The sequence below is a fragment of the Pseudomonas sp. NPDC089743 genome (assembly GCF_044748785.1).
GTDB classification, from domain to species: domain Bacteria; phylum Pseudomonadota; class Gammaproteobacteria; order Pseudomonadales; family Pseudomonadaceae; genus Aquipseudomonas; species Aquipseudomonas putida_X.
Window position 1 is genome coordinate 54,749 of sequence record NZ_JBIVGS010000015.1, and the last position, 54,729, is coordinate 109,477.

General features: G+C 60.0%; 58 protein-coding genes and 3 tRNA genes (1 of these 61 running past the window's edge). 41 read left to right on the plus strand and 20 right to left on the minus strand.

The features are described 5' to 3' along the window. The first annotated feature begins 63 nt into the window (after positions 1 to 63). The 11 genes from ACIPZC_RS21330 to ACIPZC_RS21380 all read left to right on the plus strand — a co-directional run bounded on the left by ACIPZC_RS21330 (position 64) and on the right by ACIPZC_RS21380 (position 9,707). Positions 64 to 321 (plus strand): phage tail assembly chaperone, encoded by a 258-nt coding sequence (locus ACIPZC_RS21330; protein ID WP_400629384.1) that lies wholly within the window; start codon positions 64 to 66, stop codon positions 319 to 321. Positions 322 to 403: 82 nt separating this feature from the next. Continuing rightward, positions 404 to 1,582, plus strand: a complete 1,179-nt coding sequence (locus tag ACIPZC_RS21335; protein ID WP_400629386.1) for a phage tail sheath subtilisin-like domain-containing protein — start codon at positions 404 to 406, stop codon at positions 1,580 to 1,582. Between the two features lie 12 nt (positions 1,583 to 1,594). After that, positions 1,595 to 2,104: a phage major tail tube protein gene (locus ACIPZC_RS21340; protein WP_400629388.1), complete on the plus strand. Its 510-nt coding sequence runs from the start codon at positions 1,595 to 1,597 to the stop codon at positions 2,102 to 2,104. Between the two features lie 33 nt (positions 2,105 to 2,137). Beyond that, a complete protein-coding gene (locus ACIPZC_RS21345) occupies positions 2,138 to 2,437 on the plus strand; it encodes a phage tail assembly protein (RefSeq protein ID WP_400629390.1) in 300 nt (99 codons plus the stop codon). A 126-nt stretch (positions 2,438 to 2,563) separates the two neighbouring features. After that, positions 2,564 to 5,479: a phage tail tape measure protein gene (locus ACIPZC_RS21350; RefSeq protein WP_400629392.1), complete on the plus strand. Its 2,916-nt coding sequence runs from the start codon at positions 2,564 to 2,566 to the stop codon at positions 5,477 to 5,479. Positions 5,480 to 5,488: 9 nt separating this feature from the next. After that, a complete protein-coding gene (locus ACIPZC_RS21355) occupies positions 5,489 to 6,334 on the plus strand; it encodes a phage tail protein (RefSeq protein ID WP_400629394.1) in 846 nt (281 codons plus the stop codon). After that, the gene (locus tag ACIPZC_RS21360; protein ID WP_400629396.1) at positions 6,309 to 6,515 is read left to right on the plus strand and encodes a tail protein X; all 207 of its coding nucleotides are present in this window, start codon (positions 6,309 to 6,311) and stop codon (positions 6,513 to 6,515) included. The genes ACIPZC_RS21355 and ACIPZC_RS21360 overlap by 26 nt, the downstream gene beginning before the upstream one ends. A 60-nt stretch (positions 6,516 to 6,575) precedes the next feature. Further along, positions 6,576 to 7,628: a phage late control D family protein gene (locus ACIPZC_RS21365; RefSeq protein WP_400629398.1), complete on the plus strand. Its 1,053-nt coding sequence runs from the start codon at positions 6,576 to 6,578 to the stop codon at positions 7,626 to 7,628. A 24-nt stretch (positions 7,629 to 7,652) separates the two neighbouring features. After that, complete coding sequence (locus ACIPZC_RS21370; RefSeq protein WP_400629400.1) at positions 7,653 to 8,204, plus strand: glycoside hydrolase family 19 protein; 552 nt, start codon at positions 7,653 to 7,655, stop codon at positions 8,202 to 8,204. After that, positions 8,201 to 8,761 (plus strand): lysis protein, encoded by a 561-nt coding sequence (locus ACIPZC_RS21375; protein WP_400629402.1) that lies wholly within the window; start codon positions 8,201 to 8,203, stop codon positions 8,759 to 8,761. Before ACIPZC_RS21370 ends, ACIPZC_RS21375 begins: the two co-directional genes overlap by 4 nt. Positions 8,762 to 8,912: 151 nt before the next feature. Next, the gene (locus tag ACIPZC_RS21380; protein WP_400629404.1) at positions 8,913 to 9,707 is read left to right on the plus strand and encodes a DNA adenine methylase; all 795 of its coding nucleotides are present in this window, start codon (positions 8,913 to 8,915) and stop codon (positions 9,705 to 9,707) included. A 424-nt stretch (positions 9,708 to 10,131) separates the two neighbouring features. Here ACIPZC_RS21380 and ACIPZC_RS21385 read toward each other — a convergent pair whose 3' ends face one another. Continuing rightward, on the minus strand, positions 10,132 to 10,821 hold the full coding sequence (locus ACIPZC_RS21385; RefSeq protein ID WP_400629406.1) for an SOS response-associated peptidase family protein: 690 nt from the start codon (positions 10,819 to 10,821) through the stop codon (positions 10,132 to 10,134). A 101-nt stretch (positions 10,822 to 10,922) separates the two neighbouring features. Between ACIPZC_RS21385 and ACIPZC_RS21390 the strand changes: the two genes are divergently transcribed. Beyond that, the gene (locus ACIPZC_RS21390; RefSeq protein WP_400629408.1) at positions 10,923 to 11,351 is read left to right on the plus strand and encodes a LexA family protein; all 429 of its coding nucleotides are present in this window, start codon (positions 10,923 to 10,925) and stop codon (positions 11,349 to 11,351) included. After that, complete coding sequence (locus tag ACIPZC_RS21395) at positions 11,341 to 12,618, plus strand: Y-family DNA polymerase (RefSeq protein ID WP_400629410.1); 1,278 nt, start codon at positions 11,341 to 11,343, stop codon at positions 12,616 to 12,618. The genes ACIPZC_RS21390 and ACIPZC_RS21395 overlap by 11 nt, the downstream gene beginning before the upstream one ends. Positions 12,619 to 12,786: 168 nt before the next feature. On the opposite strand, the gene ACIPZC_RS21400 is transcribed toward ACIPZC_RS21395, so the two are convergent. Both ACIPZC_RS21400 and ACIPZC_RS21405 read right to left on the minus strand, forming a co-directional pair. Next, positions 12,787 to 13,467, minus strand: a complete 681-nt coding sequence (locus ACIPZC_RS21400; RefSeq protein WP_400629412.1) for an MAE_28990/MAE_18760 family HEPN-like nuclease — start codon at positions 13,465 to 13,467, stop codon at positions 12,787 to 12,789. Then, positions 13,468 to 14,511, minus strand: a complete 1,044-nt coding sequence (locus ACIPZC_RS21405) for a DUF262 domain-containing protein (protein ID WP_400629413.1) — start codon at positions 14,509 to 14,511, stop codon at positions 13,468 to 13,470. Positions 14,512 to 15,188: 677 nt separating this feature from the next. Here ACIPZC_RS21405 and ACIPZC_RS21410 point away from each other — a divergent pair. The 5 genes from ACIPZC_RS21410 (at position 15,189) to recX (ending at position 18,877) form a co-directional block, all read left to right on the plus strand. Continuing rightward, complete coding sequence (locus ACIPZC_RS21410; RefSeq protein WP_267818188.1) at positions 15,189 to 15,935, plus strand: XRE family transcriptional regulator; 747 nt, start codon at positions 15,189 to 15,191, stop codon at positions 15,933 to 15,935. Between the two features lie 358 nt (positions 15,936 to 16,293). Beyond that, a complete protein-coding gene (locus tag ACIPZC_RS21415) occupies positions 16,294 to 16,629 on the plus strand; it encodes a phage holin family protein (RefSeq protein ID WP_400629415.1) in 336 nt (111 codons plus the stop codon). Between the two features lie 105 nt (positions 16,630 to 16,734). Beyond that, positions 16,735 to 17,217, plus strand: coding sequence for a CinA family protein (locus tag ACIPZC_RS21420; RefSeq protein WP_400629417.1), 483 nt, complete (start codon positions 16,735 to 16,737; stop codon positions 17,215 to 17,217). A gap of 103 nt (positions 17,218 to 17,320) precedes the next feature. Then, complete coding sequence (gene recA, locus ACIPZC_RS21425) at positions 17,321 to 18,388, plus strand: recombinase RecA (RefSeq protein ID WP_241805950.1); 1,068 nt, start codon at positions 17,321 to 17,323, stop codon at positions 18,386 to 18,388. A gap of 18 nt (positions 18,389 to 18,406) precedes the next feature. Beyond that, on the plus strand, positions 18,407 to 18,877 hold the full coding sequence (recX, locus tag ACIPZC_RS21430) for a recombination regulator RecX (RefSeq protein WP_241805951.1): 471 nt from the start codon (positions 18,407 to 18,409) through the stop codon (positions 18,875 to 18,877). A 29-nt stretch (positions 18,878 to 18,906) separates the two neighbouring features. Here recX and ACIPZC_RS21435 read toward each other — a convergent pair whose 3' ends face one another. After that, positions 18,907 to 20,025 (minus strand): LOG family protein, encoded by a 1,119-nt coding sequence (locus ACIPZC_RS21435; protein WP_400629420.1) that lies wholly within the window; start codon positions 20,023 to 20,025, stop codon positions 18,907 to 18,909. A gap of 301 nt (positions 20,026 to 20,326) precedes the next feature. Between ACIPZC_RS21435 and ACIPZC_RS21440 the strand changes: the two genes are divergently transcribed. Then, entirely contained in the window at positions 20,327 to 20,530 is a 204-nt protein-coding gene (locus ACIPZC_RS21440; RefSeq protein WP_400629422.1) for a hypothetical protein, read from the plus strand. On the opposite strand, the gene ACIPZC_RS21445 is transcribed toward ACIPZC_RS21440, so the two are convergent. Next, a complete protein-coding gene (locus ACIPZC_RS21445; RefSeq protein ID WP_241805954.1) occupies positions 20,531 to 20,950 on the minus strand; it encodes a quorum-sensing-regulated virulence factor family protein in 420 nt (139 codons plus the stop codon). It abuts the gene before it with no gap. 222 nt (positions 20,951 to 21,172) lie between these two features. Between ACIPZC_RS21445 and ACIPZC_RS21450 the strand changes: the two genes are divergently transcribed. The 3 genes from ACIPZC_RS21450 (at position 21,173) to ACIPZC_RS21460 (ending at position 23,148) form a co-directional block, all read left to right on the plus strand. Beyond that, the gene (locus ACIPZC_RS21450; RefSeq protein WP_400629424.1) at positions 21,173 to 21,883 is read left to right on the plus strand and encodes a tRNA-uridine aminocarboxypropyltransferase; all 711 of its coding nucleotides are present in this window, start codon (positions 21,173 to 21,175) and stop codon (positions 21,881 to 21,883) included. A 178-nt stretch (positions 21,884 to 22,061) separates the two neighbouring features. Continuing rightward, on the plus strand, positions 22,062 to 22,712 hold the full coding sequence (gene erdR, locus ACIPZC_RS21455) for a response regulator transcription factor ErdR (protein ID WP_012315844.1): 651 nt from the start codon (positions 22,062 to 22,064) through the stop codon (positions 22,710 to 22,712). Positions 22,713 to 22,785: 73 nt separating this feature from the next. Then, a complete protein-coding gene (locus ACIPZC_RS21460; RefSeq protein WP_008094698.1) occupies positions 22,786 to 23,148 on the plus strand; it encodes a diacylglycerol kinase in 363 nt (120 codons plus the stop codon). On the opposite strand, the gene finR is transcribed toward ACIPZC_RS21460, so the two are convergent. Further along, a complete protein-coding gene (gene finR / locus ACIPZC_RS21465) occupies positions 23,145 to 24,071 on the minus strand; it encodes a LysR family transcriptional regulator FinR (protein WP_241805956.1) in 927 nt (308 codons plus the stop codon). The two genes, ACIPZC_RS21460 and finR, sit on opposite strands and share 4 nt — an antisense overlap. Positions 24,072 to 24,188: 117 nt before the next feature. Here finR and fpr point away from each other — a divergent pair, with 117 nt between their 5' ends. Next, positions 24,189 to 24,968 (plus strand): ferredoxin-NADP reductase, encoded by a 780-nt coding sequence (gene fpr, locus ACIPZC_RS21470; RefSeq protein ID WP_012315841.1) that lies wholly within the window; start codon positions 24,189 to 24,191, stop codon positions 24,966 to 24,968. A gap of 195 nt (positions 24,969 to 25,163) precedes the next feature. Here the strand turns inward: fpr and tsaA are convergent, their stop codons facing one another. The 5 genes from tsaA to rimO all read right to left on the minus strand — a co-directional run bounded on the left by tsaA (position 25,164) and on the right by rimO (position 29,079). After that, positions 25,164 to 25,859, minus strand: coding sequence for a tRNA (N6-threonylcarbamoyladenosine(37)-N6)-methyltransferase TrmO (tsaA, locus tag ACIPZC_RS21475; protein ID WP_349974730.1), 696 nt, complete (start codon positions 25,857 to 25,859; stop codon positions 25,164 to 25,166). A 6-nt stretch (positions 25,860 to 25,865) separates the two neighbouring features. Next, positions 25,866 to 26,327, minus strand: a complete 462-nt coding sequence (locus ACIPZC_RS21480) for a DUF1456 family protein (RefSeq protein WP_241805958.1) — start codon at positions 26,325 to 26,327, stop codon at positions 25,866 to 25,868. A 47-nt stretch (positions 26,328 to 26,374) separates the two neighbouring features. After that, entirely contained in the window at positions 26,375 to 27,085 is a 711-nt protein-coding gene (locus tag ACIPZC_RS21485) for an rRNA pseudouridine synthase (RefSeq protein ID WP_400629428.1), read from the minus strand. A gap of 121 nt (positions 27,086 to 27,206) precedes the next feature. Next, positions 27,207 to 27,662 carry a GNAT family N-acetyltransferase gene (locus ACIPZC_RS21490; protein ID WP_241805960.1) on the minus strand — a complete coding sequence of 152 codons (456 nt, stop codon included), beginning with the start codon at positions 27,660 to 27,662 and terminating at the stop codon, positions 27,207 to 27,209. Between the two features lie 85 nt (positions 27,663 to 27,747). After that, positions 27,748 to 29,079 (minus strand): 30S ribosomal protein S12 methylthiotransferase RimO, encoded by a 1,332-nt coding sequence (gene rimO, locus ACIPZC_RS21495; protein ID WP_241805961.1) that lies wholly within the window; start codon positions 29,077 to 29,079, stop codon positions 27,748 to 27,750. Between the two features lie 236 nt (positions 29,080 to 29,315). Here rimO and ACIPZC_RS21500 point away from each other — a divergent pair, with 236 nt between their 5' ends. Beyond that, the gene (locus ACIPZC_RS21500) at positions 29,316 to 31,214 is read left to right on the plus strand and encodes a potassium transporter Kup (RefSeq protein ID WP_400629431.1); all 1,899 of its coding nucleotides are present in this window, start codon (positions 29,316 to 29,318) and stop codon (positions 31,212 to 31,214) included. A 38-nt stretch (positions 31,215 to 31,252) separates the two neighbouring features. Here the strand turns inward: ACIPZC_RS21500 and ACIPZC_RS21505 are convergent, their stop codons facing one another. From ACIPZC_RS21505 to ACIPZC_RS21525, 5 genes are all read right to left on the minus strand, one after another. Beyond that, positions 31,253 to 32,545: a virulence factor family protein gene (locus ACIPZC_RS21505; protein WP_400629433.1), complete on the minus strand. Its 1,293-nt coding sequence runs from the start codon at positions 32,543 to 32,545 to the stop codon at positions 31,253 to 31,255. Further along, complete coding sequence (mprF, locus tag ACIPZC_RS21510) at positions 32,545 to 35,187, minus strand: bifunctional lysylphosphatidylglycerol flippase/synthetase MprF (RefSeq protein WP_400629435.1); 2,643 nt, start codon at positions 35,185 to 35,187, stop codon at positions 32,545 to 32,547. Before mprF ends, ACIPZC_RS21505 begins: the two co-directional genes overlap by 1 nt. Before the next feature lie 245 nt (positions 35,188 to 35,432). Continuing rightward, positions 35,433 to 35,509: transfer RNA gene (locus ACIPZC_RS21515), tRNA-Met, on the minus strand. A 135-nt stretch (positions 35,510 to 35,644) separates the two neighbouring features. Further along, a tRNA-Met gene (locus tag ACIPZC_RS21520) sits at positions 35,645 to 35,721 on the minus strand. A 136-nt stretch (positions 35,722 to 35,857) separates the two neighbouring features. Then, positions 35,858 to 35,934 (minus strand) — tRNA-Met (locus tag ACIPZC_RS21525). A gap of 219 nt (positions 35,935 to 36,153) precedes the next feature. On the opposite strand from ACIPZC_RS21525, the gene dinB reads away from it, so the two are divergent. Further along, positions 36,154 to 37,212: a DNA polymerase IV gene (gene dinB, locus ACIPZC_RS21530; protein WP_241806130.1), complete on the plus strand. Its 1,059-nt coding sequence runs from the start codon at positions 36,154 to 36,156 to the stop codon at positions 37,210 to 37,212. A gap of 39 nt (positions 37,213 to 37,251) precedes the next feature. On the opposite strand, the gene ACIPZC_RS21535 is transcribed toward dinB, so the two are convergent. The 3 genes from ACIPZC_RS21535 to ACIPZC_RS21545 form a co-directional block, all read right to left on the minus strand. Continuing rightward, entirely contained in the window at positions 37,252 to 38,205 is a 954-nt protein-coding gene (locus tag ACIPZC_RS21535; protein ID WP_400629437.1) for a hypothetical protein, read from the minus strand. 20 nt (positions 38,206 to 38,225) lie between these two features. Then, positions 38,226 to 39,941 carry a proline--tRNA ligase gene (locus ACIPZC_RS21540; RefSeq protein ID WP_267818156.1) on the minus strand — a complete coding sequence of 572 codons (1,716 nt, stop codon included), beginning with the start codon at positions 39,939 to 39,941 and terminating at the stop codon, positions 38,226 to 38,228. Positions 39,942 to 40,101: 160 nt separating this feature from the next. Next, entirely contained in the window at positions 40,102 to 41,406 is a 1,305-nt protein-coding gene (locus ACIPZC_RS21545) for an OprD family porin (RefSeq protein ID WP_400629439.1), read from the minus strand. 760 nt (positions 41,407 to 42,166) lie between these two features. Here ACIPZC_RS21545 and ACIPZC_RS21550 point away from each other — a divergent pair. Beyond that, complete coding sequence (locus ACIPZC_RS21550) at positions 42,167 to 42,586, plus strand: HIT family protein (RefSeq protein WP_400629441.1); 420 nt, start codon at positions 42,167 to 42,169, stop codon at positions 42,584 to 42,586. Position 42,587: 1 nt separating this feature from the next. Beyond that, a complete protein-coding gene (locus ACIPZC_RS21555) occupies positions 42,588 to 42,794 on the plus strand; it encodes a SlyX family protein (RefSeq protein WP_039602955.1) in 207 nt (68 codons plus the stop codon). Positions 42,795 to 42,833: 39 nt separating this feature from the next. On the opposite strand, the gene ACIPZC_RS21560 is transcribed toward ACIPZC_RS21555, so the two are convergent. Next, positions 42,834 to 43,427, minus strand: a complete 594-nt coding sequence (locus ACIPZC_RS21560; RefSeq protein WP_277818202.1) for a cold shock domain-containing protein — start codon at positions 43,425 to 43,427, stop codon at positions 42,834 to 42,836. Between the two features lie 283 nt (positions 43,428 to 43,710). On the opposite strand from ACIPZC_RS21560, the gene ACIPZC_RS21565 reads away from it, so the two are divergent. The 14 genes from ACIPZC_RS21565 to pal all read left to right on the plus strand — a co-directional run. Beyond that, positions 43,711 to 44,184: a Dps family protein gene (locus ACIPZC_RS21565; protein WP_012315825.1), complete on the plus strand. Its 474-nt coding sequence runs from the start codon at positions 43,711 to 43,713 to the stop codon at positions 44,182 to 44,184. Between the two features lie 189 nt (positions 44,185 to 44,373). Continuing rightward, on the plus strand, positions 44,374 to 44,730 hold the full coding sequence (locus ACIPZC_RS21570) for a ribbon-helix-helix domain-containing protein (protein WP_241805969.1): 357 nt from the start codon (positions 44,374 to 44,376) through the stop codon (positions 44,728 to 44,730). A 53-nt stretch (positions 44,731 to 44,783) separates the two neighbouring features. After that, a complete protein-coding gene (locus tag ACIPZC_RS21575; protein ID WP_046787975.1) occupies positions 44,784 to 45,005 on the plus strand; it encodes an FmdB family zinc ribbon protein in 222 nt (73 codons plus the stop codon). Between the two features lie 95 nt (positions 45,006 to 45,100). Further along, positions 45,101 to 46,876, plus strand: coding sequence for an aspartate--tRNA ligase (gene aspS, locus ACIPZC_RS21580; RefSeq protein WP_241805970.1), 1,776 nt, complete (start codon positions 45,101 to 45,103; stop codon positions 46,874 to 46,876). A 111-nt stretch (positions 46,877 to 46,987) separates the two neighbouring features. Further along, complete coding sequence (locus tag ACIPZC_RS21585) at positions 46,988 to 47,734, plus strand: YebC/PmpR family DNA-binding transcriptional regulator (RefSeq protein WP_012315821.1); 747 nt, start codon at positions 46,988 to 46,990, stop codon at positions 47,732 to 47,734. Between the two features lie 194 nt (positions 47,735 to 47,928). Beyond that, positions 47,929 to 48,453: a crossover junction endodeoxyribonuclease RuvC gene (gene ruvC, locus ACIPZC_RS21590; protein ID WP_012315820.1), complete on the plus strand. Its 525-nt coding sequence runs from the start codon at positions 47,929 to 47,931 to the stop codon at positions 48,451 to 48,453. 109 nt (positions 48,454 to 48,562) lie between these two features. Beyond that, on the plus strand, positions 48,563 to 49,180 hold the full coding sequence (gene ruvA, locus ACIPZC_RS21595; protein ID WP_241805971.1) for a Holliday junction branch migration protein RuvA: 618 nt from the start codon (positions 48,563 to 48,565) through the stop codon (positions 49,178 to 49,180). Beyond that, a complete protein-coding gene (gene ruvB / locus ACIPZC_RS21600) occupies positions 49,177 to 50,223 on the plus strand; it encodes a Holliday junction branch migration DNA helicase RuvB (protein WP_241805972.1) in 1,047 nt (348 codons plus the stop codon). Before ruvA ends, ruvB begins: the two co-directional genes overlap by 4 nt. A gap of 125 nt (positions 50,224 to 50,348) precedes the next feature. After that, positions 50,349 to 50,801: a tol-pal system-associated acyl-CoA thioesterase gene (gene ybgC, locus ACIPZC_RS21605; RefSeq protein ID WP_241805973.1), complete on the plus strand. Its 453-nt coding sequence runs from the start codon at positions 50,349 to 50,351 to the stop codon at positions 50,799 to 50,801. A 2-nt stretch (positions 50,802 to 50,803) separates the two neighbouring features. After that, the gene (gene tolQ / locus ACIPZC_RS21610; protein WP_010952367.1) at positions 50,804 to 51,499 is read left to right on the plus strand and encodes a protein TolQ; all 696 of its coding nucleotides are present in this window, start codon (positions 50,804 to 50,806) and stop codon (positions 51,497 to 51,499) included. 14 nt (positions 51,500 to 51,513) lie between these two features. Beyond that, complete coding sequence (gene tolR / locus ACIPZC_RS21615; protein WP_012315816.1) at positions 51,514 to 51,966, plus strand: protein TolR; 453 nt, start codon at positions 51,514 to 51,516, stop codon at positions 51,964 to 51,966. Continuing rightward, positions 51,966 to 53,042 carry a cell envelope integrity protein TolA gene (gene tolA, locus ACIPZC_RS21620; RefSeq protein WP_241805974.1) on the plus strand — a complete coding sequence of 359 codons (1,077 nt, stop codon included), beginning with the start codon at positions 51,966 to 51,968 and terminating at the stop codon, positions 53,040 to 53,042. The genes tolR and tolA overlap by 1 nt, the downstream gene beginning before the upstream one ends. 26 nt (positions 53,043 to 53,068) lie before the next feature. After that, positions 53,069 to 54,340, plus strand: a complete 1,272-nt coding sequence (gene tolB, locus ACIPZC_RS21625; protein WP_267824068.1) for a Tol-Pal system beta propeller repeat protein TolB — start codon at positions 53,069 to 53,071, stop codon at positions 54,338 to 54,340. A gap of 54 nt (positions 54,341 to 54,394) precedes the next feature. Next, positions 54,395 to 54,729, plus strand: the 5' portion of a protein-coding gene (pal, locus tag ACIPZC_RS21630) for a peptidoglycan-associated lipoprotein Pal (RefSeq protein WP_023381906.1). Its footprint extends 163 nt past the window's final position; 335 of the gene's 498 nt are visible here — the first part of the coding sequence; its start codon is at positions 54,395 to 54,397; its stop codon lies beyond the right edge, outside the window.

The following is a 54,729-nucleotide window of genomic DNA, read 5'->3' on the forward strand; positions in this document are numbered from 1 at the left end:
CAATGGCGCGCCTGTGGTGAGCAGGTAAGGCCTGGATGGCTTTACGCGAATGCCGCGTTTTCCGTGAAGGTAGAAAGCGAGGCCGAACGCCGTGCTGCTGAGCGCCAGTGGCGCGACGCTGAACTGGCCGCCCGGCAATGGCTGCGCGACCGGCACCGTGACGAGCAAGACCTGGGGCGGCCTACCACGCTCAGCAACGAGCAGTTCACCGAGTTTCTGGCGTACCTGCAGGCGCTGCGCGACTGGCCCCAAGTCGAGGCCTTCCCTGACGCACTGCAGCGGCCGCAGCCACCGAGCTGGATCGATCTGTACACCCAATAACGCCCCGCACTAACGGGGCGATTTCTTTTCCGCTGTACCACCTGGCCCTGCTCTGCGGGGCCTTTTCGCATCTGGAGTAAACATGGCTGGATTCTTTCACGGCGTTACCGTAACGAACGTCGACACCGGCGCGCGCACCATCGCCTTGCCGTCGTCCTCGATCATTGGTTTGGTCGATACCTTCACCCCTGGCCCTGGTGCTGATGGCACCCCGACCGCGAAGGCGAACGAGCTGGTGATGATCACCAGTGAGCGCGAGGCGGTGGCCGCCTTTGGTGCCGACTCGGCAATCACCAAGGCCTGCCAAGCGATTTACACACGCGCCAAGGCGGTGATCGTTGCGTGTGGCGTGGCAAAGGTGGCGGATGCGGCCGAACAGACGTCGTCGATTATCGGCGGCGTATTGGCCGATGGCACCCGTACCGGCATGCAGGCGCTGCTCGATGGTAAAAGCCGCTTCAACGCCCAGCCGCGGCTGTTGGTGACCCCCAAGCACAGCGCGACTCAGGCAGTCGGCACGGCGCTGGTGGCCCTGGCCGACAAGCTGCGCGGTATTGCCATCATCGACGGCCCCGGCACCACTGACGAGGCTGCCATGGCCTACGCCGCCGAGTTCGGCGCCAAGCGCGCGTTCATGGTGGACCCTGGCGTCAAGTACTGGGACACCACTGCAGACGCGACCGTCGATGCCCCGGCATCGGCCTGGGTGGCCGGCCTGTTCGCCTGGACGGATAGCGAATACGGCTTTTGGGCTTCGCCGTCGAACAAAGAGTTCGTCGGCATCACCGGCACCACCCGCTCGGTGGAGTTCTTGGATGGCGACGACACTTGCCGGGCCAACCTGCTGAACAACGCCAATATCACCACCATCATTCGCGACGACGGTTACCGCCTGTGGGGCAACCGCACGCTGTCGAGCGATCCGAAGTGGGCCTTCGTCACCCGCGTGCGGACGATGGATATCGTCATGGACGCCATCCTGTACGGCCACAAGTGGGCGGTTGACCGATCGATCACCAAGACCTACGTCAGCGATGTAACGGAAGGCCTGCAAGCCTTCATGCGCGACCTCAAGAATCAGGGCGCAATCATCAACTTTGAGGTGTATGCGGATACCGAGTTGAACACCGCCAGCCAGCTGGAGCAGGGCAAGGTGTATTGGAACATCCGCTTTACCGACGTGCCGCCGGCGGAAAACCCGAATTTCCGCGTCGAGATCACCAATCAATGGCTGACCGAAGTCCTCGACTCGGCCGCATAAGGAGCGTTTTACATGGCAATGATTCCCGAAACCCTGGCCAACCTGAACCTGTTCGTGGACGGCGTCAGCTTCCAGGGTGATGTGCCCAGCCTGACCCTGCCCAAGCTCACCCTCAAGATGGAGGAGCACCGCCCCGGCGGCATGGATATGCCGGTGGAAATGGACCAAGGCATGGAGAAGCAAGAAGCCAACTTCACCACTACCGGCGTGCGCCGTGAGTCGTTGAAGTTCTTCGGCCTGGCCGATGGCACCGCGTTCAACGGCACGTTCCGGGGCGCTTTCAAGGGCCTAAGAGGCGTGATCAAGCCGGTGGTGGTCACCCTGCGCGGCAGCCTCAAAGAGATCGACATGGGCGACTGGAAACCGGGCGACAAGGCCGAACTCAAGCACGCCGTGAGCCTGACCTACTACAAGCTGGAGGTCGACGGCGTCTTGATCTATGAAATCGACGCCCTGGGCATGAAGCGCGTGATCAACGGCGTTGACCAACTGGCCTCGCAGCGCGCCGCTCTCGGCCTGTAACCCTCTCTCTTCCGAACTCGAGGACATACCACCATGACCACCAAGAAACTCCCGGCCTGGCTCAACCTGGCCGCCGACCGCGTTACCGTAACGCTAAGCAAGCCCACCGACATGAACGGTGTGCAGGTCGACAAGGTCAGCCTGCGCTCGCCCACCGTGCGCGACATTCGCGCGGCCCAGCAAGGCGTCGGCGAGGACGATGAACAGCGCGAGCTCAATTTGTTCGCCTCGCTCGCCGAAGTCGGGGTCAAGGATCTGGAAGGCCTGACGCTGAAAGACTACAGCCGCCTGCAGACTGGCTACTTTCGCCTGGTGCAAGACGACGACGTTTGATGCGGACAAGCAGAAGCGGCTGGCCAGACGCCTGGCCGCCGAGCTGAATTTCTCGGCTGCTGAGATATCGGGCATGTCCTTCGAGGAGATGCTTTGGTGGCTCGCCGACTGAGTAGGGGGTAGCTGATGGCAAAGATGAAGTTAGCCCTGGAGATCGGTGGAACCGTTGCAGGGTCAGTCGGTGCTGCGTTCAAGGACGTTCAAGGGCGTATCCAGAAGCTCGAACAGACGAGCAACAAGGCCAAGGTGCTCAAGGGCACCATTGGCGACACCATCAAGCTGCAGGCCGAATGGAAGCGGGCGCACGATACCGGTGCTGCTGGGGCTGACAAGCTGCTGCGCAAGCTCAACGGCAACTTGGAGTCACTGCGTAAGCAAGGCGTCGAGGTCGGCCGGCTCAGCCGCGAGTATCAGCGGTTGGCACGGGATGCGAAGAGCGCCGACCTGCAGCTGACGGGACATCAACAGATCAACGCTGGCAAAGCGTCCCTGAAAACCAATGTAGGTGCAGCTGCTGTAGGGGTAGGGCTGACCGCCATCCCGACCAAGATCAGTGCGGACTATCAGGCAATTATCCGCGACATCGCGATCAAGGCCGATGCGGTCAACAAGCCTGAGGAAGTGCAGCTCAGCCGGACGGTAATCCAGACGGCGAAAGACACTGGCATGGGGCGCAACGAGGTGGCCGACCTGATCAACCAGTTGGTCGGCGCTGGCATGGAATTGGACAAGGCGATGGCCTACGCCCCGACGGCGGCTAAGTTCGCCATCGGTCAGGGCGCCTCAGGCGTCGACACAGCCAGCATGATCATGGCGCTGCAGCAGAACGCCAAGATCACCGATCCCAAGGTCATGCAGCAGGCGCTTGAGGCCATTGCCTACCAAGGTCAGGCGGGCAGCTTCGAGGCCAGCGACATGGCCAAGTGGTTCCCGCAGCTGCTCGCAGGGATGGAGAAGAACGGCGTCACCGGTATGGCTTCGGTTTCGTCCTTGGGCGCGATGCTGCAGGTGCAGATGAAGACCGCTGGCAGCTCGGACGAAGCAGCGAACAACTTCAAAAACTGGATGGAGAAGATCGGCTCCGGTGAAGTGGTCAAGGCCTACAAGGATGTGGGCATCGACTACCAGGCCTCGCTGAACACGGGCCTGCAGAAGGGTATGAACGTCATCGAGTCGTCCATGGCCCTGGCCATGAAATACGTCGAGGCGACCGACCCGGCGAAGGCCAAGAAGATGAAGGACGCTCAGGCCAACATCGACAAGGAAGTCGATCCGGAGAAAGCCAAGGCGGCGTTGGAGGCCCTGGAGAAAACCCTGCGTACTGGCGATCTGTTCGCTGACATGCAGGTCAAGGCCGCACTGACCGCTTATGCGCAAAACCGTGGGTTGTACAGCCAGCTGAAGGCTGACTCGCAGAACGCGACCGGCATTCTGGACAAGAACCTGGCAGAACGTCGCGAAACGTCGTCGCAACGCTGGGCGGAGCTCGGCCAGGCCTGGAGCGACTCGATGCGCAGTGTGGGTGACGCCATCCGCCCTGCGACTGACGCAGTCGCTCAGGGGCTGACGGCGATATTGCAGGGCATGACTAAGCTGTCGGACAAGTTCCCAGCCGTGATCATGGGCCTGGCCGGTTTGGCGGCAGCCGTCAGCGCGGTACTGACCGCTCGGGGCGGGATCAAGGTCGCGCGTGGTGTATACAACGTGGCGCGGGGGCGTTCCATTGGTGCCCGGCGCGGCGGCAAAGGTGTGGAGGCGCCGGGCGGATTGCCGGTGCCCAAGACGGGAATGCCTCTGGTGGACGCTGGATTGGATGCCTTCGGCCGTGGACTGGAAGTGCCAGCCAGTAGTGGTCCACTGAGTGGCATTGGAAGCGATCCGCAACGGGTCTTCGTTGTGAATGCCGACGCCTTCGGGCGGCTGGGTGGCAGTGTCGCAGACGCAGGGCCTGGTGAGCCTGGCAGTCGCCGAGCGCGTCGACGTCGGCGCCGGCGGGCTGGATCACTGGCGGACGGGCGCCGCGCTCCAAGTGCTCCGCCACGGTCGCAGTTAGTCAGGTCCCCAAAAGTTCAGGTGCCGGTGGCCAAAGTCCCCACAGTACCTTTGCCGCCTGCGCCGGCCACGCCCACGCTTGTTGGTGCCAGCAGCATTGCGGGGGAGGTGGGTGGCGTTGCGCGTGCTGTGCATAGCGTACGCGGCGTGACCAAGGCGTTGTCGAAGGTGCCCGGTGGCAGGCTGATCGATGCGGTGCCTGGTGTGCTTGATGTGGCAATGAACGCTGAAACGCGCGATGAGAAGGCAGAGGGGTATGGTGGACTGGCCGGTGGTGTAGCCGGCGCGTGGGCAGGGGGTGCTTATGGTGCCTCGGTTGGCGCTGCGGTGGGCTCCGTCGTGCCAGTGCTCGGTACCGCAATCGGCGGCGCCGTCGGTGGTGCCATTGGCATGGTGTTGGGTGGCATGGGTGGCGAGTCAGTCGGCGGCTGGCTGGGTAAAAAGCTGTTCGGCGATGATCCGGCGGAGCAAGTAGCCGAGGAACAGCCAAAGGCCAAAGAGGCGCCGCAGGCTGAGGCCCTGGTGCTTGGAGCGGCGGTGGCCAAGGCGCCGGCAGTGAAGGTGGTTGAAAACAAACCCCAGGCCAAAGAGGTGCCGAAGGCCGAAGCGCCTGCGCTCGGTGCGGCAGTGGCGCAGGCGTCAACGGAATCAGCAGCGGATGCCACTGCTCAAGTAAGGCAGCCAGGCCCTGCACCTGGTGCAGTGGTGCGCGCCCTGGTCAAGGAATCGCCGCCGCCCGTACCGGCGCAGGCAGCGGCTGCGGTAGCCGCCAAGCCGGTCGAGAAGTCGAAGTCTGAGCCGGCAAAGGTTGACCAGTCATTCACCTTCGCTCCGGTCATGCCCATTACCGTGCATGGCGATGTGAAAGATCCTAACCAGATCGTGCGCGAGGCCAGCCAGACGTTGCGCGCGATGTGGGGGGAGTTTCAGCACGAGGTGGCGACCCGCCAGGCATCGATCCAGTTGTTTGACGCGGCTCACATCATTTAAGGAGGTGCCATGGCCTACATGGAACTACTGACATCCTCGCTGTCCTCTCTGGTAGCGGCGGGGGTAGCGGGCCGGACAACTCTTGACGGTATGCTGGGTCCGCTGACGGGGGCGGTCAGTGACATGACCGGCGCGGCTTCGGAGCTGGAAACTCTGCCGATCATCGGCCCAGCGGTGGGCGAGAAACTGCAGCGCACCATGCGCGCCATCAACGTGGCGCAATCGACCGTAGGCCAAGTGGCGGCGAAATACAGCCAGGTCGTTTCAGCGGCCTCTCAGGTGCAGGAGCGCATGGGGTCGTTCAAGGAGCAGGCCAGCAAGGCCGGCGCAGCGGTGAACCGTATCGCCGGATCGATCAGCCCAAGTCTTAGCAACATACTCCCCAGCAGCGTACTGGGTGCGGACATGACCCCAGCAGCAGCTGCGGTGACGCCGTTCCCGCATCTGCTGATCATCCAGCCCCTGGACCCGAAGCTGCAGCCCTACTACTTCAACCTCGACACCGCTGCCTTCGATGAGCTGACCCGCAAAACTGCGTTTCGTTGGGCTGGGCAGGAGCGCCTGACGCGTGCCATTGCACAGCAGGCGGTGGGGCAGGGTGAAGACAAGCTGACGATCAAGGGTGCCATCTTCCCACTGCACAAGGGCGGCATAGGCCAGTTGGGTGAGCTCCGCAGTATTGGCCGGCGCCTGCAGCCGTTGACCCTGACCACGGGGTACGGCGAAGTGCTGGGTACCTGGTGCTTGCTGAGTGTGGATGAAGAACAAGGAGCACTGCTGCCGGGCGGGATCCCTCGTAAACAGGGCTTTAACTTGGAGTTTGTCAGCTATGGCACTGACCTGCAGAACGTCTGAGGGTGACCTGCTCGACACGTTATGCCACGCCTACTACGGAACGCTGGTTGGCACCGTGGAGGCGGTGCTGCAGGCCAATCAGGGGCTGGCCGAAGTACCTCAGCCATATCGAGCAGGGGTGGTGATCGAGCTGCCCGATCTGCCGGTGTCCGAGGTCGAGGAGGTCACGTTATGGGAGTGATCCCGCGTTAGCCATCACAAACCCCGCTCCGGCGGGGTTTTTCGTATCTGGAGCAACCCCATGAAACCGACGTATCAGATTGTCGCAGATGGCAAGAACATCACCGCGCTGATCAATGATCGCTTGCTATTGCTACGCACCTCAGACAAACCCGGTATGGATTCGGATGATTTCGAGCTGCAGATCGATGACCGCGATCAGGCTGTCACGCTGCCGTCTCGAGGCGCCAAGGTTGAGATCTTCTTGGGCTATACCGGACAGGCCTTGGCGAGGCAGGGTAGTTACACCGTGGACGAGATCGAGGTTACCGGCCCGCCGGACACCATTACGCTGCGGGGGAAGGCGAGCGACATGCGGGGCAGTGGCAAGACCACGCGCAGCGGAAGCTGGGAGGACGTGTCGCTGGCCAAGATCGTCAGCGACGTGGCCGCCCGTAATGGCTGGGAACCGGGGTGCTCGGTCGAGACGAAGGTGCCCCGCGTCGATCAGCGCGACGAGTCAGACTTCAACTTCATCACCCGCCTGGCCAAGCAATACGACTGCACGGCGAAGGTGGCCAGCGGCAAGTTGTTGGTGCTTCCGCGTCAGGGTGGACAAAGCGCGAGTGGCAAGGCGCTGGCCATCGTAACCATCAGCCGCTCGGACGTGAGCCGCTACTCGTTCCGTCTGGGAGACCGTAACACGCAGAAGGCTGTGAAGACGCAGCACCAGGACAAGAAGACCGGCAAGTTGGTGGTGGTCCAGCTGGACAACGACGACGCCCCAGACGGATTACCAGGCGTGCACACCGACCGGCACATCTACCCCGACAAGACCGCTGCCCAGCAGGCCGCCAAGGCCCGCCTCTCCGCATTTAACCGGAGCACTGCCGGCGTGCGCCTGGAAATGGTCGGTCGCACGGATCTGTTCGCTGAGCGAACCATCAGCGCCCAAGGCTTCAAGAATGGCCTCGACGGCGAGTACTTGGTGGACAGCGTGGAGCAGATCTTCAGCGCGGCCGGTTGGTCGACCACCGTGGAATGCAACGGCGGCAAAAAGGGCAAGGCGAAAGCCAAAGGCAAAAAAGGCAAGGCAGACAAGCCACTGCGCACGGTGGAAGTGTCCCCGACCTAAACAACGATCACTGGAGAAAAGCTAATGCCTATCAACGAGAAACAGTTGCAGCAGATCTTCCCGAACGCCGGCCGCAAAGCCGGCGTTTTTGTTCCCGGCCTCAACGCCACCATGGGCAAGTACGCCATCATTTCGCGGCAGCGCATGGCAGCGTTTCTTGCCCAGGTGGGGCATGAGTCGGGCCAACTGCAGTACGTGCGCGAGCTCGGCAATGACATATACCTTTCGAAGTACGACACCGGCAACCTGGCGAAGCGACTGGGTAACACGTGTGAGGCTGATGGCGACGGCCAGTTTTACCGTGGTCGCGGACTGATTCAGGTCACAGGCCGATACAACTACGAGGCCTGCAGCGAGGCCCTGTTCGGTGACAGCCGCCTGCTAAACACCCCTGAGCTGCTCGAGCAACCGGTTTACGCCGCGATGTCGGCCGGGTGGTTCTGGCAGAAGGAGGGGCTGAACAGCTTGGCGGACAAGGGTGACATGCTGGCCATCACGAAGCGGATCAACGGCGGTACCAACGGTCTGGATGATCGCATGGCCATCTACAAACGAGCCCTTGAGGTTCTGCAGTGAGCGCCTGGGGCGGTCGCCTGATCGCCCTGTTAACCCTGGTGCTCGTGTGTGCCCTCGGTGCCCGTGCAGCCTGGGTGTGGCAGGCCAATTTCTATGGGAAGCAGCTCGCCGAACAGGCCGACGACTACGGCAGACAGCTGGCTAAGAAGGACCGCCTGCTCGGCCGTGAGCGTGAGGAGGCCGCTGCCGCTGCGCTCGACCAACTGGCTGAGCAGGAGAATGTACGTCGCGCTCTGGAGGCTCGCCTGCAGGATCTGACCAAAACGCACTGGAAGGAAATGAACGATGCTCAACAAGCTCAGGCTCGCCTGCGTGACCGGCTTGCTACCGCTGATCTGCGGCTGTCAGTCCTTGTCGACGCCGGAACCCCTGCCGCCCAGAGTTGTGACGGTGGGGTGCGAGAAGCCACCAGCACCACAGGCGTGGTACATGGAGCCGTACGTGCCCAACTTGACCCAGCGCATGCTCAACGAATTGTCGCCATCACCGACGAAGGCGACCGGGGGTTGATCGCGCTGCAGGCCTGCCAGGCCTACGTCCGCGAACTCACCCAGTAGAAAAGAGGAGAGCCGGTTGGATGCGTCAACATCCAGCCGGCCCACCGAACCCGCAGACCATTCCTGCAAGTCCAGCCGTAGCCCCTGCCTTGTGCACAAAGCGCGGCGAGCCTAACACCTGCTTATCCATACAGTAAAGACTTGCATACCTATGACCTCTCCAATCATCCCCTGGATGGGTGGCAAACGCCGCCTGGCCGACCGCTTGATCCCCCTCTTTCCCCCTCATGAATGCTATGTCGAAGTCTTCGCTGGCGGTGCCGCGTTGTTCTTCATGCGTCCCCAGCCCGCCCCCGTGGAGGTGCTGAACGATCTCAACGGTGACCTGGTTACCCTCTACCGCGTTGTGCAGAACCACTTGGAGGAGTTCGTCCGTCAGTTCAAGTGGGCGCTCACCTCTCGCCAGATCTTCGAGTGGCAGAAGATGACACGACCGGAGACCCTCACCGACATCCAGCGCGCTGCCCGGTTCTTCTACCTGCAGCAGCATGCCTTCGGTGGCAAGGTCACCGGGCAGACGTTCGGTACCGCCACCACTGGGCCGGCCATCAACCTGTTGCGCATCGAGGAGAATCTGTCCGCCGCCTGGCAGCGCCTCGCCGGCACCTACGTGGAGAACCTGTCCTGGCTCGCCTGCGCCGAGCGCTACGATCGAGCGCACACGTTTTTCTACATGGACCCGCCTTACTGGCAGACCGCCGGCTATGGCGTCGACTTCCCCTTTGAGGAGTACGAGCGCATGGCTGACTTCATGCGCCGATGCAAGGGCAGGGTGATGGTCAGCATCAACGACCACCCGGATATCCGGCGGGCGTTTGATGGCTTCCACTTCGAATGTCTGGATATTCGCTACACCAACACAAACCAGCGACAGGGTAAGGCGGAGGTTACTGGAGAATTGGTAATCATGAATTGGCTACCTTCAGAATTGCAGCAACTTTTCTAGTTGCAGTAGTTGAAGCCACCGCACAACCTCGATGCAGAAAATCATAAAAATCTTAAAAGTCGACATACTTTCTCCAAGACGAGCGCAAGCGCTCAGAGGTTGTGCGAGATGGCTTCGATTCCATGTTGGAAGCGAATTTAATCCGAGTTTTTTAAGGCTTGTCAATAGTTGTTTTTCGAAGGGGTGTGAACTGTGGTCTCCTCGTGTGGAGCCCATGAGCCGTGGGTTTCGTGCGCTTTTGCGTTTTTGCGTAAAAACGCTTTTGTTCTTTTGAACGTCGATAAAAGTGTAGATTTCTACATTTGTAGATTTAAATATTTCTTTATTTAAAGATTTCTTTAGCTAAACTTTCCGGCTGATGGCGGCCGCAGTTTCATGACTTTAGCCGCTAAAATTGCAGCCCTTGGCGCGGGCTGATATCTTTTCAACTGGACGGTAATATCAGCTCAGCCCCCTGATTACGGACATTGCCCACCTCCTTACGTACGGCATGCCACTTAAAATCGCTAGCGCTTCGACAAGCCGTTCGCACTATCTCTTCAGCGCGTTCGGTCGAGGTGAAAGGCGAGATCCACTCACATGCAACCTCTGGTGTGAGCACAAGAGGTTTCCGGTCATGTATATCGAGTAACCCCTGATCGGCGGCGGCTGTAATGATCACGAATCCGTCTCGCTCGTCTGGTTCAACGCTGTGGTGCACCTCCGCAAGCGCCGCGAAATAGAGCGGCCTTCCGTCGATGCTGCTGATGTAGTAGGGCTGTTTACGTTTGGGGTCTGTTGGGTCGGGTATCCATTCAAACCACCCATTCGCCGGCGCCAAAGCCCGGCCGCCTGGCCACAAACCTTTGAAAAATTTCCCCGTCACCACCGTCTCGGCCCGAGCATTGATCGGATTTGGACGCTTCCCCTTCGCCCAAAATGGCGACCATCCCCACTTCACGCGATCAACGTACAACCCATCCCCAGCCTGGCGAATGATCTCGACTCGTGTCGACGGCGCTACGTTGTAGCGATTGATCGGCTCATGGTCATAGCCGTTGATCACCGCCAGGTCCAGCGATAGCTGCCGCAGGTAGTGATCCATCGACTCGTAGATCGAGTACCGTCCACACATAACCACCTCTCGCCTGTCAGAAATTTCGCTGCCCAGGATTGACCGGGCGAGCGATGCCGGATTTACTGTATATGCATACAGTTTGCATCGGACCTTCCATCATGACCATCACTTTTCTGGGTACGCCAACCGGCGGTACCGAACTGCTACCGCTGTACTCATTCCACGTGCCGGCAGGCTTTCCGTCTCCTGCAGCAGACCATCTGGAAGGTCATATTTCGCTTGATGAGTTGTTCGACCTCCGCGCACCCCATGTGTATCTGGTGAAAGTTGAGGGCGACAGCATGCAAGGGGCGGGCATCTACTCTGGTGACCTGGTGATCGTAGACAGAGGGCGTGAGGCAGAGCACGGCGACATCGTCATTGCAGCTGTGAACAGCGAGCCCATCTGCAAGCGGCTTCACCGTCGTGTCGGAGTAGTGATCCTCAAATCCGAAAACCCGGCATACCCACCGCGGTACATCATGGAGGGCGACGAGCTGGTCATCTGGGGTGTGGTGCGGTATAGCGTGCGCGACCATGCGCAGTGATCAGGTGTTCGCGCTGATCGACTGCAACTCGTTCTATGCGAGCTGTGAGCGAGTGTTCCGTCCTGATCTAGCTAAGACCCCCATCGTTGTGCTCAGCAACAACGACGGCTGTGTGATCGCTCGTTCATACGATGCCAAGCCTTACGTGAAAATGGGCGAGCCTTACTTCCAGGCGAAGGAAAAACTTCGTCGGCATGGCATCGTGGCGTTCTCGTCGAACTACGCGCTGTATGGCGACATGAGCGAGCGGGTCATGTCCTTGATCGAGTCCATGGTGCCTGCGGCAGAGGTCTATTCGATCGACGAGTGCTTCGCCGATCTCACAGGCGTGGCGGGCAGCCTCACCCAGTTCGGCCGGGACGTGCGCGCCAGGGTGCTGCGTTGCACAGGAATCCCCGTCGGTGTAGGCATCGCCCGTACCAAAACTCTGGCGAAGCTCGCCAACCACACCGCGAAGCGCTTGCAGGCGCAGACAGGTGGGGTGGTCGATATTACCGAGGACTTCAAGCGCGACTGGGTGCTTCGTAACACTGAGGTGAAAGAGGTGTGGGGTATCGGTCGACGGATGACAGTTCATCTGGAATCCATGGGCATCCACACGGCAATGGATCTGGCCAAGGCAGATCCGAGGATGTTGCGCGACAAATTCAGTGTGGTGGTGGAGAAGACTGCGCGTGAACTCGCCGGCACCCCTTGCCTTGAACTGGATGAGGCAGATCCGCCGAAGCAGGAAATATGCTGCAGCCGGATGTTCGGCAAGCGGCTGACGGAGCTGACGCCGATTAAGCAGGCAGTGGCCACTTACACGGGACGGGCAGCCGAAAAGCTGCGTGCCCAGGGTTCGGTGTGCAAGCGCATGCGCGTATCGATCCGCACCGGCATGTTCAACCCCAACGAGCTGCATTTTGCCAAGGGTGCTCTGGTCGACCTGCCGTATCCCACCAATGACACCTTGCTGCTGACCAGAGCGGCAACGGAGGCTGCGGAGAGGGTCTACCAGGCCGGCTACCGATACAGCAAGGCCGAGGTGCTGCTGCTCGATCTGCGGCAGCCTGGTGAGTTCACCGACGACCTGTTCGCGGTGACGCAGCCAGTTGCTTGTACTCGGCTGATGTCAATGCTCGATGAGATCAACAACCGATATGGCAGGGGAACCTTGCGGGCGGGTAGTGTCCCCCAGACTCCTGAGTGGGGTATGCGCCGGGAATTGATGAGCCGGTCTTTTACGACACGTTTAGATCAGCTATGGACTGTTTACTGCCGCTGAGAAGTCCAATGAACGACAAAACGGGAAGCCGATCGCCTCGGAAGGAAGTGTTGCCATGCAAGGCACAGGACTGTTGCGGGTATAGAGCAAGCCAGTGGTCGCGTGCCATAACAATCCTTGGCAGCAAGACATTGACATAAAAGGTTGAAAGGGTCCAAACGCGAAGCTTCAGTATGAGTTCCTCTCTTGGGTCTTTATGAAGCTGCGAGTGGTATAGAATAATTCTAAATTGCTAATTACCAAGTCGATCATGCCTGTGGTTATAGTAAATTTGTCACGCAATATATTGGAGCGGTGTCTTTCCCCCACGGTGAGAGCGCTTTCCCTTCCGTGAGCAACTTTGTTGCGATTTTCTACAAGTTCATCGATAGTGGCTCGAGTTCTGGGGTCTATTGTTGTTGTGATGCCAAAAGAATGGAAGACTTCTAGAATAGAATTAGTCCAGACATTCATTAATGAGTCTGAGAACTGCGTCTCATCGATATTTGCTTTGTCTGAAGATTCTAGTGTGGAAAAAATCGCTACAGCATTGTTGTGGTAAGATTTGTAGCTGCACGATTTAAATGCTTGTAACTTTCCTCGGCTGGTTATGCTGCCAAATCCTAATTCATAATGATTGGCTGGAGCATTGTGCGAGGCTATGAGGCGTAACGTAAGCTGAACTGCTTCGTTGACACTTTTTTCTAATGCTGCATAAAGATGAACATAGAAGAAGCCTCGCAAGATTTTGACTTCGGCAGGATGAGGTGTGGTTGCATCATCAGGCTCTAAGGATGCAATGTGATTCAGGAGTTGCTGAACTTCAGTCAGTCTTTCTCTAGATAATTGTTTCACACCCTCATAGCTCATTTATACGTGATCCTTAACGTATTTGATTCGATCTGTAAGCTTCTTTCTGCTGTTAGTTGCACCTGTTGTCAGGCTCGCCAGCGCCTTGTCGTCTAAAAGCGCCCGTAATTTCGCAGGGTTTATAGCTTGGCCGGCATGTATGGCATCGGCAACCCCGACTGAGATGGCTTCAAACAGAATAAGTGGAGTAGTGTTCTTCCTGTTGGCGCGAACAATCCCGTCAGGTAAATTATTTGCTAGTTGAGTAAAGGTCTTTTCGAATAGACTTTTTAGTTGTTTTTTGTTTTTGAAGCTATCTGTTTTCTTGGCCATATAGTCATTGAGGAATCCTTTGACGCTGTGGACAAATTCATCACGCTTTTCAAAATATGCAAAAAACTTTAATACGAGCTCTTCAATGTTGCCATTTTTCTCGGCGTTCGAACCAACTTTTAGGCAGTTTTTAAAGGGCTGGTATTTAGAGCATTCTTTAATGAACTCGTTAAATTGCCCAAGGTAAACGCAGTTACGGATTTCTTGTGGGTGAAGAATTACCCCGCCAGTGTTGAGGCGTTCAAATAAGTCGAATCGGAGGCCGAAATCACTTTTATCATTTAGGACAGTGATCCTGATTGGACGTGTCATGAACATTAGCTGAATTGCCTTCGGGATTCTGTCGAAGGTCAGATTGTTAAGGGAATCTAGTTTTTCAAGTCCAGTGAGGATCAGCGGTTTGCAATCTTCGCTTATAAGATTAATGACTTTTTGTTTGCCAATGAAATTGACAATGGTTGTGAGGCGTTGTAGTCCGTCAATGACTTCCCAAGTGGAGTCTTTATTAGTAGCCATAAAAAGGCTAGGGACGGGTATGCCAAGTAAGATAGACTCGATCAGCTGTGACTGTCTTTCTCTGCTCCACACGAAGTGGCGTTGATACTCTGGCGTTACGTCAATAATTTCTTCTGAAATCATGTCGTAAAGCTGTCTGACGGTTACGTCATAGCTGTCGAATGATACGGATCTGCGATTGGCGTCGAGCTGAGATTGGATGACAGTATTATCCATGAATTCCTCTTGCGCCCCGTTTGCTGTTGGTATCAGACGATCTGGTACGGAGCATGGCCGATGAGCTTAAGCTACCTAGACGGGTAGGGCGGTGTCGAAAAAGTGCTACGAGAGCGTACGCTTGATGGAGGCAATGATGGCTTCGCGCTCAGGTGCGGTTTACTAGCAAATCGCTTTCAGTGCAAGCGCAGGCGTGATTTGCTAAGGATCAGCAAATAGGGCGATTGGTGGCTGAGGAGACCAGATTTCCTCTGCTTAAGGGCAGGCAATACCTGAGGCATCAAAAAGAATGACGTCAATCATCATCGCCATTCGGCAGTGTGCCGGAGGATAGGAGCAGTGAGACGTTCAGCTAGGCCTACTAAGAGTCCCTGGGGCAAAAATGGGGCAAACCATGCGCCATTCCATGCCTATGAATGCCAATGCATACGCCTATGCTGTGAGGTGAAAGGGACATAATTCCCAGTATTCTTGGGCCTAAGAGCCTTTGTCTGTTCCTACTGCAGCACAATCGGGGTGTGTGCGGAAAGATCAGACATTCAGGGCCTTACAGCGGGTATCTGGTTGGCGATTGTGAAACCGGCAATGGTACAGGCTTTTCGGCCGAGATGCAGGCGGCGGGCGAGCGCCTTTGCACCCGGCTGCATCGATTGCATTTCCTGCGGCGGCGCTGCATTATGCACGCTATGCAAAAACGCAATGTAGCTACCGTACTCAGAGAACTTCTCGCCCGCCACGGCCTGTCCCCTACAGAGCTGCATCGGCGCACGGGCGTGCCTCAGTCCACCTTGTCGCGGATCCTCAGCGAGAAGATCGTCGATCCCTCGGACAAGCACGTGTCGAAAATTGCCGACTATTTCGGCGTCAGCACTGAGCAACTGCGCGGCCGCGCCGAACTTGGCGCCTCACGCGAAGCCGCCGTGCCCGCACACGGCCATGCGGACCTCAGTGACATCAGCCTGTGGGATGATGAAACGCCCGTCGAGGACGACGAGGTGTCAGTACCCTTTCTCCGTGAGGTCGAGTTGGCAGCAGGATCAGGAAGATTCGTCATCGAGGAAAGCGAGCGCGCTCGCCTGCGCTTCGGCAAGCGCAGCCTGCGCCATAACGGCGTGCAATTCGACCAGGCCAAGTGCGTGACCGTACGCGGCAACAGCATGCTACCGGTGCTGCGAGATGGGGCGACGGTCGGTGTCAATACCGGCAAGTGCTCGATCGGTGACATCATCGATGGCGATCTCTACGCCATCAACCACAATGGCCAATTGCGCGTGAAGCAGGTTTATCGGTTGCCCACGGGTATCCGCCTGCGCAGCTTCAATCGCGACGAACACCCTGATGAAGACTACAGCTTCCTGCAGTTGCAGGAGGAGCAGATCAGCTTGCTCGGGCATGTGTTCTGGTGGGGCATGTACGCCCGCTGACCAGGCGTTTTTTCAGAAAAACCCGCTTTGGCGGGTTTTTTTTCGCCTGGTGAAACGTCCTACAGGCCTGATGAGCAGAGACCTTCATGCGTATCAGCAAAGCCGTGCGTACTTTTAAATGAATAAATGCATTGACTGCATATGCACTAACGCATAGCTTGTGTCTCAGGTCGGGCTAAATCTTTGTTACGCCGGCAGCGCGGAAGAAGGCCTTCACAGCCAAGAGGTTTCGCAGCTCCCAGGTACAGGGTAAAGCGCTGCGAGCAACTACCCGGCCGGTGGGCAGTTTTGCGCGCGTAGCGCATCCGCAATCCATCTGCCGGCCACTGCCGGTGGGCATCACACAGGAGACAGGACAGTGACGAACGAGCACCAAGTGTTACTGGAGATGCCGCTCTGGCTGGTGATCGTCCTGGCATCGCTGGGCGGCCTCAGCGGCGAAATGTGGCGGGCCGACAAGGCGGGCGCCACCGGTTGGTCGCTGCTGCGACGACTGGTGCTGCGCTCCGGCGCCTGTATCGTCTGCGGCGTTTCGACGGTGATGTTGCTCTATGCCGGCGGCCTGTCGATCTGGGCGGCCAGCGCATTTGGTTGCCTGACCGCGGTAGGTGGCGCCGATGTTGCCATGCGCCTTTATGAGTGCTGGGCGATCAGGCGGCTGGGCTTGCGTGAAAACGCATCGAGCGATGAGTGAATGGAGGATGTGCATGCGAAAGTGTGCGCGTGGGTAAAGCAATGCCTGTCCCGATCACCCACCTCAAATGCTAGGGTGTGGCTCTGCCTCTTCCAGGAACTGCACATGGACCCGATTACCGTTCTCTCCGCCCGACTGGGCGAACACCTGCGCCGTTTCAGCGCCCAGGTCACCACCGCTGAATCCTGCACCGGCGGTGGCATCGCCGAAGCTATCACCCGCGTACCTGGCAGCTCCGCCTGGTTCGAGGCTGGTTATGTCACCTACTCCAACGCTCAGAAGACCCGCCAGCTTGGGGTCCCTGAACAAGTGTTCGCCCAGGTAGGTGCAGTCAGTCAGGAAGTGGTCGAAGCCATGGTGCGCGGCGCCCAAGCGGCCAGCGGTGCGCGTTTCGCCGTGGCGGTGAGTGGTGTGGCCGGGCCCGATGGTGGCTCGCCGGCCAAACCCGTTGGTACCGTGTGGCTGGCATGGGCCGATGGCAGTCATGTGATCAGTGAGCGTCGCCACTTCGAAGGCGACCGTGAAGCAGTGCGCCGACAGACGGTGGTCGCCGCGTTAGACGGCTTGTTACAGCTTGGTGCCGAGTAAATCGACGACAGGGGTTTGCTCAAGCGCTTCCCTGTGGAATAATACTGGCTACTTATACAGGTATTCCGGCCATCAGGGCCAAGTCGAACACGTGAGGATTTCAATGGACGACAACAAGAAGCGCGCCTTGGCTGCGGCCCTGGGTCAGATCGAACGCCAATTCGGCAAGGGCGCAGTCATGCGCATGGGCGATCACGAGCGCACCGGCATTCCGGCCATCTCCACCGGCTCCCTGGGCCTGGACATCGCCCTGGGCATCGGCGGCCTGCCAAAAGGCCGTATCGTCGAGATTTATGGCCCGGAGTCTTCGGGTAAAACCACGCTCACCCTGTCGGTCATCGCCGAAGCCCAGAAAAGCGGCGCCACCTGCGCCTTCGTCGACGCCGAGCACGCGCTGGACCCTGAGTACGCCGGCAAGCTGGGCGTAAACGTCGATGACCTGCTTGTTTCGCAGCCGGATACCGGTGAGCAGGCGCTGGAAATCACCGACATGCTGGTGCGTTCCAACGCCGTTGACGTAATCATCGTCGACTCCGTGGCCGCCCTGGTGCCGAAAGCGGAAATCGAAGGCGAGATGGGTGACATGCACGTTGGCCTCCAGGCCCGTCTGATGTCCCAGGCGCTGCGTAAGATCACCGGTAATATCAAGAATGCCAACTGCCTGGTCATCTTCATCAACCAGATCCGTATGAAGATCGGTGTGATGTTCGGTAGCCCCGAAACCACCACCGGTGGTAATGCCCTGAAGTTCTACGCCTCGGTGCGCCTGGACATCCGCCGTACTGGTGCAGTCAAGGAAGGCGACGAAGTCGTCGGCAGCGAAACTCGCGTCAAGATCGTCAAGAACAAGGTCTCGCCGCCGTTCCGTCAGGCTGAATTCCAGATTCTTTACGGTAAGGGTATCTACCGTAACGGCGAAATCATCGACCTGGGTGTTTCCCAAGGGTTGGTCGAGAAGTCGGGTGCCTGGTATGCCTACCAAGGCAACAAGATCGGCCAAGGCAAGGCTAACGCGGCCAAGTACCTGCAAGAGAATCCGGCCATTGGCGCCGAGATCGAGAAGCAGATTCGTGAGAAGCTGCTCAAGGCGGGTGTCGTTGCCGAAGCGGGCAAGGCTGCTGCAGCCGATGCCAACGCCGACGACGTGGCTGATGCCGACGCCGGTTATTGATAGCTGCTTGGCCTGATCATGTCCGTCGTACTCGACACCCCCGTCGCCGTTCGGCGGACAGCCATGGACCTGCTTGCGCGCCGCGAGCATGGTCGTGTCGAGCTGACGCGTAAACTGCGTCAGCGCGGCGCTACGGATGAGTTGATCGAGCCAGCGCTCGATCGGCTCGCCGAAGAAGGGCTGCTCAGCGAGGCTCGCTACCTCGAAAGCTTCATCAGGTACCGTTCCAATGCCGGCTATGGTCCAGCGCGTATTCGCGAGGAACTCGGCCAGCGTGGCCTGAACCGTGGCGATGTCGACCAGGCACTGCGTGACTGTGGTGTGAACTGGGCAGAGCGGTTACAGGATGCCTGGCAGCGCAAATATGCCGGTCAACGTCCGCAGGACCCCCGCAGCCGTGCCCAGCAGACCCGATTTCTCGCTTACCGTGGGTTTCCCATGGATATGATCGGCCGCCTGCTCAGCGGCCGAGACTTGGACGACTATTGATCTAACAGCCTCATCGCAGGCAGGCGTATTCAGCTGACCTTCAGCGCCTCCCTTGCCCGCTGTGTAGTATGCATCGGCTGGGGCTTGGCCCAGTTCTCCGACAGATTGATGAAATCCACCAGCTCACGCAGGCGCCCTTGATTACGGCCGTTGAAGGCAAAGGTCAGGCGGGTCAGGTGGCTGTAGCTGCCTACTTCATGTTCAGCGCCACTGTCGGCATGTTGGTAGTACTTACCGCTGAGCCGTAAATCGGCGAAGGCTTCCTGAATTTCATGCAGTGCTGCGTCGCTGAGCCGATGATGCATGCGGATCACGAACTGGTTCTTCAGCCAGCGGCTGGAGTGGTAGTTGCTGTAGAACTGGTTGATCTCCTCCACTGCCTCGTCGGCACTGTGCACCAGGCGTAGCAGCTTGAGGTCACTGGGTAGGATGTAGCGGTTTTCTTCCAGTTGCCTGCTGATGAAGTCCAGGCAGTCTTGCCAGAAGCTGCCACCTGGTGAGTCCAGCAGCACCACCGGTACCAGTGGGCTTTTGCCAGTTTGAATCAGGGTCAGTACTTCCAGTGCTTCGTCGAGCGTGCCGAAACCTCCGGGGCAAAGGACCAGGGCGTCCGCTTCCTTGACGAAGAACAGCTTGCGAATGAAGAAAAAGTGGAAGGGCAGCAGCTTGTCAGTGCCGTCCACTGTAGGGTTGGCGTGTTGTTCGAAAGGGAGGGTGATGTTGAAACCCAGGCTGTGGTCGCTACCCGCGCCTTCATGCGCAGCGGCCATGATGCCGCCACCTGCGCCGGTAATGACCATCAGGTCGGAGCGGGCCAGTGTGGCGCCCAGTTCGCGGGCCAAGGCATACATCGGGTGTTCCAGCGGTGTGCGCGCCGAGCCAAAAACTGTGACCTTGCGCCGGTCCTTGTAGCGTTGCAGGCTGCGGAAGGAGTGGTCCAGTTCGCGAAGGGCCTGCAAGGTGATCTTGGCACTCCAGCGATCGCTGTCGTCGTGGGCCATGCGCAAGATGGTCAGCATCATGTCCCGGTACAGTGGCAGGTTGGGGCTGTCCGGTGCGACCAGTTGCAGTTGTTCGTCTAGCTTGCTCAGGTCGATACCACTGTCCCTGAAGTGATTGAACAGATACTCATTGGGTTGGTAAGGCATTCAACGTCTCCTTCTGCAGCAAAACCTCTGACCGAGCTGATGGCTGGGCTCGGCCGCGACACTACGTGCGTCGCTGGCTGCTCTGGCTCGAGTGTGCGTCCCGAGCATTGCAGTAGGCCTTCAAGGCCCTGATGCAGTGCGTCATTCATCTTGTCGTTTTTGTGCGCTTCGCTATCAATCTAGACCCTTGGGCCACTTCGTGCAGGCACTATCGCTGCGGCCACTCGTCGGCACGCGGCCATTGATGGCAAGGGTTTGGTTAACTGGAGAAGCGAAACGTGTCGATGCAGGAGGTGGCGGTATGCATCGCTTGGTCATCGAGGTAGACCGGCAGCTGTATCAGCAGCTGGAACATGCGGCCCAGGCCCATCATGTGAGCCTGGAAGCGGAGTGCTTGCGGCGGTTGGCTGCGTTGGAATGCCAATCACCCTATCTGCAGGCGCTTTTGGCAGAGATGCGCGCCGACGAAGAGCCGCAGCGCGCGGAGGATGAGCGGGTCAGTTGATTACTTCTTCTTGTTGCCGGCAGTGCAGCTGGCAGCGTCGAAGGCCTGGTCCATGACAGGTTCGTTGGTCTTGTAGACGGTGAAGCGATAGACCATCACGGCGCCTTTGGACATCAGGTTGCGGTAGCCGCTATTGCGGCAGACGCTGTCACCCAATTGGCTACGCACCTCGGCGGGTTTTTCCTGCATGCGTGCGGCGTGCTCGGCGCGTACGCTCAGGTGATTGACCAGTGCTCTGCCTTCAACGGTATAGCCCTGGTCGAGGATATCTTCGTTGATGGCCCTTGGGGTGCCGACGCTGCTTTGCTTGGCGACCTTTTCCAGCAGCTTGTTCAGCTCGAACTCCTGCTTGGAGGCCGCCTGGGCTGCCAGTGGCAGGGTGAGCAACAGGCTCAGGGTCGGGACGATAAGACGCAGCATGAATCTCTCCTGGTTCGGTGACTGGCGCTTCGACATGCGCAGACGGCTGGTGTTCCATGAAACCTGCAGTATCGCGGGTAGGCTCGCGGCCACCAAACGCCGATTATAAAGGACCAGCCCGTCCAGCTGCACGGCAAATGACGCCCGCTCTGATAGAATGGCGCTTTGTTTTCATCGAGTTATCGCAGTGTCCAGTCACAACCTGTTCCGAGGCTTGCCAGCATGAGCCATGCGGTAGCGCGCCTGCGCGCCGAACGGCTGGCCCGTAGCATCAAGCCGTTCATTGCTCGTGGCTCACGTGCCGAACGTTGCCCTGACTGTCGGGTTATCGCCACCCATTGTCTATGTGCCTGGAAGCCAAAGGTGCAGGCCGACTCGGGTGTATGCCTGTTGATGCATGATACCGAGCCACTGAAGCCCACCAACACCGGCTGGCTGATCGCCGACGTCATCGAAGAGACCTCTGCCTTCGGCTGGTTGCGCACGGCGGTGGACGAACGATTGTTGACCCTGCTGGCAGACCCCCAGTGGCAGCCGTACATCGTCTTCCCCGGGGAATTCGTCGCCCAGGAGCGGGTGGTCAGCGAGGTAGTTCATGTGCCGGGCAAGCGGCCTTTGTTCATCCTGCTGGACGCTACCTGGACCGAAGCCCGCAAAATGTTCCGCAAGAGCCCTTATCTTGACCGCTTCCCGGTGCTCAGCCTGCAAGCTGAGCAGATGTCGCGCTATCGCTTGCGCCGCTCCAAGCGCGATGATCATTTCTGCACTGCGGAAGTGGCTGCCATGTGCTTGGACCTTGCGGGTGACCACCAGGCTTCCCAAGCCCTGGATGCGTACCTGGATGTGTTCAGCCTGCACTACCTCAGTGGCAAGCGTCGTCTGCCACTGGATGAGCAGGACGCTACCCATCAGCGTTTGCATACCTTCCTATAGTCCAAGGGGCACGAGCCCCACTTTGGTTCATAATGACGGGGCTGGCGGCCAGGATGAAGCGAGGCGGCGGGGCGAGTGGTTTGACCCGCCCGGTTGTGCGCGGCACCTTGGCGCCGATTCCCCGCCGGGCGCTATTATTCCGCAGCTGCGCCTAGCACAGAACAGGATCCTTAGATCGATGGCCATGTACGAAATCCTGATTGCCGATGACCACCCACTGTTTCGTAGCGCTCTGCGCCAGGCCGTCACCCTCGGCCTGGGTGCGGATGTGCGCCTGGTCGAGGTGGCGAGCATCGCCGAGCTGGAAAGCCGACTGAGCGAAAAAGCCGACTGGGATCTGGTCCTGCTGGACCTGAACATGCCGGGTGCCTATGGTTTCTCCGGGCTGGTCCTGCTCCGTGGCCAGTACCCTCAGATCCCGGTGGTGATGGTCTCGGCCCAGGAAGAGGCTGCCGTGGTAGTCAAGTCCCGTGAGTTCGGGGCCAGTGGCTTCATTCCAAAGTCCAGTGGGCTGGAAGTGATTCAGGATGCAGTGAGAAAGGTGCTCGATGGCGACGTTTGGTGGCCGCCTCAGGCATTCGAAAGGGTCGATGTGTCGGCTGAGGCCAAAGCCGCCAGCGAAGGCCTGGCCAGCCTTACGCCACAGCAGTTTCGCGTGCTGACCATGGTCTGTGAAGGCTTGCTTAACAAACAGATCGCCTACGAGCTGAATGTGTCGGAAGCGACCATCAAGGCCCATGTGACAGCGATCTTCCGCAAGCTGGGCGTGCGCACGCGAACCCAGGCGGCCTTGCTGCTGCAACAACTTGAATCGGTTGCAAGCAGCTAACTGCTTGCAGCTTCACGCTTTTTTGACTCGTTTTGGACTAGTCTGCTGGCCTTTCATCGGTGAAGTGACGCACATGTCGCCATTCAAAGGCCAGACCGGCCTCAAACGTATCTTCAATGCCGCCGGCTATTCGCTGGACGGCCTGCGCGCCGCCTTCAAAGGCGAGGCAGCTTTCCGTCAACTGGTACTGCTCAATGTGCTGCTGATCCCGATTGCCTTTTGGCTGCCGGTAAGCCGCGCAGAGCGGGCCATCATGATTGCGGTGTGCCTCCTCGGGCTGATCGTCGAACTGTTCAACTCGGCGGTAGAGGCGGCCATTGACCGCATTTCGCTGGAGCGCCATCCGCTTTCGAAAAACGCCAAGGACATGGGCAGTGCTGCGCAACTCGTAGCGTTGACGATGGTGGCGTTGGTCTGGGGCGTTATCCTGCTCTAAGCGATCGGCGGCAGAACAATTTCGTCACTGCGGGTGAAGCCTGCGGTGAAATTACGGCACAACTCAAGAAACTCGCGCATGGCCGAGGTCTGGTATTTTTGCTTGTGCCAGATGAAATAGAACTGGCGCATCAGGTCAAGCTCCGGGGTTTCAACCGGCACCAGGCTGCCACGCCGGAAGGCATCACGCAGTGCCAGGCGCGATATGCAGCCAATGCCCAAGCCTGATTCCACGGCGCGTTTGATCGCTTCGGTGTGCTCCAGCTCCAGGCGGATGTTCAGGTTGGCGCGATGATGGCGCATGGCCTGGTCGAACGTCAGTCGTGTCCCAGAACCCTGCTCACGCAGGATCCAGGCTTCCTGGGACAGGCTTTCGATATCTGCGTGGCCCACCTCGGCCAGCCGGTGTTGCGGCGCGCAGAACACCACCAGTTCGTCCTCCACCCAAGGCTGCACCTCCAAGTCTGGATGGCTGCAGTCGCCTTCGATCAGACCCAGATCAATTTCGTATTGTGCAACCTGGTGCACGATATGGGCTGTGTTCTGCACGTGCAGTTTGACCTGGCTTTCCGGGTGTACCTGCATGAAGCTGCCGATCAGCAAGGTGGCCAGGTAGTTGCCAATGGTCAGTGTGGCGCCGACTGCCAGTGAACCAAAACCGGACTTGCCGTTGAGCAGGTCTTCGATCTCCTTGGCCTGGTCGAGCAGCGCAACCGCTTGCGGCAGCAACTGATGGCCCAAGGCATTGAGGGCCAAGCGTTTACCTGCACGGTCGAACAACTGGCAGCTCGATTGCCGCTCCAGTTCAGTGATGGACGTGCTGGCAGCCGACTGCGACAGGGCCAGCACGCTGGCGGCTCGAGAGACGCTCTGATGCTGGGCCACGGCGACGAATACCTGTAGCTGACGAAGTGTGAATCGCATATCTATATAACCGATAACACATATCTTGATAATTCAGTTAACAGATATTGTCGCTGCCCCTAAACTATCGCGCAACTGTGCGCTTTGCGCGCTGCGTTTTCTTCAGGAGCCCCATCGATGAGCAACATGAACCACGAACGTGTCCTCAGTGTGCATCACTGGAACGACACTCTGTTCAGCTTCAAGTGCACCCGCGACCCGGGCCTGCGCTTCGAGAACGGTCAGTTCGTGATGATCGGCCTGCAGCAGGACAGCGGCCGTCCGCTCATGCGCGCCTACTCCATCGCCTCGCCCAACTGGGAAGAGCATCTGGAATTTTTCAGCATCAAGGTGCCGGACGGTCCGCTGACCTCCCAGCTGCAGCACCTGAAGGAAGGCGACGAGATCATCATCAGCAAGAAGCCTACCGGCACGCTGGTCCTCGACGACCTCAACCCGGGCAAGCATCTGTACCTGCTGAGCACCGGCACTGGCCTGGCGCCGTTCATGAGCGTCATTCAGGACCCGGAAACCTACGAGCGCTTCGAGAAAGTGATCCTGGTGCACGGTGTGCGTTACGTGAATGAAGTGGCCTATCGCGAGTTCATCACCGAACACCTGCCGCAGAACGAGTTCTTCGGTGAAGCGGTGCGTGACAAGCTGATCTACTACCCGACCGTAACCCGCGAGCCGTTCGAGAACCAGGGCCGTCTGACCGACCTGATGCGCAGCGGCAAGCTGTTCAGCGACATTGGCCTGCCACCGATCAACCCGCAGGACGACCGCGCGATGATCTGTGGTAGCCCGAGCATGCTCGACGAGACCAGCGAAGTCCTCGACAGCTTCGGCCTGAAGATCTCCCCGCGCATGCGTGAGCCGGGTGACTACCTGATCGAACGTGCCTTCGTCGAGAAGTAATCGACCGGTAGCAAGCTTGGCCTGATGCCAGTCAGCCAAGCGCTTTACGGCCCATCCCTGGCAAGCCGGCCCCCACAGGTACAGCGCAGGCCTCAATGACTGCGCGGTCCTTGTGGGAGCCGGCTTGCCGGCGATTGGCTGCGCAGCAGCCCTGACAAGGCCATTAAGCCTGTGCGCCTGAGGCTGCCAGTCCCTTCAGTTTTCCCCAACGACCTCAAGCACCCGAATCACTTCCGGCTGCGGGTAGTGCCACCTGACCTGCACATCCCAGAACTTCACCCCATACACCCGCTCCGGTACTGGCACCTGATAGGCCGGTCGAGGGTCCTGTGCCAGGCACTGCTCGATCAGCTCCACCAGCGGCTCGCCCAGGCGCAGGGCGTGTTCGCGGGCCTGGGGCAGGGCACTGTCGCCCCATTGCACGGCGATCGCGGCAGGCGCATCGCTGGCCATCAGGTTGCTCGCCCCGGCGATGCTATCGGCATAGGGAACATACGGTTTGATGTCCAGCACCGGGGTGCCATCGAGCAGATCGATGCCGGACAGTAGCAGCCGCCCCGGTTCCACCCCCTCCAGGCGTACCACCGACTGGCCGATGCCATTGGGCCGGTGGGTCGCTCGCGTGGCGAACACGCCCATGCTCTTGTTGCCGCCCAAGCGGGGTGGGCGCACCTTGAGGCGTGGCTTGTCTTCCAGGGCCTGATGGAACAGGAACAACAGCCACACATGGCTGACCTGCTCCAGGCCCGCCACGGCCTCGCCTTGGTCGAACGGCGGCAGCAACTCAAGTATCCCACGTGCAGCCGGCGCCAGCTGTGGCTGCCGTGGGATGGCGAATTTCTCCTTGAAGCAGGAGCGCACGATGCCAACAGGCGAAACCGTATGGTGCATCGCGAGTCAGCCGCGTACGCGCAGGGTCAGGCCCTTGAGGAAGTTGCGCAGCAACTGGTCGCCGCAAGGCCGATAGTTGTCATGGCCCACCTTGCGGAACAGTGCGCTGAGTTCGGGCTTGGAAACCGGGAAGTTGACCGACTTGAGGATCGCATGCAGGTCGTCTTCCTTGAGCTCGAAGGCTACGCGCAGCTTCTTGAGGATGGTGTTGTTGGTCACCGGCAGCTCAACGGGCTGTGGCGGACGGCTGTCGTCCTTGCCGCGACGGTAGAAGACCAACCCGTCGAGAAAGTGCGCCATGACCCGTTCGGGGCAGCGCACAAACCCGGCCTCGTCCTCTTTCTTCAAGTAAGTGGCGAGCACCAGCGGATTAACCTCCAGGCCCGAGAGCGCGATGATCTCGGCCATCTTGGCGTCGTTCACCTTGAGCATGTAGCGCAGGCTGCGCAGGACATCGTTGTGGTTCATTGCTGCAAAATCCTGTTCAAATGCCACGCCAGGGCGTGGCGCATTGCTTAGAAACGTTCAGTGCCGGCCAGGTAGCGCCAGTTGCCCACTGGCAGCTTGCCCATGGAGACACCACCCAGGCGAATACGACGCATGCTGAGGATTTCCAGGCGCAGGTAGGCGCAGATCTCGGAGATTTGCCCAGGCTGTGGATTTTTCAGGGCCAGACGCAGGTGGGTCTCGTTCTGCCAGCTGGCCTTGGCCTTGGGCAGTTCCCGATCATTGCGCGTCGCGCCGCGCGCCAGGCGCTCCAGCGCCTGTGGCGTAGTCTCGCCGCGCACTTCGATGATGTATTCCTGTTCCAGGCGACGCAGGTCGGCTTCGATCTTGCGGGTAACCCGCCAATCCTGGGTGAACACCTGCAGGCCACTGGCTCCGCGCTCCAGGGGGGCCGAACAGGTCAGCCGGGTGAAGTGCCCGTGCAGCGGCCGCACGCCTTCGCGATGCGCTTCGCTGAGGCTGGCCATGTTGATGCTGGCGCGGGCCGTATCGATATCGACACCGGCAGGCTGGTTGAGCAGCAGGGTAACCGGGTCAAGCGCCTCGGCATTGGCGCCCGGCAACAGCTCGACCGCTTGCTGGTCAACCTTGAACTGAGGCTGCTCGACAACCACGCCATCGACCGTGACCCAGCCTCCTTCGATGTACAGCTCTGCCTCCCGGCGTGAGCAACCGAGCTGCTCGATGAGGCGTTTGGACAGGCGGATGGGTTCGGACATGGCGGGCAATTCGCAAGGCAGGGAAAGTCTTGCATTGTACCTGTCCATGCGGGTCTGATGACGGGAATCTGTGCCAAATCCGTCAATTGGGAAGTATTGCACGGCATCCTGCGACAAAGTCTTAGGACGCTGTACGAATAAGCTTCATATGAAGCAATGGATAGGGCTGCCCCAGGCCATCCGTTTCCGAGCGCCCGATCACTTCGAAGCCCTCGTGCCGGTAGAAGCCCAAGGCTTGGGGGTTCTGTTCGTTGACGTCCAGGTACTGGGCGTTCAGTTCGCTGATGGCATAACGGAGCAAGCGCTTGCCCACGCCTCGGCCGCGGTATTCCGGTGCCACGAACAGCATGTCCACACGTCCATTGGCGACACCGGCAAAACCGCAGATGCGCTGGCGGTCCTTGCAGCAGACCAGCATCACGGCATCCAGGTACTTGCGTAGCACATGATCGCGCAGCAGCAGGATGTAAGCGTCTGGCAGAAAATCATGGGTCGCGCGCACCGAGCTTTCCCAGACCTGAACCAGTTCCGGGTAATCAGACAGGTGGGGCGTTTGCAGCGTCAATGCCGAATGCATGCCGGTGTTCCTCGGTGGCCAATGAGGAAACCATAGATGCAAAAAGCCCCGCCAGTGGGGCGGGGCTTCTTCTACAGGCGCGGCTTCAGACTGGCTCTGCCCACATGTCGTACTCGTCGGCATCGACCACCCGGCAACGGACCTTGTCGCCCGGTTTGAAGCCATGGTCGCCATCGATGAATACGCTGCCATCGATCTCAGGTGCATCGAAGAAGCTGCGGCCAACCGAGCCTTGCTCTTCGACTTCGTCGATCAGCACTTCGATTTCCTTGCCGATACGCAGTTGCAGGCGTGCGCTGCTGATAGCCTGCTGGTGAGCCATGAAGCGATCCCAGCGCGCCTGCTTGACGTCATCCGGCACCTCTTCCAGGCCCAGGTCGTTGGCAGGCGCACCCTCGACTGGTGAGTACTGGAAGCAGCCGACACGGTCGAGCTGAGCTTCGGTCAGCCAGTCCAGCAGGTACTGGAAGTCTTCTTCGGTTTCGCCCGGGAAGCCGACGATGAAGGTCGAGCGAATCACCAGTTCCGGGCACTGCTCGCGCCAGCGCTTGATGCGCGCCAGGGTGCGGTCTTCGAAGGCAGGGCGCTTCATCGACTTGAGCACTTTCGGGCTGGCGTGCTGGAACGGGATGTCCAGATACGGCAGGATCTTGCCGGCGGCCATCAGCGGGATCACGTCGTCGACGTTCGGGTACGGATAGACGTAGTGCAGCCGCACCCAAGCGCCCAGGCTGCTCAGCGCTTCGCACAGCTCGAGCATGCGCGTCTTGACTGGCCGACCGTTCCAGAAATCGGTCTTGTACTTGACGTCGACGCCGTAGGCGCTGGTGTCCTGGGAGATCACCAGGATCTCCTTGACGCCGGCCTTGACCAGGCGTTCGGCTTCGCTCAGCACCTCGCCGACCGGGCGGCTGACCAGCTTGCCGCGCATCGACGGGATGATGCAGAAGCTGCAGCTATGGTTGCAGCCTTCGGAGATCTTCAGGTAGGCGTAGTGGCGCGGGGTCAGCTTGACGCCCTGCGGTGGCACCAGGTCGATCAGCGGGTTGTGGTCCTGGCGTGGTGGTACCACTTCGTGCACGGCGTTGACTACCTGCTCGTACTGCTGGGGGCCTGTGACCGACAGCACGCTGGGATGCACGTCACGGATGCTGCCTTCCTCGACACCCATGCAGCCGGTGACGATGACCTTGCCGTTTTCCTTGATCGCTTCGCCGATCACTTCCAGCGACTCGGCCTTGGCACTGTCGATGAAGCCGCAGGTGTTGACCACCACCACGTCGGCATCCTCGTAGGTGGGCACGACTTCATAACCTTCCATACGCAGCTGGGTCAGAATGCGCTCGGAATCAACCAGGGCTTTTGGGCAACCCAGGCTGACGAACCCTACCTTGGGGGTGGCGGGAGTGGTGGACATGACTAACCTCGGTATTGAATACAGGCCGCCCGGCCGGAAACGGCGGCGACCCTGACGGGCGCTTTTGGGCGCCTCTGATCAAAAAGTGCGCAATTCTAGCGAGCGCAAGGTCGCTTGACCAGCACAAATGCGACGAACGCTGCGCTATGCTTCGCCCCGTTGCGCCGGGGTATGTGCGATCCCCAGGCGTGGGGCAGAATTCTACGGGTCTAGATGGCCGTTTGCGGGAGTGGTCGATGGTTCAGGCAAGCAGTCACGCCGAGGGCGGTCAGGGGACGACGCGGTCGCTGAGCCTGTTGGTGGCAGCTGTTGGGGTGGTCTACGGCGATATCGGAACCAGCCCGTTGTATACTCTCAAGGAAGTTTTCACCGGCGGTTACGGGGTGCCGGTCAGTCACGATGGTGTACTGGGGATCCTCTCGCTGATCCTTTGGTCGCTGCTGTGGGTGGTGTCGTTCAAGTACGTGATGTTCATCCTGCGCGCCGACAACCAGGGGGAGGGCGGCACCATGGCCCTGACCGCGCTGGCGCGGCGGGCCACGGCGGCCTACCCACGCCTGCGCACGCTGATGGTTATCTGCGGATTGATCGGCGCCTCGCTGTTCTACGGCGACAGCATGATCACCCCGGCGGTTTCGGTGCTGTCGGCAGTGGAGGGCATGGGCCTGGCATTCGACGGTATAGACCATTGGGTGGTGCCGCTTTCGCTGGTGGTGCTGGTGGGGCTGTTCCTGGTGCAAAAGCATGGCACCGATAAGATCGGCAAGCTCTTCGGCCCGATCATGGTCACCTGGTTCGTGGTGCTGGCGGTGCTGGGGGTGCATGGCATCTCGCAAAGCCCAGAGGTGCTCAAGGCGTTCAACCCGGGCTGGGCGGTGCATTTCTTCATCGTGCACCCGGGCATGGGCGTGGCCATCCTCGGTGCAGTGGTGCTGGCCTTGACCGGTGCCGAGGCGCTGTACGCCGACATGGGCCATTTCGGGCGCAAGCCGATTGCCCGTGCCTGGTTCGCCCTGGTGCTGCCAGCATTGGTGCTCAATTATTTTGGCCAGGGCGCGATATTGCTGCAAAACCCTGATGCTGCGCGCAACCCGTTCTACCTGCTGGCGCCGGCCTGGGCGTTGCTGCCGCTGGTGGGCCTGGCGACCATGGCCACGGTAATCGCTTCGCAAGCGGTGATCTCGGGTGCTTTCTCCCTGACACGCCAGGCTATCCAGTTGGGTTACATCCCGCGCATGCATATCCAGCACACCTCCAGCGACGAGCAGGGGCAGATCTACATCGCAGCGGTCAACTGGACCCTGATGGTGGGCGTGGTGCTGCTGGTGATCGGTTTTGGCTCATCCGGCGCGCTGGCGGCTGCTTATGGCGTCGCGGTGACAGGTACGATGCTGATGACCACCATCCTGGTGTCGGCGGTGATGCTGTTGTTGTGGAAGTGGCCGCCGGTGCTGGCGGTACCGATTCTGATTGGTTTCCTGCTGATAGACGGGCTGTTCTTCGCCGCCAACGTGCCGAAGATTGTCCAGGGCGGCGCCTTCCCGTTACTGGCCGGGGGTGTGCTGTTCCTGCTGATGAGCACCTGGAAGCGCGGCAAGCAGATTCTGGTCGAGCGAATCGATGAGGGTGGGCTGCCGCTGCCGGTTTTCATCAGCAGCATTCGCGTACAGCCACCGCACCGTGTCGAAGGTACTGCGGTGTTCCTCACCGCGAGGCCGGATGCGGTGCCGCACGCGCTATTGCACAACATGTTGCATAACCAGGTGCTGCACAGCCAGGTGGTGCTGCTGACGGTGGTGAGTGAAGACCGGCCGCGGGTGCCCGAGCAGGAGCGATTTGAGGTGGAGGCCTATGGCGACGGCTTCTTCCGGGTGCTGTTGCACTTCGGTTTCATGGATGAGCCGGATGTGCCGGCGGCCCTTAAGCTATGCCACCTGGACGGCTTGCATTTCAGCCCGATGCGTACGACTTATTTCCTTAGCCGCGAAACGGTGATCGCGTCGCGTCTTGAGGGGATGTCGCGCTGGCGGGGCAACCTGTTCGCGTTCCTGCTCAAGAATGCCAACGGTAACCTGCGGTTCTTCAACCTGCCGCTCAACCGGGTAATCGAGCTGGGTACACAGGTCGAGATCTGACGCCCGTGAGGGCCGCAATACGGCCCTCACTACGCTTCTCAGTGCTGTTCTGCCACGCTAGGCTTGCCCTGGCGTGTTTCAATTTCATCGATCAAGCGCTTGGCCAGCGCCGGATAGTTCTCGTCGAAGTGGTGCCCACCGGGCAGCTTCATGCGTTCGCCCACGGCAGTCTTGTCGGTGCAACCGCTTTCGTCGGCCTCTTCCACGCCATAGATGCATACCACTTTGGCCGCCGGCAGTTTCGCCATCTCCGGCCCGGTAGGTGCTTCCTGGCCTTCCTTGCCCAACCAGCCCTCAACCTCGATCTCGAAGCTGCCACTGCGGGCGAAGGCCAGCAGCATCACCGCATCGACACGTTGCTGGTCCTCGGCAGGCAGGCGATTGTAGATGGCCGGCAGCACGTCGGCACCGAACGAATAGCCGGTCAACACGAAGCGCTTGGTACCCCATTTCTGACGATAATGCTGCATCAGTGCCGACAGGTCGGCAGCGCTTTGCTCGGGTGTCTTGTGCTGCCAGTAGTAACGCAGGGTGTCTATGCCGACCACTGGGTAACCCAATTTGGCCATTTCACCGGCCACATCGCGGTCCAGGTCGCGCCAGCCACCATCGCCTGAGAGGAATAGGGTGACGGTATCGGTGGTTTGCCCGGCGGGCACTTCCACCACCGGGATAGCCAGCGCGTTACCATCGTGGCCCACCAAGGCCTGGGTCAGCTGCGCCTTGAGTACTTGTGGCAGGTGAATGTCGTAGTCGCTGATGCTGGTCTCGGCATTGCGTTGGTCGCGCACGAACGCGGCGCTGGCATCATCCGGGTTGTCGTTCCAGGCGACGCTCCAGTGGCCATGAGCGGCGGACTTGGGCAAGGCTGCAGTGCACCCGGGCTGCTCCATGTTGAAGTCGACGGAGATGGCTCGGGCCTTGTCGTCATTCTGTGTGGCCAGCCAACGCCATGCCTGGGTCGCACCAGGGCCGATACCGGCCACCAGGGTCGGTTTTTCGGCCAGCAAGGTCATGGCCTTGTCCATCGACTGCTGCTGGTGAGTGCAGTCCCCCGGCGGCAGGATGACCTGCACCAGCTGGGCCTCAGCGGCCTGGCTCAAGTCAAGCAACTGCTTGTCGGTCAGCGCCTGGTCCTGAGGCACGCCGATGGCCACCCAGGCCTTGGCGTGAACGCCCGGGGTAACGCGGGTGATGTGGGTGTCATTGACCGGCAGTTGCTCAAGGTGCGCCTCTGGGGCCGGACGGGCCCACAACCAGAAGGCGGTAGCCCCGGCCAATGCGGCCAGCAGCAGGGGTATCAGTAGGTACAGCCAGTAGCGTCGGATCATCAACGTTTCACCAATCCAGTCAGGCCGCCTGCAATCAGGGCGGCAGTGTCGGCCAGTGCCACCAGCGGGTCGAGCCCGGCCGGCACAGCCATGTAGCGGGGTTCCCAGTCCGGTTGGAACTTGTCCTTGAAGCGGCGTAGCCCCTGGAAGTTGTAAAGCTGTTCACCGCGACGGAACACCATCGAGCCCAGGCGCTGCGCCAGGGGGGCGCCGCGCCGGGGCTGCAAGCCGGAAAGCGGTACCATGCCCAGGCTGAACCGGCTGTAGTCATGGCTTTTGTAGTGCAGGATCAGGCCGATCATCATGAATTCCATGGTCAGCTTGGGTGCCTCGGGGTGGGCGCGCATCAGATCCAGGCTGGCCAGTTCGTGGCCGTGAGTCTCAAGCAGGTTGGCAAACGCCACGGGCCGGCCTTGGTAGCGAATCAGGGCGATGCGAAAATGCTGCAGATACTCAGGGCTGAAACGGCCCAGCGAGAAGCCCTTTTCGCGCACGTTCTTGCCGCCGAGCCAGGCATCCGAGATTTCCTTGAGCTCGGCCAGGGGGGCCTGGCCGGGTTCATGGATCTCCAGGCTCAAGCCATCGCGGCCGCCGCGGTTCCAGGTGTAGCGCAGGTCTTTCATCTCCTTGCCTTTGGCTTCGATGTCGAAGCGGCGCAAGTCGACTCGGGCCTCTTCGCCGAGCTTGAGTGCCGTCAGGCCGATGTCCATGTAAAACGGCAGATTCTCCGCGCGCACCTGGTAGAACACCGGGCGAGCATGGTGCAGGTCGCACAGGTCGCGGAATTGCCAGATCATCTCGGCGCGTTCCTGGGCCGGGCCGATCGGGTCGTACAGGGCTACCAGGCTGCGGCCCCGGCGCGCGTACATCAGGAAGGCGTTGTCATTGGGATGGAACAGCAGGGCCTTGTCACCGGTCAGGGCCAGGCCGCCGTCAGGTTGGTCGGAAGCCAGCAGGATGCGGTTGGCGCGCTGTATCTCCTCGTCGTCTGGCAAGTGGATGACCGGCCGGGCAGTGCGCAGCAACCAGGTCAGGGCCACGGCCAGCAACAGTATCGCGCTGCCCATCGCGGCGCGCAGGCCGCGTGGGGCATCGGCATCGAGGGTGAATTGCCACCACAGTTCATGGCTGTAGGGCACGTCTTGGTAGGCAAAAAGCAGCAGCCACACCGAAGCACCGACCACGCACGCACTTGCTGCCAGGAATACCGGTGAGAACGGCAGTTCCAACAGCCGGCTTGGGCGGTAGAACGAACGGCGGAACAACGCGAGCAGGGCTGCGGTGAAGGTCAGCAGCCAGGCCTCTTCCCAGTCGAAGCCTTTGAGCAACGACAGCAGTGCGCCAACCAGTAGCAGAACGGTAGTCAGCAGCCAAGCCGCAGAGAGGCGTCGGCGCAAGCCCTGGGCCAATAGCAGGCACAGCACGCCAATCAGGCTGGCACCGAAGTGCGAGGCATCTATAAGGCGGTGGGGTACCAGAAAGCCCATGTGTTCCAGGCGGGTGTCGATTTCTGGTGTGGCGCCAGAGAACAACAGCACCACGCCGGAGAGAAACACGAGGATCGCCAGGACCGGAGCGGCCAGCCCGGAGGCGGCCTTGAGCGCCTGCTGCGCAAACAGCAAGCGCCTGGCTTCGTTGGCCAGCAGCAGCACACAGGCCAGCAGCAATGGCAATACCACATAGATCAAGCGGTACAGTAGCAGTGCGGCGGCCAGTGGCGCGGCGCCCAGCTGATTGGCGAAGGCAGCGAGCAAGATCGCCTCGAACACCCCGACGCCGCCAGGCACATGGCTAAGTACACCGGCAGCCAGGGCCAGCAGATACACCAGCACGAACGCGCCGAACGGAGGGGCTTCTGGGAGCAGCAGGTAAAGGACCGTCGCGGCGGCGGCTACATCCAGCGCGGTGATGACCAATTGCAGCGCTGCCAGGCGTGCGCCGGGCAGGCGCAGCGTCCGGCGGCCCAGTTGTACCAGCAGGCTGTCTGGCAACGGCTGCTCTGCCAGGCGTCGGCGATACAGGCCGGCCACCAGTAATGCACTCAGTACCAGCACGCCGATAGCGACTGCGGCCATTACAGAGGCGGGCAGGTGCAGGGCGGCAGCCGCCGCTGGCAAGTTGCTCAAGGTGGCCAGGGCTGCCAGGGGGGGCAGGGCACAGCCCAAGGAAAGGCTGGCGAACACTGTCATGCGCGCGACTTCGGCGGCCCCCAGGCCTTCTCGAGAATACAGGCGATAGCGCACCGAACCGCCCGAGAGCATCGACAGGCCAATGGCGTTACCAATGGCAAATGCGCTGAAACCGCCCAGCAGAAGCGTACGCCGGGGCAACTTCACGGCGGCGTAGCGGCTGGCCGACCATTCGTACCCCAGCATGATCAGAAACCCGATTGTCGCCGCGAGTAGTGCGCCGACCAGCGAGCGGGTGGGCACGCTGAGCATCGCATCGTGCAGTGCATAGATATCCAGTTCGCTGAGCAAGTGTCGGCAGGCAATCAGTGCCATCGCGAACAGCACCAGGGTGACTGCCAGGGTGATGGGTTGGCGATAGCGGCTCACCCGCTCCAGCCACGGCAAACGCTGCGCAGCCGTGGGCAGGGTTGAGGCGAGTGGGGCCTGGGCTTCTAGGGTGCGGTCTGTCATGAGTTACCCCGGGCAAGCAGCGCGAGGTAGGGGGATGGTGCGGCCAAGTGAATCTCCCTGTGGAAACGTATCCAGATATTACTCCGGGCAACGTGACTTTCAGTCCTTTGGGAGGGTTAAAGATAGTTCATCCAGCAAGTGGCGCCGCAAAGCCAAGGCTCGCTACGGGGCCGGGATTTTTCAGGAGGGTAAAAACAACAAACCCCGCGCTGCTGTTACACAGGCGGGGTTTGTTCTGACGAATATGGTTGCGGGAGCCGGATTTGAACCGACGACCTTCGGGTTATGAGCCCGACGAGCTACCAGACTGCTCCATCCCGCGTCAGAGGTGCGCATTCTACAGCGTTGACTGCGGCGGTCAAGCATTACTTTTGGTTGGTCAATAACTTACGGGTGGCCTGCTTTTCGAAGGCAAAAGAAAAAGGCCACTGCGTTAACAGTGGCCTTTTCTCGAATCTGGTTGCGGGAGCCGGATTTGAACCGACGACCTTCGGGTTATGAGCCCGACGAGCTACCAGGCTGCTCCATCCCGCGCCTGTGGAAACGAATTCTACAGTGAACGTGCGCGGTGTCAAGCGTTACTTATTGATTTGCTTACGTTTTCAACCAAAGACTATTTTTAGGGCAAAAGAAAAAGGCCACTGCGTTAACAGTGGCCTTTTCTTGAATCTGGTTGCGGGAGCCGGATTTGAACCGACGACCTTCGGGTTATGAGCCCGACGAGCTACCAGGCTGCTCCATCCCGCGCCTGTGAGATCGAATTCTACGGATTTAACGCCCACTGTCAAGCTTTTCGTTCAAAAAACCTTTTTCGTTCAAACCCTTAGCCCTTCGATAAGGCAGGCAACTCAGTCGCTCTGCGGCTTTCAGGCCAATTGTCGAGTGCACCTCTGCGTTGGCTGTCTCGCTGACAGAGCATGCGGTACTATCTGTATGAATTTACAGTGCTGACGGTCATCCATGTCTTTGCGCAAGATCATTCACATCGACTGCGATTGTTTCTACGCCGCGATCGAGATGCGTGATGACCCGCGCCTGGCCGGTCGCCCCATGGCCGTGGGTGGCTCCCCGGACCATCGTGGGGTGATCGCCACCTGCAATTATGAAGCGCGTGCCTATGGGGTGCGCTCGGCCATGTCATCGCGCCATGCACTGAAGCTTTGCCCTGACTTGTTGATCGTCAAACCGCGTTTCGAGGCCTACCGCGAAGCATCACGTGAGATTCACGGCATCTTCCGCGACTACACCGACCTGATCGAGCCATTGTCGCTGGATGAGGCCTACCTGGATGTCAGCGACAGCCAGTGGTTTGCCGGCAGCGCTACGCGCATCGCCGAAGATATTCGCAGGCGTGTCGCGCGCACCTTGCACATCACCGTCTCGGCTGGGGTGGCGCCAAACAAGTTCCTGGCCAAGATTGCCAGTGACTGGCGCAAGCCCAATGGTCTTTTCGTGATTACGCCCGATCAGGTGGAAGCTTTTGTCGCCGCATTGCCCGTTGCCAGGCTGCATGGTGTCGGCAAGGTCACTGCAGACAAGCTTGCTCGGTTGGGTATCGACACCTGCCTGGACCTGCGTGACTGGTCGCGGCTGGCGCTGGTGCGGGAATTCGGCAGTTTCGGTGAACGCCTATGGGGGCTGGCGCGGGGGGTCGATGATCGCGCCGTGCACAACGATAGCCGTAGGCAGTCAGTAAGCGTGGAGAACACCTATGACACGGATCTGCCGGACTTGGCCAGTTGTCTGGAGCGCTTGCCTGAACTGCTGGTCAGCCTGAATGAACGGATCGCTCGTATGGACAGCAGCTATCGGCCGGACAAACCTTTCGTCAAGGTCAAATTCCATGACTTCAGCCAGACAACCCTGGAGCAGGCAGGGGCGGGTAGGGACCTGGACAGCTATAGGCAGTTGCTACGGCAAGCATTCGCCCGCGGTGGCAAGCCGGTTAGGTTGCTAGGGGTAGGGGTGAGGTTGCGCGACTTGCGCGGGGCTCACGAGCAGTTGGAATTGTTCGCAGACGAATGAAAGAAGGGCTGCACTGCAGCCCCTCTGTTATTACTGTGATTACTGTGCGCCTGGGTCAGCCACCAACCGGCCGGTGGCCTTGGTCAGTGCCTGCACAAACTCCTGTTGCAGCTCCGGATCGTTGCGGGTCAGCTCGATCAAGCTCTGCTCCATTTCGCTGGCTTCCTCTTCCAGGCCTAGCTCCGACAGGCGCTTCACCCGGTGTACCCACTGGCCGACATCGTCGTCTTCCAGGTCGTCGAAAATCAGCTGATGGGCTTCACGCAGCTTGTTGCGCAGGGTGGCGCTGACCAGCAGGCTGGCGTCGCCCCGTACAGCGTTGTCTTCATCGACCACCTGCAGGTGCAGGGTGCCGACGTGGTTCAGGTGCTGCTCCGAGAAAGGGCTGTCCAGCAGGTTCAGGCGTAGCACGCCGTTTCTGTCGGTTGTCAGCGCGTGGGTCATCTTGCCGGCCTTGACCTCGACCAGGCGCTCACTCCAGGGCAGGCTGGTGAACTCCTCGCGTTTGTCCTTTTGCACTTCACTGATCCCTGCCAGGTTCTGTTGGGCGCGACCGTTGGACTGCACGTTCATGAACGGGTTGAGCCCGGCGACGCCATAGCTGAGCCAGTCGTGCGTCATGCTCTCAGGCAGGTTGCCCAATGCAAAAACGTTGACCACGTTGGCGCCTGCACCGGCCACTACCGCCACCGCGCCCAGTGGGATTTCGTAGATCTCCCGCCAGGGTTGGTAGGGCGTATAGCGGTCATAGCGGCGGGTAACTTCGAACTCGGTGACTTCGAAGCGCCTCTGTTCATTGATGCGTACACGTCGCTGCGGAAGCTCCATCACCTTGGGCTCGCCGACATCAATCTGCAGTGTGTGTTCGAGCAGCTTGCGCTCGACGCGCTCCTCATGCTCGCTGCGCTGGGACATCTGGTTCGCGCAGCCGCTGAGGAACAGGGCGCCGCACAGTGCGGCGCCCCCCAGGGTAAAGGTACTTCGCTTGGACATGATCACTCGTGCATTGATTATCAGCGGCGAACGCGGGCCTGCAGGAAGGTCAGCACTTCATTGAGTGGCAGCGCTTGAGCATCCTGTTCGGTGCGGTGCTTGTATTCCAGGTTACCATCGGCCAAGCCGCGGTCGCTGACGACAATGCGGTGCGGAATACCAATCAGCTCCATATCGGCGAACTTGATGCCAGGGCTGGTCTTCTTGTCGCGGTCGTCCAGCAGCACTTCGAAGCCTGCGGCCGTCAGTTCGGCGTACAACTTGTCGGTGGCCTCGCGAACCACGTCGGTTTCGTAGCGCAGTGGTACCAGGGCAATCTGGAATGGCGCCAGGGCGTCGTTCCAGATGATGCCTTTGTCGTCATGGCTCTGCTCGATGGCGGCGGCGACCACGCGGGATACGCCGATGCCGTAGCAACCCATGGACAGCACGACCGGCTTGCCGTTTTCGCCCAGTACCTGGCACTTGAGCGCCTCGCTGTACTTGGTGCCGAGCTGGAAGATGTGGCCCACTTCGATGCCGCGCTTGATCACCAGCGTACCCTGGCCATCCGGGCTCGGGTCGCCCTCGACGACGTTGCGCAGGTCGGCAACCTGTGGGACCGGCAGGTCGCGCTCCCAGTTGACGCCGAAGTAGTGCTTGTCGTCGATGTTGGCACCGATGCCGAAGTCGCTCATCAGGGCAACCGAACGGTCGATGATGATTTCCAGTGGCAGGTTGAGTGGGCCGAGGGAGCCGGCGCCGGCACCAATCGCATCGCGCAGCTCGGCTTCGGTAGCCATGACCAATGGGTCGGCAACCTGCTCGAGCTTGGTAGCCTTGATTTCGTTCAGTTCGTGGTCGCCACGTACGATCAGGGCAATCAGCTTGCCTTCTTCCGCGCCGCGCACGATCAGGGTCTTGACGGTCTTCTCGATCGGCAAGCCGTGGTTCTCGACCAGCTGGGCGATGGTCTTGGCCTCTGGCGTATCGACCAGGCGCAGCTCCTCGGTTGGTGCTGGGCGCACGGTCTCACGCGGGATGGCTTCGGCTTTCTCGATATTGGCAGCGTAGTCGGAGCTGTCGCTGAAGATCACATCGTCTTCGCCAGACGATGCCAGCACATGGAACTCATGCGAGTAGCTGCCGCCGATGGAGCCGGTGTCGGCCTGCACTGGACGGAAATCCAGGCCCAGGCGGGTGAAGATGTTGGAGTACGCCTGGTGCATGCGGTCGTAGGTTTCCTGCAGGGAAGCCTGGTCGGCATGGAAGGAATAGGCGTCCTTCATGATGAATTCGCGGCCACGCATCAAGCCGAAGCGCGGGCGGATCTCGTCACGGAACTTGGTCTGGATCTGGTACAGGTTGAGCGGCAGCTGTTTATAGCTGGACAGCTCGTTACGGGCCAGGTCGGTGATGACTTCTTCGTGGGTCGGGCCTACGCAGAAATCGCGCTGGTGGCGATCCTTCAGGCGCAGCAGCTCGGGGCCATACTGTTCCCAGCGGCCGGATTCCTGCCACAGTTCGGCGGGCTGGATGCTGGGCATCAGCACTTCCAGGGCGCCGGCGGCGTTCATTTCCTCGCGCACCACGGCTTCGACCTTGCGCATGACCCGCAAGCCCATCGGCAGCCAGGTGTACAGGCCGGAAGCCAGCTTGCGGATCATGCCGGCACGCAGCATGAGCTGATGGCTGATGACCACTGCGTCGGCAGGGGTTTCTTTCTGGGTGGCGAGCAAATATTGACTGGTGCGCATGGTTAGCCGTGTCGATTGCCTAAGACATTGAAATGACCCCGCATTGTACGGGGGCGAAACGAAGGCGTACAGGATGCCCCAGGGCGGGGTAATTGTCAGCCAAGAAAAAGCCCGGCGAGCGTGCCGGGCTTTTTCAGGTGCGGGGCACTATAAGCGTGGCTTACAGGATGCTCAGCGGGTACTCGACGATCAGGCGCAGGTCGTTGTTGTCTGAGGCGTACTCGGCTTCGTACGCATCGTTGGCGCGATACACTGCATAGCGTACGCGGAACGACAGATCTTTGGCCGGGCCTTCCTGAATCACGTACTTGGACTCAACGTTCAGTTCGTGTTCCTTGCCTTCGGTGTTCGCCGCAGTCTCGATGTTGTCACCGTAGACGTAACGGGTCATGAAGCTCAGTCCTGGTACACCATAGGAGGCCATGTTCAGGTCGTAGCGTGCTTGCCAGGACTTTTCTTCGCGGCCTACGAAGTCGGAAATCTGGATGGAGTTGGACAGGAAAACTGTGCCGTTACCATCGACGCCGTAAAGATAGCCGGTGTCGCCACTGGAGCGTTGGTAGGCCAGTGTGAATTTGTGACCGCCCAGGCTGTACGCGGCTGCAAGGCTCCAGATTTTGTTGTCAAGCTCGCCGTATAGGGCTTGGCCCTGGTCTTTGGTGCGGTAGCCGTTGAGGTCGAAGTTCAGGGCTTGTGTATCATCAATCGGCAGGTTGTAGTTCAGGTTGATGTACTGCTTCTTGAAGTAGTCATCAACATCAGAGGCAGCCAGGGTGCCGATGAAGTTGTCATTGAAGGAGTAGGTAGCACCGAGGATGTTCGCTGAGGTCAGCCCTGGCGTGTGTTTGCCGTTGATGCTGTCCTTGCCCATGCCGGTCTGCGAGCTCAGCGCGGTGAACCGACCAGCGGAAAGCTCCAGACCTTTGATTTCCTTGCTGGTGATCAAGGTGCCTTCGGCTACTTCCGGCAGCAGACGGCTGTCATCGGTTGCGAATACTGGGCTGGCCACGAACTGGCGGCCGTATTTCAGAGTGGTGTCGGAAAGGCGGAACTTGACGGCTGCGCCCCCCTTGCCCTGCGAGTCTTCCGGGTGGCCGTCGCTGTCGGTGCGGAACAGGCCATTGCCTGCTGTGCCCTGACCGCCATCGAATTTGACGCTGCCCATCGCCAGGACATCCAGACCTACACCGATGGTGCCTTGGGTGTAACCGGACTCAAAGACGCCGAGCAGCGATGCGCCGCTATCCTCGCGGTGACCGCTCTTGAAGCCGCTGGACTTGCTTGCGTCAGCAATGTTGCCTGCGCCGTGTTTGAAGTCGCGGTTCATGTACATGGCGCGGGTCTTCAAATTGAACGAGCTGTCTTCGATGAAACCCTTGGATTCGTCCTGTGCAGAGGCAAAGGCCAGCTGCGAGGTCCCTGCCGAAACGGCCAGGGCGATCATGCTCCACTTCATCACGCGCATCGTGATTTGCTCCTTTGGTTTTTAGGAAGAGTACCGCTGCGCCCAAGTCTTTTAGTTATATGGGGCAGCTCTTTCTTGTTATGTCGGCGGAAATGTATAGCACGCAGACTGTTGTTGGCGATATGGGCATATACAACGTTTCGCGAAGTTTACGGCCATGTCGCTTTCAGGTATTTCCATGTCGCAAATCACGTCCCGGAATTCCGAGCCGTACAACGCCAGCGCTGTTCCTGTCACCGTAACGATTCTGTAACTATCGATTTCGGTTGGGGAAACTCCCTGGTGGATCCAAAGCGGCTGTTGTTATTTGTTGCGTCCATCGCTTTATGCAGATGTCGTGCCGACTTGATGTGAGAAGAATGCAACAAGCGTGCTCAAAATTAACAACGGTTCATGAAATTTTCACAAATGCCGCTCACGTGGCCGGAAAATGCCCGTAAACACGGGGCGGCTGGCGGCTGATGGCGTATCTGGCAGCAGCCCGCCCGCAAATTAAAAACCTGCCTTGCAAGTCAATGTGTTACCGCTCGCTGTTCAAGTTGAGTCATTTGTGTGTGTGAAAGCGCAGTGGTGTACTCGTTTGCGGCCTCATTTTGGTGCGAAAAGTAGCGGAGTGTTACCGCGCCTGTGCAGGCTGAAGCGATTCCTGTGCAATAAGGGTGCAGTCTGGGGGCGTGCAGCATGCTTGCGTGGGCGAAGCAGAGTATCCTTGCGCCATAGACCCGCATGCCGGGCCCCTTTTCGTTGGTGGAGGTTTTCAGTGTTTGAGATGGATTTGCGTTTGCAGCAGGACTCTTTGGTTCTTGGAGACTTTCCGCTGTGCCGTCTGCTGCTTAGCAAGGATGCCAACTACCCTTGGTTCATTCTGGTGCCCAAGCGTGCCGGCGTGAGCGAACTGTTCGACCTGAGCCCGGACGATCAGGCGCAGTTGTGGAAAGAAACCACCTGCCTGGCCGAAGCACTCAAAACGGAGTTCGCGGCGGACAAAATGAACGTTGCCACGCTGGGTAATGTGGTCAGCCAACTGCACATGCATGTGATTGTCCGTCGCCATGGGGATGCCGCCTGGCCGGCGCCGGTCTGGGGCAAGGTGCCCGCTGTCGAATACGGGCCGGGGCAGGTCGATGCCATTCGCCAGCGCTTGCGCGTCCTGCTCGATGACACATATGAGGAGGCCTGACATGTCGCCGGAATCGCGCATAGTCGAATTGGAAACCCGTCAGGCGTTTCAGGACGACACCATTCAGGAGCTCAATGATGTGGTGGTCGAGCAGGGGCGGGTGATTCAGCGCCTGCAGTTGCAGATGGCCGAGTTGATCAAGCGTTACGAGGAAATGGTCGGGCAGTATGGCAGTGAGGGCGAGGAAGCGCCGCCGCCTCATTACTGATGGGTGCCAGCCCTGGGCTTGCCCCAGGGCTGCACAGGGTCAGCGGCGGGATACCGCGACCACGTCTTCGGCCTGCAGGCCCTTGTCGCGGTGCATTACCGAGAACTCCACACGCTGGCCTTCGACCAGGATGCGATGGCCTTCGCCACGAATGGCGCGAAAGTGGACGAAGATATCGTCACCCGAATCGCGGGAAATGAATCCAAAGCCTTTAGAGGTGTTGAACCACTTCACCGTGCCGGTATCGCGCGTGCCGGTCTCCTGCGGCGCGCCTTGGCTGGGTCGGTTTTTTCTGGGGCTACGGGCCAGGCCTGCAGCCAGGTGCAGAATGACCGCGAGGCCTGCGCAGACCAAGGCCGCCAGGTTGCCCATTTCGGGGCGGGCCAGCAAGGTCAGGGTTTGCAGTACCACGGCCACCACCAGCAAGGCGCAGGCCAGATGCTGCAATTGCTGGCGGGCGCCGCGGTAATACAGCGGCACGACAGGTGCCAGCAGCAGGTTGAGCAGGCCGAGCAGGGCAAGGTAGACCGCGTCCGGTTGCTGCAGGAAGGGAGTTGCGTCGTTTTTCAGGCTGGGTATGAGCGATAGCAGCAAAGCTGCAGCGCCCGTCAACAGATGGACGATCTTGAACATGGGGTTGGCTCGCAATTGATAAGGCCGATCACAGGAAGAGCTGGCGGCATGGTGCGCATGAGGTGTAGGGCGCGAACACATGGTGAGCCAGCCTATGCACCCGGCAATAACAGCACGCACGGGTGGCACAGTGCCTATTTAACAGCAAACGCGGGGCCTTCTCAAACCGCAGGTGGCTGCTGGCGATGAGTTGCCCTGTGTCATGGGCGCGTGGCGCGAAGTATTGATACAGTGTGTGGGGCCCGCTTGATCATCATCAAGCCATATGAAAAAGGGGAACTTCATGGCAATCGATATCGGTATCAGTGAAGAAGATCGCAAGTCCATCGTCGAAGGGCTGTCCCGTCTGTTGTCGGATACCTATGTGCTGTATCTGAAAACCCACAACTTTCACTGGAACGTCACCGGTCCTTCGTTCCGTACCCTGCACCTGATGTTCGAAGAGCAATACAACGAGCTGGCGCTGGCCGTTGATTCCATCGCCGAGCGGATTCGCGCCCTGGGCTTCCCGGCGCCGGGTTCCTATGCTTTTTACGCACGGCATTCTTCCATCAAGGAAGAGGAAGGGGTGCCCGCAGCGGACGAGATGATCCATCAGCTTGTCCAGGGGCAGGAGGCGGTCGTGCGTACCGCCCGCAGTATTTTCCCGGTAGTGGACAAGGTCAGTGATGAGCCAACTGCCGATCTGCTGACCCAGCGTATGCAGGTGCACGAAAAGACTGCATGGATGCTGCGGGTACTGCTTGACGGTAAATGATCAGCCGCTTGTATGAAAAGCGGCCTGCAAAGCCCGGTCGAGTGAAGCTCACCGGGCTTTTTCGTTTGTGCGGGAAGGCTTTGCCGCTGCTTTGCGCCCGGCCGCACGCGCTTCATTGAGCCTCTGGTTCCTGCATCCGTGCCTGTCTTGCGGTGCAGGGGAACATACCTGTGGCGAGGATGTGGGCGCATGATGCAAGCGAGCAAGCGTGGAGTAGGCAAAGGCCGCTGCCTGGGCAGGCAAAGCATTGATCCGTTCAAGGCGGATTTCGACATGATGCAGATTCAGCCGGTATCGCGCTCGGTCCGGCTCAACGGTTTTTCCACCTGCTTGCGCCTGGAGGCAGTCTATTGGCGCATCCTCGAGCGCATCGCAGAGGCCAATGAGTGCTCCGTCAGTGCCATACTTTCCTATGTGGATCGTGAAGTGCACCTGCGCCAGGGCGGGGTACGCAACTTCAGCGGCCTGGTGCGGGTGATCTGTGTTGCGTGGTTGCAGGACGCTGATCGCCAGGCGGGCTGCGCAGTGCCTGTTAACCATATATAATCCCGCTTTTTGCTGCCCCGGGCAGCCAGCGTAATGGTTGACGAGAGACACCCATGCCCCTTTATGACTATCAATGTGCATCCTGCGATCACCGGATGGAAGCGTTGCAGAAGATCAGTGCAGCGCCGCTGACCGACTGTCCGGCCTGCCAGGCGCCGGCATTGAAGAAACTGTTGTCGGTCCCTGGATTTCGCCTGAGCGGTAGCGGCTGGTACGAAACCGACTTCAAGACCGGGGCTAAAAAGAATCTGGCAGGCGGCGACAAGGCCGACTGAGTTGAATTGCAGTAGCCGGGTCTTGCAGTATTAGCCCCCTGGGGCGGCCAAGGCCTCCATCGAATACACGAATCACGAGAAGCGAAACCACCATCATGATGCGCAGCCATTATTGCGGCCAACTGAACGAGAGCCTGGACGGCCAGGAAGTCACCCTTTGCGGCTGGGTCCATCGTCGCCGCGACCACGGCGGGGTGATCTTCCTCGACATACGTGACCGCGAGGGCATGGCCCAGGTCGTCTTCGATCCCGATCGCGCCGAAACCTTCGCTGCGGCCGACCGCGTGCGCAGCGAATACGTGGTGCAGATCACCGGCAAGGTGCGCAAGCGCCCCGAGGGCGCGGTGAATGCCAACATGGCTTCCGGTGCCATCGAAATCCTCGGTTACCAGCTCAACGTGCTCAACGAAGCTGAAACCCCGCCGTTCCCGCTGAACGAATACTCTGACGTCGGCGAGGAAACCCGCCTGCGCTACCGCTTCATCGATCTGCGTCGCCCGGAAATGGCCGACAAGCTGCGCCTGCGTTCGCGCATCACCAGCAGCATTCGTCGCTTCCTGGACGAAAATGGCTTCCTCGACGTCGAAACGCCGATCCTCACCCGCGCAACGCCAGAAGGCGCGCGTGACTATCTGGTGCCCAGCCGTACCCACGCTGGTAGCTTCTTCGCGCTGCCGCAGTCGCCTCAGCTGTTCAAGCAGCTGCTGATGGTCGCCGGCTTCGACCGCTACTACCAGATCGCCAAATGCTTCCGTGACGAAGACCTGCGCGCTGACCGTCAGCCGGAATTCACCCAGATCGACATCGAGACCAGTTTCCTCGATGAATCCGAGATCATGGGCCTGACCGAGAGCATGATCCGCAAGCTGTTCAAGGAAGTGCTGGACCTGGAATTCGGCGAATTCCCGCACATGACCTTCGAAGAAGCCATGCGCCGCTACGGTTCCGACAAGCCAGACCTGCGTAACCCGCTGGAACTGGTTGACGTCGCCGACCAGCTCAAAGATGTCGACTTCAAGGTCTTCGCAGGCCCGGCCAACGATCCGAAGTGCCGCGTTACCGCACTGCGCCTGCCCGGTGGCGCCAGCATGCCGCGCAGCAAGATCGACGAGTACACCAAGTTCGTCGGCATCTACGGCGCCCGTGGCCTGGCGTACATCAAGGTCAACGAGCGCGCCAAAGGCGTCGAAGGCCTGCAGTCGCCGATCGTCAAGAACATCCCTGAAGCCAACCTCAACGTGATCCTCGATCGCGTAGGTGCCGTAGACGGCGACATCGTGTTCTTCGGTGCCGACAAGTTCAAGGTCGTCAGCGAGGCCCTGGGCGCGCTGCGTATCCGCCTGGGCCACGACTTCGAACTGCTGACCTGCGAGTGGGCGCCGATGTGGGTCGTCGACTTCCCGATGTTCGAAGAGAACGAAGACGGCAGCTTCACCGCCCTGCACCACCCGTTCACCGCGCCCAAGTGCACCCCCGAAGAGCTCGAGGCCAACCCGGCCACCGCGCTGTCGCGTGCCTACGACATGGTGCTGAACGGCACCGAACTGGGTGGCGGTTCGATCCGTATCCACCGCAAAGAGATGCAACAGGCGGTGTTCCGCCTGCTGGGTATCGAAGCGGCAGAACAGGAAGAGAAGTTCGGCTTCCTGCTCGACGCCCTGAAGTTCGGTGCTCCGCCTCACGGTGGCCTGGCCTTCGGTCTGGACCGCCTGGTCATGCTGATGACCGGTGCCCAGTCGATCCGTGAAGTGATTGCCTTCCCGAAAACCCAGAGCGCCGCGTGCGTGATGACTCAGGCGCCTGGTTTGGTTGATGCCAAGGCCCTGCGCGAGCTGCATATCCGCCTGCGCGAACAGACCAAGGTCGAGTAAGCGGACCCCGGGCGCATCCAGATGGATGCGCCTTTGCGTTTCGGCGCAGGAATTTGTCGTTGCGCCCCTCTCGGGGCGCAATTGTTTGTGTTTCAAGAGTTTGGAGTCGTTATGGCTGGTCATTCCAAGTGGGCGAACATCAAGCACCGCAAAGAGCGCCAGGATGCCAAGAGAGGCAAGATCTTCACCAAGTGGATCCGTGAGCTGACCGTCGCTGCCAAGCAGGGCGGTGGTGACCCGGCTTCCAACCCGCGCTTGCGCCTGGCGCTGGACAAGGCCCTGGGTGCCAACATGAGCCGCGATATCATCGATCGCGCAGTGGCCCGTGGTGCCGGCACCAACGAAAGCGATAACGTTGAAGAGCTGAGCTACGAGGGTTACGGCCCGGGCGGGGTGGCGATCATGGTCGAGGCCATGACCGACAACCGCAACCGTACCGCAGCCGCTGTGCGGCATGCTTTCACCAAGTGTGGCGGCAACCTTGGTACCGATGGCTCGGTGGCCTACCTGTTCGAGCGCAAGGGGCAGATCAGCTTTGCGCCGGGCGTGGACGAAGATGCGCTGATGGAGGCCGCCATGGAAGCCGACGCCGACGATGTGGTGGCCAACGAAGATGGCTCGTTCGAGGTGTTCACCTCGTTCAACAGCTTCTATGCCGTGCGTAACGCCTTGGAAGAGGCCGGCTTCAAGGCCGCAGACGCGGAAATCGTCATGCAGCCGACCACCAGTGCCGAGCTGGATCAGGAGGGCGCGGAGAAAGTGCTCAAGCTGATCGACATGCTCGAAGACCTGGATGATGTGCAGAACGTCTATTCCAATGCACAGATTTCCGACGAGATCATGGAAAAACTCGGCTAAGGTGTCGCCAGCAAGGTTGTAATTGGGGCCGCTGGGCGGCCCATCGCCGGCAGGCCTGCTCCTGTAGTCAAGCGCACCCCTCAAGCGTTGCGCTGCATCTGTGGGAGCAGGCTTGCCGGTGATGGGCTGCGCAGCGGCCCCAATAGCCTTGAATTGAGCTCAGGCTTTCAAGCACCCCCTACACGAAAGGCGTTATGACTCTGATTCTTGGTATCGACCCCGGCTCGCGCATCACCGGTTATGGCGTTGTGCGCCAGACTGCCCGTGGTTGCGAGTACGTGGCGTCGGGTTGTATCCGAACCGGCAGCGGCGAGCTGCACGAGCGCCTGCAGATCGTTTTTCGCGGTGTCAGTGAAATCATTGCCCAACATGGCCCCGTGACCATGGGTATCGAGCGCGTGTTCATGGCGCGCAACCCTGATTCGGCCCTCAAACTTGGCCAGGCACGCGGCGCGGCCATCGTCGCCGCCGCCGAGGCCGGCCTGGAAATCGCCGAATACAGTGCGACTCAGGTCAAACAGGCCGTGGCCGGCACTGGCGGGGCTAACAAGGAACAGGTGATGCTGATGGTCATGCACCTGCTCAAGCTGACCCAGAAACCACAGATCGATGCCTCTGATGCCCTGGCGATTGCCCTGTGCCATGCCCATACCCGTTCCAGCCTGGTGCCGCACGGCCTGGCCACGGCGCGGCGGCGCGGTGGGCGCTTGCGTCTGTAGCTGCTTCATGAGCTGATACACATTTTGTCAGGGTGGCGCGTTCACCCGACGTATTTGCTGATAGGGTTGAGCGGTCTTTGATCGGCTCCCCGAGAGGAAGGATCGAAACGTGATTGGACGTTTGCGCGGCACCCTGGCGGAAAAGCAACCGCCGCACCTGATTATCGACGTCAATGGCGTGGGTTATGAGCTTGAAGTGCCCATGACCACCCTGTACCGCCTGCCGAAAGTCGGCGAAACGGTCACCGTGCATACCCATCTGGTGGTGCGCGAAGATGCCCACCTGCTCTATGGCTTTCATGAAAAGCGCGAGCGCGAACTGTTCCGCGAGCTCATCCGGCTCAATGGCGTGGGCCCGAAGCTGGCGCTGGCCTTGATGTCGGGCCTTGAGGCCGACGAACTGGTGCGTTGCGTCCAGGCCCAGGACACATCGGCGCTGGTGCGTGTGCCTGGTGTGGGCAAGAAGACCGCCGAGCGCTTGCTGGTCGAGCTCAAGGACCGCTTCAAGGCCTGGGAAACCTCACCGGCCATGTTCACGCTTGTTTCGGATGGGCCGGTGCCGGTCAGCAGCGCCTCCAGCGCCGAGGCCGATGCCGTCAGCGCCCTGGTTTCTTTGGGCTACAAGCCGCAGGAAGCCAGCAAGGCAGTGTCCGCGATCAAGGACAAGGCCGGGCTGAGCAGTGAGGAGCTGATCCGTCGCAGCCTCAAAGGGATGATTACCAAGTGATCGAAGCCGACCGCCTGATTGCCGCCAGTGGCCGCGACCGCGAAGAAGTCCAGGACCGTGCCATCCGCCCGCTGCGCCTGGACGAATACATCGGCCAGCCGGTGGTGCGCGAGCAGATGGCGCTGTTCATCCAGGCTGCCCGCGGTCGCAACGAATCGCTCGACCACACGCTTATCTTCGGTCCGCCAGGCCTGGGCAAGACCACGTTGGCCAATATCATCGCCCAGGAAATGGGCGTATCGGTCAAGAGTACCTCGGGGCCGATTCTCGAACGCCCGGGCGACCTGGCGGCCATGCTGACCAACCTCGAACCGCATGACGTACTGTTCATCGACGAGATTCACCGGCTGTCACCGGTTGTCGAGGAGGTGCTGTATCCGGCCATGGAGGACTTCCAGCTCGACATCATGATCGGTGAAGGCCCCGCTGCCCGCTCGATCAAGCTCGACCTGCCGCCCTTCACCCTTGTGGGGGCCACGACCCGCGCCGGCATGCTCACCAACCCGCTGCGCGATCGCTTCGGTATCGTCCAGCGCCTTGAGTTCTACAGCGACAAGGACCTGGCGACCATCGTCAGCCGGTCGGCCAATATTCTGGGGCTGGTCATCGAGGACCAGGGGGCTTACGAGATCGCCCGCCGTGCCCGCGGCACGCCGCGTATCGCCAACCGTTTGCTGCGCCGCGTGCGTGACTATGCCGAGGTGCGCGGCAAGGGGCAGATTACCAAGGCGGTGGCCGACATGGCGCTCAACCTGCTGGACGTCGACGAGCGTGGCTTCGACCATTCCGACCGCCGCCTGCTGCTGACCATGATCGAAAAGTTCGATGGCGGCCCGGTGGGCGTGGATAACCTGGCGGCAGCGATCAGCGAAGAGCGTCATACCATCGAGGATGTGCTCGAGCCTTATCTGATTCAGCAGGGTTACATCATGCGCACGCCGCGCGGGCGCGTGGTCACCCGCCATGCCTACCTGCACTTTGGCCTGAACGTTCCCGGGCGCTTGGGTGAGGGGGCAGAATTTTCCGAAGCAGGCGATGAATGACAGATCGAAACCCGCTTTTCGTGGTCCTACCGCTGGCATGCCTCAGGTGCGCTGGCAATGCGACATTAATGAAGAAAAAACAGTTGCTGCAGCGGATTGGCAAGCTGAGGAGTAAGCACTAGAGTATGCGCGCGCAAAATGGCCTGGAACCTTTCGCTCACCGCTGTCGCGTCTATTACGAAGATACCGATGCCGGTGGCGTGGTGTATTACGTCAATTATCTGAAATTCATGGAGCGCGCGCGGACCGAGCGCCTGCGGCATCTGGGGTTTTCCCAGCAGCAACTGGCCGGCGAGAACCTGTTGTTCGTGGTCCATTCGAGCGAAGCGCGCTATCACGCGCCGGCGCGCCTGGACGACGAACTTCGAGTGACCGCGCACGTACTTGAACTCAATCGCGCCAGCCTGCGTTTCGTGCAGCAGGTCTGGCGGGAAAAGGATGAAACGCTGCTCTGCGAAGGGCAGTTCCTGGTGGCCGCCGTGCGCGCCGACACTTTCAAACCCCGAGCCATACCCCCCAAGCTGCGCGACGCCTTTGTGGCGGACGGCTCGGGTACTCAATCGAATGCAGGAGAATAAGCGTGGAAGCTAACGTCGTCGACCATACCTCCATGTGGAGTCTGGTCAGCAATGCCAGCGTGGTGGTACAGCTGGTAATGCTGACCCTGGTGGCCGCCTCGGTCACCTCATGGATCATGATCTTCCAGCGCAGCACCATGCTGCGCGCCGGTCGTCGTGCGCTGGATGCCTTCGAGGAACGCTTCTGGTCGGGTATCGACCTGTCCAAGCTGTACCGTCAGGCAGGCAGCAACCCGGACCCGGATTCGGGCGTTGAGCAAGTGTTCCGTGCCGGCTTCAAGGAGTTCTCTCGCCTGCGCCAGCAGCCGGGTGTGGACCCCGACGCGGTCATGGAAGGCGTTGGCCGGGCCATGCGCGTAGCCATCTCGCGTGAGGAAGAAAAACTCGAGCAGAGCTTGCCGTTCCTCGCCACTGTCGGTTCCACCAGCCCGTACATCGGTCTGTTCGGTACCGTCTGGGGCATCATGAACTCCTTCCGCGGCCTGGCCAGCGCCCAGCAGGCGACCCTGGCCACCGTGGCCCCGGGTATCGCCGAAGCGCTGATCGCTACCGCAATCGGTCTGTTCGCGGCAATCCCGGCGGTTATCGCCTACAACCGTTTCGCCGCACGCAGCGAAGTGCTGATCGGTCGTTACTACACCTTCGCCGACGAGTTCCAGGCGATCCTGCACCGCAAAGTGCACACCAGCGAAGAGTAATCAGGTACAAACCCATGGCCCGAGTTCGCCACAAACGCAAGCCGGTCGCCGAGATGAACGTGGTGCCCTACATCGACGTGATGCTGGTGCTGCTGGTCATCTTCATGGTGACGGCTCCCATGCTCAATCAGGGCGTGAAGGTCGACCTGCCCAAGGTTTCCAGCGAAGCCTTGCCGCAGGACAACAATGTCCAGATCCTGACCATCTCCATCAAAGCCGACAAGACGTATTACTGGAACCTGGGCAGCGAAGTCGATACCGACAAGCAGATGGACAAGGCCATGACCTTGCCCGAAATGACCAGTGCAGTGACCAAGATCATTGCCGCCGGTCGCGACCAGGGCAAGCAGACCCAGGTCTTCATTCGTGGCGACAAGGCTGTCGACTACGGCGCGGTCATGGGTGCCATGGGCGGGTTGCAGAAGGCCGGTGTCGGTAACGTTGGCCTGATTACCGAGGCGCCCTGATGCAACAGCGAGAGCCATCCGCCTCGGAAAGCTACTTCTGGCCCAGTGTCTGGGCCATCGGCCTGCATGTGCTTGTGTTCGCATTGCTGTTCGTCAGTTTTGCCATGACGCCAGAATTGCCGCCTTCCAAGCCGATCGTTCAGGCTACGCTGTATCAGCTCAAGTCCAAGAGCCAGGCGACCACCCAGACCAATCAGAAGATTGCCGGGGAAGCGAAGAAAACCGCCGCGCGTCAGACCGAAGTCGAGCAGCTGGAACAGAAGAAGGTCGAGCAGGAGGCCGTGAAGGCCGCGGAACAAAAGAAAGCCGATGCCGCTCAAAAGGCCGAAGAGGCTCGCGAAGCTGCTGAGGCGAAGAAGGCAGAAGACGCTGCCAAGGCCGCCGAAGCCAAGAAAGCCGCCGAAGCCAAAAAGGCCGACGAGGCGAAAAAGGCCGCTGAAAAGCAGCAGGCCGACATCGCCAAGAAAAAGGCTGAGGAAGAGGCCAAGAAGCAGGCTGCCGAAGAGGCCAAGAAACAAGCCGCCGAGGATGCCAAGAAGAAGGCAGCCGAGGAGGCCAAGAAGAAAGCAGCCGAGGACGCCAAGAAAAAAGCGGCGGCCGAGGAAGCGAAGAAGAAGGCAGCTGAAGAGGCCAAGAAAAAGGCCGCTGCAGATGCCCAGAAGAAAAAGGCACAGGAAGCGGCCCGCAAGGCGGCAGAAGACAAGAAAGCCCAGGCCCTGGCCGAGCTGTTGTCTGATTCCACCGAGCGGCAGCAGGCGCTGGCCGACGAGCAGGGTGACCAGGTGGCCGGCGATTTCGACGACCTGATCCGCATGCGAGCGGCCGAAGGTTGGGCGCGTCCCCCTTCAGCGCGCAAGGGCATGACGGTAGTCCTGCAGATCAACATGCTGCCCGATGGCACCATCACCAATGTCAGCGTGTCGCGCTCCAGTGGTGACGGCCCGTTCGACAGTTCGGCGGTGGCAGCGGTCAAGAACATCGGTCGTCTGACCGAAATGCAGGGCTTGAAGCCGAACGAGTTCAATCCGTATCGTTCGTTCAAGATGACATTTACACCTGAGGATCTAGCGTTGTGATTAAACTCCTTCGAGGACTGCTGGTCATGCTGTGCTGCGTGGCAGGCATGGCCATGGCAGAGGAAAAGAACATCCTGGTCACCAGCGGCAGCGATCGGGCAACGCCCATCGCGGTAGTGCCGTTCGGTCTGCAGGGTGGCAGCGTGCTGCCGGAAGACATGGCCGATATCATTGGTAATGACCTGCGCAACTCCGGCTACTACGCGCCCATTCCGCGGCAGAACATGATCAGCCAGCCTACCCAGGCCAGCGAAGTGATCTTCCGTGACTGGAAAGCCCTGGGCGCCCAGTACGTGATGGTCGGCAGCATCGTACCGTCGGGCGGCCGCCTGCAGGTGCAGTACGCGCTGTTCAACGTCGCCACCGAGCAGCAAGTGCTGACCGGCAGCGTTGCCGGTAGCGTCGACCAGCTGCGCGACATGTCGCACTACATTGCCGACCAGTCGTTCGAGAAGCTCACCGGTATCAAGGGTGCGTTTTCCACCCGCATGCTGTACGTGACCGCCGAGCGCTTCTCGACCAACAATACCCGCTACACCCTGCAGCGTTCGGACTACGACGGTGCGCGTGCAGTGACGTTGCTGCAGTCGCGTGAGCCTATCCTGTCGCCGCGTTTCGCCCCGGATGGCAAGCGTATCGCCTATGTCTCGTTCGAGCAGAAGCGTCCGCGCATTTTCATCCAGCACATCGACACAGGCCGCCGTGAACAGGTGACCAACTTCGAAGGCCTCAACGGCGCGCCTGCCTGGTCGCCGGATGGTTCGCGCCTGGCGTTCGTGCTGTCCAAGGACGGTAACCCGGACATCTACGTGATGAACGTGGCTTCGCGCCAGATCAGCCGTGTCACTGCCGGCCCAGGTATCAATACCGAGCCGTTCTGGGGCAAGGATGGCAACACCCTGTATTTCACCTCCGACCGTGGCGGCAAGCCGCAGATCTACAAACAGTCGGTCAGTGGCGGAAGCGCCGAGCGTGTGACGTTCGTGGGTAACTACAACGCCAACCCGAAGCTTTCGGCGGATGAAAAGACGCTGGTAATGATCCATCGTCAGCAGGGTTTCACCAACTTCAAAGTGGCGGCGCAAGACTTGCAAAGAGGAAGTGTAAAGATTCTCTCGGAAACAAGTCTTGATGAGTCTCCCACTGTTGCGCCAAACGGCACCATGCTAATCTACGCCACCCGCCAGCAGGGCCGGGGAGTCTTGATGCTCGTGTCGCTTAATGGCCGCGTGAGGCTCCCACTTCCTACCGCTCAAGGCGAAGTCAGAGAACCGTCCTGGTCCCCTTACCTGAACTGATCGCGGCGTAATACGTTTTGCTTAACACACTGGGGTTTCATTAGGAGTTTCACGATGGAAATGCTGAAGTTTGGTAAATTTGCTGCGCTGGCTCTGGCCATGGCTGTAGCTGTAGGTTGCTCCTCCAAGGGCGGTGACAACGCTGGCGAAGGCGCTGTCGATCCTAACGCTGGCTACGGTGCCAACACTGGCGCTGTTGACGGTTCCCTGAGCGAAGAAGCCGCCCTGCGCGCAATCACCACCTTCTACTTCGAATACGACAGCTCGGACCTGAAGCCAGAAGCCATGCGCGCTCTGGACGTTCACGCCAAGGACCTGAAGGCCAACGGCAACCGCGTTGTTCTGGAAGGCAACACCGACGAGCGCGGTACTCGCGAGTACAACATGGC

Bases quoted from the DNA above. Each gene is read 5' to 3' on its own strand.
- ACIPZC_RS21485 (WP_400629428.1), bottom strand. From the start codon at position 27,085: ATGTCCGAACCCATCCGCCTGTCCAAACGCCTCATCGAGCAGCTCGGT.
- ACIPZC_RS21445 (WP_241805954.1), bottom strand. From the start codon at position 20,950: ATGCTGCGTCTTATCGTCCCGACCCTGAGCCTGTTGCTCACCCTGCCA.
- ACIPZC_RS21565 (WP_012315825.1), top strand. From the start codon at position 43,711: ATGGCAATCGATATCGGTATCAGTGAAGAAGATCGCAAGTCCATCGTC.
- ruvC (WP_012315820.1), top strand. From the start codon at position 47,929: ATGACTCTGATTCTTGGTATCGACCCCGGCTCGCGCATCACCGGTTAT.
- ACIPZC_RS21335 (WP_400629386.1), top strand. From the start codon at position 404: ATGGCTGGATTCTTTCACGGCGTTACCGTAACGAACGTCGACACCGGC.
- ACIPZC_RS21370 (WP_400629400.1), top strand. From the start codon at position 7,653: ATGCCTATCAACGAGAAACAGTTGCAGCAGATCTTCCCGAACGCCGGC.
- ACIPZC_RS21560 (WP_277818202.1), bottom strand. From the start codon at position 43,427: ATGTTCAAGATCGTCCATCTGTTGACGGGCGCTGCAGCTTTGCTGCTA.
- recA (WP_241805950.1), top strand. From the start codon at position 17,321: ATGGACGACAACAAGAAGCGCGCCTTGGCTGCGGCCCTGGGTCAGATC.
- ACIPZC_RS21490 (WP_241805960.1), bottom strand. From the start codon at position 27,662: ATGCATTCGGCATTGACGCTGCAAACGCCCCACCTGTCTGATTACCCG.
- ACIPZC_RS21505 (WP_400629433.1), bottom strand. From the start codon at position 32,545: ATGATCCGACGCTACTGGCTGTACCTACTGATACCCCTGCTGCTGGCC.
- erdR (WP_012315844.1), top strand. From the start codon at position 22,062: ATGGCCATGTACGAAATCCTGATTGCCGATGACCACCCACTGTTTCGT.
- ACIPZC_RS21350 (WP_400629392.1), top strand. From the start codon at position 2,564: ATGGCAAAGATGAAGTTAGCCCTGGAGATCGGTGGAACCGTTGCAGGG.
- ACIPZC_RS21395 (WP_400629410.1), top strand. From the start codon at position 11,341: ATGCGCAGTGATCAGGTGTTCGCGCTGATCGACTGCAACTCGTTCTAT.
- mprF (WP_400629435.1), bottom strand. From the start codon at position 35,187: ATGACAGACCGCACCCTAGAAGCCCAGGCCCCACTCGCCTCAACCCTG.
- rimO (WP_241805961.1), bottom strand. From the start codon at position 29,079: ATGTCCACCACTCCCGCCACCCCCAAGGTAGGGTTCGTCAGCCTGGGT.
- ACIPZC_RS21345 (WP_400629390.1), top strand. From the start codon at position 2,138: ATGACCACCAAGAAACTCCCGGCCTGGCTCAACCTGGCCGCCGACCGC.
- ACIPZC_RS21555 (WP_039602955.1), top strand. From the start codon at position 42,588: ATGTCGCCGGAATCGCGCATAGTCGAATTGGAAACCCGTCAGGCGTTT.
- ACIPZC_RS21390 (WP_400629408.1), top strand. From the start codon at position 10,923: ATGACCATCACTTTTCTGGGTACGCCAACCGGCGGTACCGAACTGCTA.
- ACIPZC_RS21380 (WP_400629404.1), top strand. From the start codon at position 8,913: ATGACCTCTCCAATCATCCCCTGGATGGGTGGCAAACGCCGCCTGGCC.
- tolA (WP_241805974.1), top strand. From the start codon at position 51,966: ATGCAACAGCGAGAGCCATCCGCCTCGGAAAGCTACTTCTGGCCCAGT.
- tolB (WP_267824068.1), top strand. From the start codon at position 53,069: ATGCTGTGCTGCGTGGCAGGCATGGCCATGGCAGAGGAAAAGAACATC.
- ACIPZC_RS21340 (WP_400629388.1), top strand. From the start codon at position 1,595: ATGGCAATGATTCCCGAAACCCTGGCCAACCTGAACCTGTTCGTGGAC.
- ACIPZC_RS21540 (WP_267818156.1), bottom strand. From the start codon at position 39,941: ATGCGCACCAGTCAATATTTGCTCGCCACCCAGAAAGAAACCCCTGCC.
- ACIPZC_RS21545 (WP_400629439.1), bottom strand. From the start codon at position 41,406: ATGCGCGTGATGAAGTGGAGCATGATCGCCCTGGCCGTTTCGGCAGGG.
- ACIPZC_RS21440 (WP_400629422.1), top strand. From the start codon at position 20,327: ATGCATCGCTTGGTCATCGAGGTAGACCGGCAGCTGTATCAGCAGCTG.
- ACIPZC_RS21405 (WP_400629413.1), bottom strand. From the start codon at position 14,511: ATGGATAATACTGTCATCCAATCTCAGCTCGACGCCAATCGCAGATCC.
- ACIPZC_RS21535 (WP_400629437.1), bottom strand. From the start codon at position 38,205: ATGTCCAAGCGAAGTACCTTTACCCTGGGGGGCGCCGCACTGTGCGGC.
- ACIPZC_RS21570 (WP_241805969.1), top strand. From the start codon at position 44,374: ATGATGCAAGCGAGCAAGCGTGGAGTAGGCAAAGGCCGCTGCCTGGGC.
- tsaA (WP_349974730.1), bottom strand. From the start codon at position 25,859: ATGCACCATACGGTTTCGCCTGTTGGCATCGTGCGCTCCTGCTTCAAG.
- ACIPZC_RS21460 (WP_008094698.1), top strand. From the start codon at position 22,786: ATGTCGCCATTCAAAGGCCAGACCGGCCTCAAACGTATCTTCAATGCC.
- ACIPZC_RS21480 (WP_241805958.1), bottom strand. From the start codon at position 26,327: ATGAACCACAACGATGTCCTGCGCAGCCTGCGCTACATGCTCAAGGTG.
- ACIPZC_RS21385 (WP_400629406.1), bottom strand. From the start codon at position 10,821: ATGTGTGGACGGTACTCGATCTACGAGTCGATGGATCACTACCTGCGG.
- finR (WP_241805956.1), bottom strand. From the start codon at position 24,071: ATGCGATTCACACTTCGTCAGCTACAGGTATTCGTCGCCGTGGCCCAG.
- ybgC (WP_241805973.1), top strand. From the start codon at position 50,349: ATGCGCGCGCAAAATGGCCTGGAACCTTTCGCTCACCGCTGTCGCGTC.
- tolR (WP_012315816.1), top strand. From the start codon at position 51,514: ATGGCCCGAGTTCGCCACAAACGCAAGCCGGTCGCCGAGATGAACGTG.
- ACIPZC_RS21420 (WP_400629417.1), top strand. From the start codon at position 16,735: ATGGACCCGATTACCGTTCTCTCCGCCCGACTGGGCGAACACCTGCGC.
- ACIPZC_RS21585 (WP_012315821.1), top strand. From the start codon at position 46,988: ATGGCTGGTCATTCCAAGTGGGCGAACATCAAGCACCGCAAAGAGCGC.
- ACIPZC_RS21575 (WP_046787975.1), top strand. From the start codon at position 44,784: ATGCCCCTTTATGACTATCAATGTGCATCCTGCGATCACCGGATGGAA.
- ACIPZC_RS21400 (WP_400629412.1), bottom strand. From the start codon at position 13,467: ATGAGCTATGAGGGTGTGAAACAATTATCTAGAGAAAGACTGACTGAA.
- ACIPZC_RS21450 (WP_400629424.1), top strand. From the start codon at position 21,173: ATGAGCCATGCGGTAGCGCGCCTGCGCGCCGAACGGCTGGCCCGTAGC.
- ACIPZC_RS21355 (WP_400629394.1), top strand. From the start codon at position 5,489: ATGGCCTACATGGAACTACTGACATCCTCGCTGTCCTCTCTGGTAGCG.
- ACIPZC_RS21365 (WP_400629398.1), top strand. From the start codon at position 6,576: ATGAAACCGACGTATCAGATTGTCGCAGATGGCAAGAACATCACCGCG.
- recX (WP_241805951.1), top strand. From the start codon at position 18,407: ATGTCCGTCGTACTCGACACCCCCGTCGCCGTTCGGCGGACAGCCATG.
- ACIPZC_RS21435 (WP_400629420.1), bottom strand. From the start codon at position 20,025: ATGCCTTACCAACCCAATGAGTATCTGTTCAATCACTTCAGGGACAGT.
- aspS (WP_241805970.1), top strand. From the start codon at position 45,101: ATGATGCGCAGCCATTATTGCGGCCAACTGAACGAGAGCCTGGACGGC.
- ACIPZC_RS21500 (WP_400629431.1), top strand. From the start codon at position 29,316: ATGGTTCAGGCAAGCAGTCACGCCGAGGGCGGTCAGGGGACGACGCGG.
- ACIPZC_RS21360 (WP_400629396.1), top strand. From the start codon at position 6,309: ATGGCACTGACCTGCAGAACGTCTGAGGGTGACCTGCTCGACACGTTA.
- ACIPZC_RS21410 (WP_267818188.1), top strand. From the start codon at position 15,189: ATGCACGCTATGCAAAAACGCAATGTAGCTACCGTACTCAGAGAACTT.
- fpr (WP_012315841.1), top strand. From the start codon at position 24,189: ATGAGCAACATGAACCACGAACGTGTCCTCAGTGTGCATCACTGGAAC.